Genomic DNA, 54,770 nt, shown 5'->3' on the forward strand with positions numbered 1-54,770 from the left:
CTCGGGGCCGCCCATTGTGCGCAGTCTCGAGCAGGGGGTTCCAAGCGGGGCTATTCGAAATTGCCGAACGCAGTTCCTCACGGGCGTAGAGCTTCCTACCAAAAGCACGTCGTGCAACGACGCCGAGCTGCTCATAGCCGGCCCTGAATGTGGTCAGGGACACCCTGCAATACGAGGCAGCCTCGGCCTCGGTTAGCCAGTCGGACGGTCGTTGGGCCGAAGACGTTAGCGATTCAAGGGCATCGGTCATCCGCTGCAAGAGAGCGGCCGGAACGTGCACATCCGCAATGTCATTCGGAATGGCTGGGCTGATCGCAGCCTCAGCGGGGGTACGATCACCAGGCGGACGCGTTTGTCGGCTCCCGTCGCCGATTGACTCGTTCGGTAGTCCTGGACGATTTTCGGGGGTCATGTTGCTGGCCGACCTGCCTGCCTGTACGCACGAATCTGATCGCGCACCCAAGCATCGAGCTCGGACAGCACCCATAACGACCGCCGGCCGATCTTGATCGGAGCCGGGAACGCGCCGGTCTTGATCTGCTCGTAGATCCACGTCGAGCCCATGCCCGTCATGCCCTGCACCTCGTCGAGGGTGCGGAGCTCTTCGATTCGCTCAGCGGCTACTAAGATGCCCCCTGCGCGCCTTTCGGATGCGCCTATGGTCTATCAGCCAATCCGCGGCTACAACGCATAGCAGCAGCGGCCATGCCCAGGAGAGAGCGCCGATCATCGTGTAGCTTCTCCGGTCCCAACATTCCGCGGTGCATACGCCATACAGGCCGTAGGCAAGCGTCACGAGGACACCCGCGAAATAAAGATACGCGGCATATCCCAAAATTTCAGCCATCGGCAGCCTCCGGCTCCAGGCGCACGCGCTGGGAAAACAGGCGCACTCGCGTAGCGCCGCCCCTTGCTCGTGAAACTCTGCCTCAGTCCTGTGGCGAGGCTCGGCCACAGTTATAGCAGCGCCGGAAGTCGGAGAGTCGGTCTCCGCGAATCACACGCCCCGTCTGAAGAAGACCGGTCGGGCCGCCGCATCGCACGCACCCTTGCTCTCCTTGCGAGCGCTCCCAGCGGAACAAACGGTAGATGAAGTAGCCGTAGGCCACTGAGGCGACCGCCAGCACCGCCAGACTCCCCCAACGGAAGGGTTCGAAGAACGCAGCTCCTGTCGGTGTGCCCCGCATGTCGCCGGCCGCCCACATGATCACCAGCGCAACGAATACCCCCAGCGCCGGCAGCCGTGCCCCTCTCAGCAGAACCATGTTCCAGTTCATCCCCGTCTCCCCTTAGGTGAGCCTTGGAGGCTGCCGGCCGATCGTCGCACCGGCTGCGACTCCAGTGCTCGACATCGGGGCGGCGCAACGCCGACTGATGCGTCGAAGATCGCCGTATGTCACAGTCCTTCCAGAATCAGGCTGGCATGCGACTGCACATCGGCCTTAAAGATCATGGGCCGCGTGCGCTGGATGGGGAGTTGGGAGGAGTAACAGCATGGGGTCGCCAGGGAACGCCTTTATTGCAGCCGTGGATGAATTCATGGCTGCGCCGAAAGAGCTAAGAGGGAAGTTCAATCCGCGGTGGCAGGCTGCGCGGGACAGCTATGGGCTTCGACTAAAGCTCCCGATTGAGATTGATGGCGAGCTGCCTGGCCAGACACTAGCCATTGACGCTTACCCGGGGCGAGACCTTCTCCTTTTCAACATCAGTTTGATCGTAGAAAACCGCTGCGTTTGTCGTCTCGACTATGACCTCGAGGCCATCCACGACAACCGCTGGGCGTCGCATGTCCCCGGCGCAGTGATGGGGCCCCATTGGCATTCGTGGGAGGTGAACCGCGAGAACTTCCGTAAGCTCTCGTCCTACCCGGTGCGACTCCACCATGCGATACCCTACGACGAAGCAAGGGCCTTCGATGCATCCTTGCGGTGGTACTGCCAGGAGAGGAACATCGATCTTGGCGCTCACTCCATCATTTTTCCGGCCAGCGATACCCTCCAGCTATGATCACTGCCGACGCCCTAATCAACGCCATGTCGTCTGTGTTTCGCGCAACACAGCAGCATGATGGCGTGTGCGTCACCACTCATTGCCTATACCCTTCTGGCGAGTACGTCAGGGTCAAGGTCTATGGAGGGGAATCGTCTTTCGTTGTCTCCGACGAGGGGCGCAGCGTCCGTGAGGTTGAGGCTGCCGGCGCCTCAATCGACCGGCCTGACAAAGCGATCAGGACGGTGGTTGAGTCCTACGGCCTGTCCTCACAACACGGAGTGATTCGCAGCCGTCACATCGGCATAGACATGCTGCCTATCGCTATTGCCTCTGTTGCGAACGCTTCTAAGGAGTCGGCTGAATGGCTTTTTGAGCGAACCAAACTTTCTCCCACTCGCGACTTCAAAGCGCTGCTGAGAGGGATGCTGGAGGTGAAATTTCCAGCTAACGTTCGTCCCGGTCAGTTCGTCGGCAACAGCAACAAGCCTCACAAGTTTGAGTCAGTCGTTTCTCTCGGCCATAGGCAGATCATTGTTGACCCTGTAGTGAGAGACGCCTCAGCTATCAATTCGCGAGTGGTGGCAAACATGGATGTAAGGAACGCGAACATCCCTGACCTGGTGCAGCGCATCGTCTACGACGACCTTGATCAAGGCTGGGGTGCTGAAGAGCTGAATCTATTGCAGCTCGGCGCAACTGCTGTCCCTTACTCCCGCCTTCACTCAGTTCTCCCGCGGCTTGCGCAATCTGCCGATCTCACTCATTGATTGATTGAGAGCGCAGGCTCTCGCACGGCAATCGATCCCGCTCCGGCGGGGTTTTTGCTGTCTAGGCCGCGCCCGGGGCAAACACCGCCCAGCCCGCGGCCAGCTCAAACGCGGCCTTCGGATCCGCCACCTGAGCGAACGCCGCGCCGGACCGGACAGCGAACACGCCGTCTGCCTGCCGGATGTCAGCCAGCACCCTCGAGCTCCCCGGCACCAGCAGATATAGCTCCCACAAGGTGCGTTCGTAGCTCTCCCCGACGACTGGATTGCGCCAGCCCATTGATCGATCAGGGAGCATGGGAAGCTCCACCAGGCCGGCAGGGGGGATCACGCTGGGCTCGCTAATCCGCTTCAGAGCGGCGCGGTGGGATTGTCTGGTTGCCATGCCAGCGAGCATCCGGGGTGGGGTCGCACGGGCTGCGACCAGCTCTGCGCCGCGTTACGATGGCGTCTCCGCCCCCGGGCGAAAGAGGGGACCTGATGTCGACGGAAGCACAAGCGTCGTCGGTCCCGTGGGAGCTGCAGGCGATTGACGCCGAGGCGGTGGGGCTTCTGCTGGGCTTGGCCGCGCGCACGGTTCTTGAGGCAGTCGCGTGTCGCCCTGACTTCCCCGTTCGCGTGTCCAAGAAGCCGGCCACTTGGGTGGCTGGCGAAGTGCTCGTATGGCGCGACGCAAACCGAGCTGGCCGAATGGGTACATCGAACGACGGTTCGCGCTGACGACGGTGTGCAACGCTGCCGACAAGCTGATGACCTTGGCCGAGGCCGCGGAACGTTGTGCGTGCAGCCCGAAGACCGTCCGCCGCGCTATCGACCTGGGCGATCTAGTGGCGGTGCGCCTGGGCTCTAGCTCTAAGTCTGACAGGATCCACCCCGCAGACCTTGAGAGGTACTGGCAGCTACGACGCACTGCGGGCGCTCCTGTGATACCGACTCCGGCTGTCGCGCTCAAGATCGGCACCAGCACCGCTGAAGAGCGTTTAGAGAAGCTGCTTGGGCTCGAAAAGCGGATGGCTAGCCGCACGAGGAAGTCATGACCGACACCTGGCTCACCCCTGATGAGGTAGTCGAGCTGACTGCCCGTCAGCGCTATTCCGCGCAGTGCCGCATGCTCGCGCGTATGGGCATCCCGTTCCTCCCGAACGCAATCGGTCGCCCGTTGATCGAGCGTAGGGTTGTCCTCAAGGGTGGGGTAACAGCGCCTGCTCTAAAGAAAACTGAACCGAATTGGGATGCCATACCCAAGCGGCGATCCCGCGTAGGTGGTCGCATTGACTGAGACTCATCGTCGGCAGGCTTAGGATCCCAGGATCATCGTCCGGAGCGAATTCCATGTGCTACTCCGCCCAGGTCCACGCCGAGTTCAAGCAGTTCCAGCGCCAATTCGGCGCGGTGATGGATCTCAAGACCTACGTGAAGACGTTCTGGTGGAAGCAGGGCCTTAACCCAATCGCCAAGGCGCCGCGGGCGATGATCCGCGAGCTGCAGCAGATCGGGCCACCGGACCTGCAGGAGAGCCTGCGCGCGGCGGACACCGAAGCGATCGTGATGCTCGAGCAGGAGATGTTCGCCCAGCGCAAGCGCGTGGCCGATGCCGAGCGGAAGCTGCAGACCAAGGTCACGAAGAAAGCCCAGGACGACGTGCGCATCGGCACGAACAAGATCGAGGCCGCGAAGGCGCGCCTGGCCGGGCTGAAGGGCGCCGAGGCCAAGCCGTCCGACTCGCGCGTGTTCCCCGGGATCTACGCGCCGGTGATGGTCTGGGAGGGCGGACAGCGCGTGGTCAAGCCGATGCGCTACCAGTGCCGCCCCGCCGGCAAGCCGGCCGAGTACGACAGGAAATTTCCGGGCACCTACAACGCGCGGCGCGACAATCTCGAGGGGTTCTGGCGAGGCCAGTTCGGCCACACGCACGGCGTCATGGTCGCGGACCGTTTCTACGAGAACGTCGAGGGATCAGACGGCAAGAACCGCGTGCTCGAATTCGTGCCGCGCACCGGCGAGCCGATGCTGATCGCTTGCCTCTGGTCGCACTGGACGGACGCAGAGGGCGTGGAGCCGGACCTGCTGTCCTTCGCCGCGATCACCGACGAGCCGGAACCCGAGGTCGCCGCCGCCGGCCATGACCGAACGATCATCAACATCCGGCCCGAGCACCTCGACGCCTGGCTCAATCCGGACCCGGCTAACCTTGCCGCGCTGTACGCGATCTTCGACGACAAGCGCCATCCGTACTATGAGCACCGAGCCGCGGCGTAACGCGCGGCCAGGACAATAGGGATCTCATGAGCGCACAGGTGCCTCCGGCTGAAATTGTGGCGATCGCTTATGGCGAGGTCGAGGTCAAACTGGGCTGCGTGTTGACGCAGATCTGGGTGCGAGTCCGGGAGCCAGATGGAAACGTGGTCATCGGCGCACGTGACCCGGTGCTGGTGCACTTCGACATCCTCGCGGGACTTGCCAAGTTCGAACCGGAGCTGCTCGCCATGTTTGCGGAGCGCCAGGCGACGCGCGACGCGTTGCGCCCAGTGTCGGCGCCCTTGGCCGACTGGGATTCGGGTCCCGCACTGTCCGCGCCGAACGCCTACCAGTACTTCTGCTCGGGCTGGGGCTATGTCGATGTCGACGCGGCGCTTGGTGCGCTCCGCCTCTGGTTTGAAGCAAAGCCCATCGCGATGCTGGTCGAACAGAGCCCGGGCGAGGCGCAAGGCGCTGAGTACCTCATGGCGCATCGGACCCTGGCCTCTTATCACCGAGGGCTTCGGAACGTCATTCGCAAGATGGAGCAGGCCGGCGTGAACACAGCGCCGAATCCCCATTGAGGTCGCTCGGCCAAAACATTCGCTAGCCCCAGCGGGAGGCGCCGACGAACTGCGCTTGCCGACTCCCGACCTACGCGAAGCCGCTTCAGCGCACAGACAATCGGCACCTTGGCGGCGTATAACCACGAACCCCAAGCTTGGATACCCGAGACGATTTCAGATGGGCGTGTTGACTGCGCCCGAGACTACGGATTTCCTTCTGACCCGCAATCAATAAGAGGAGATCAGCATGGTTGCATCACCGTCGCTAGGCGTCGTTCTACTGGTGGAAGACAACATTGAATTGTCCGAGCCGGTCGGCGAATTCCTGGAGCAACACGGCTTTGAAGTCGACTACGCCAGGACAGGAATGGAGGCATATCAGCATGCCCTCGACAATCCATACGACGCCATCGTATTGGACGTGACGTTGCCTCGGATGAGCGGGCTCGACGTGTGTTCCAAGCTTCGTTCCGACCCCTCGAGGACGACCCCTGTACTAATGATCAGCGGTCTCGCCACACTGGAAGACAAGCTGGCAGGACTCGACGCGGGCGCCGACGATTACCTCACGAAGCCGTTCTCGCCTGCAGAGCTCGTAGCACGTCTCAGCGCCCTGATTCGTAGGGATAGGCGGGAGCTTGGCGCGGAGACGATCTGGAACAGGTCTGGCGCGGCTCGGATGAGCTGGTGCTCACGCCAATCGGCTTCAAGGTTCTCAAAGTCCTGATGCGAGCGTCTCCCCGGGTCATTGGACGGCGGGAGATCGAGCAGGAGATTTGGGGTTCTTCGTTGCCAGATTCCGATACGTTGCGGAGCCACATCTACAACCTGCGCAAGCAGATCGACAAGCCATATGATCGGCCTCTTTTGCACACGATGCAGTCGGCCGGTTACCAGATTGCCGACCTTGCTGAGCACGCTGCTTTGTCCTAGAACTCAGCTCAAAGCCCTTTTGGACAAGAATCCATTGCTACTGCGTCCTGGACCCTATGCCAATCACGTATCTCACTAACCTATTCGCCGGCTGGGAACAGGAACTCAAGATGCTACTTGAGACGCGCCCAAGCGAGGAAGAGTTCTGGAGCTACTGGGCCGAGCGTGAGGACGCGGTCGTTAAACTAGCCCTCTCCACTGACCAACCTGTCGTCGATGCAGGTTTTGAACGACTGTTCGCGATCGCGGAATCAAAAGGCTATGCCCGCCTTCCGCGGGACACTGCTCAAGAATATGCAGCTCGTTTCAAGCTGGAGTCCAAACGTCGCATGGGCGATATATCGAGCTAAGAGATGCGCAGCCGCGTTCGCTGGGCGCAGAACGGGGTCGACAGTGGCCAAGCGGACCACCAGGTAACCGGATGTGGTGCCTGCGGAGGGTGTGCAGTCGTTCGCAAGTGACTGCTGACCCAGCCCTCGTATCTCCCACGCGGGCGAGTGAGCAATTCCGGTGTGTCAACGTGGACGACCTCACCTCCAATGGACGGTGTCACCGCCTGCGCACGGTCCGTCTGGATGAGCACGGTGCGCCGAGCGCGCACATGGTGCACAGGTAGCGAACACAGAGCCGCACGCATCACTGATCGAAGGCGCAGCGAGGCTCATGGGAGGCAAACAGATTATTCTCTCCGGACACGCCATCTCCGAAGATCGAGCCATGCCCATCAGAAATCTTGCGAACTTGTTCGCTGGCTGGGAGCGGGAACTTCAGTTTTTGCTCGAGACGGGACCGACCCACAACGAGTTATGGGACTACTGGCGCGAACGGGAAGAAGCCGTTGAACGACTGGCACTTTCCGAAGAGCAGGCCACTATCGATGCGGCTTTCGAGCGCCTGTTCTCAATCGCCGAGTCGCACGGTTACGTGCGTATTCCAGATCTCAGCCGGCCCTCGCGCAGAGGGAGCGAGGGCGATCCATCGGCTTAGAGCGAACGGCAGCCACGTGCGCTGGCCTCGGGCCGGCGACCGTCGATCCCGAGCCACCCAATGACACCGGAGCGAGGGACGCACGCACGTGCTGCGGAATCGAGATTGCGGCGTGCCGGTCCTGCCGGGAAGCAGATATCAACGAGTTGTGGCGTCGGGGAACTCTGAGGGGCCCTGATGAAACTCGGCTTGTTGCCGTATAGAAATGGACTGCAGTCGATCCTGGGTCACCGAATGCCGACTGTTGGAAGCACTGAACTCAGATCGCGATCAGCTCGGCGTAAGACCTCGGTTTTTGGAATGGACGAGCGTCCGCGAACATGTTCAACCAGTACGAACTGCAGCAGAGTCCGTCCGCCTCGGTCCACCCACCCGAAGGCGACCCACGTCTTGCCTTCCAAGAAGATCTGCGAACCGTCTTCGATATCTGAAACGAGGATCGACGCATTGGGGTCGGTACTCTTCGAGGCGGTCGTATGCACAAGCCCGATGGAACTCTCCACGATCACTAGATCGCGATGGCCGTTGGGGTTCTGGTGCCCTGTCACAATTTGAGCCTGATGCCCGAGGGATTGCAGGCGATCTGCTACTAGCTCAGCAAGCTGTTGCTTTCGACGCGCCTTCGACGCAGTTAGGTCAAGAAGAGACATAGCGCACGCCCAAAGTCTTCAGGTTTCCGCGGACCAGCGAAACACCTTAGACCGGTGATAGGCCATATAGGTCTCCTGTGCATCGGCTAACGCCCGGGGAGCAACCGCGGACTTGGGTGGAATCAGGCGTTCCCTGATCGCTGCGGGAAGTGCATCGCTCACCATGAGTTCTCCTGTCTTGCTGAAGGAGACATAGCCCTTGTCGAACAAAAAATCGACGTGTGGTGCGAGCGCCAAACCGTTATTTCCATCAAGCCGCTCGCGGTTATCGCTTGCGAACCAAGGCTTGATGTGACTGGCAACTAGGAAGCTCTTCTCTTCGATTCCTGTGACTCGGCAACGAGCTTCAATCGCGAGAACCCGACTTCGGAACCGGCCTTGGCCAATGCGCGCATGAATGAGTAGGCTACACGTCGTCACAGGTGTTGAACCCGCGAGCATTTGCTCAAGTGCGGGAGCATCCAGACGGTACGATCGGACGAACGGGTCTGAGTTTTTCTTGCGGCTGATATGGCACAGACTGCAGGAGGGATCCGTCTGCTTGTGCTCGAAATGGGCAGGGTTCCAGCTTCCAGAGCCGGGCCTGCTGGCAGCATGCACACGCAGTTCGCCATTGCACTCCGGGCAGAGCAGATGTGCGGCAACACCTTGTTGACGAAGCCGTAAAGCTTCGTCAACTGAGACCTGCTGATCGTCTTGAAGAGCGTGAGCGATGGTAGGCATTACGGGAGGCTATCCCGGCCGACGTGGACCGATACCACGTCAGAGGCCACGCGGCTTCCAACGCATCTGACCACTTTCCTGTGGCTGAGGTTGAGGTGTGGATTGAGCCGGGGGTGCGCCTGGCTGAGCAGCCTCCGTTGAAGGCGTCGAAGGCTGATCCATCGCCGCTGATTCGTTAGTTTCGATGTCGCCGCGCGTCACTGCTGGCGGGAGCGGGGAGGGAACCGTTTCGGATCCCGGGTAGACGTAGATCGCCATGCCCGCGCCAGCCTGGTTGTACATTGCCGCGCTGGATCCCAGACCCCAAGCGGAACCGCGGCTGCCCCATGCATACCCGGACCCAATGCTGCCGGCGTATTCCTTTCCAACGCCTTGCAGAAGAATGCCGTTCGCACCCAGATCGGCTGCTTCCTGCTTCATCCGATCGATCGTCTTGTTGCTCTTCTGCTGCTGGGTCAGCGCGAATGACGCTTCGCTGCTGGCCTGGAGAAGTGCCACGTTCTCAAAGTGCGGCGGTGGCTCGACATAGAGACGTACCTGCTCTGGGTCAATCGGAGCTCTAACGGTTCCGACGACCACGCTCGATGAGGCACAACCGCTGAGCACGGCTGCGACAACGCAGCCAATCAAAAGACGCTTCATATGTTCCCCTGCCATTTTTGGAGCTGAGTCCAAAGGCCGGAATCCGCTCCGTGCCTTCCCCGAAGTGATCATAAATCGCCGTGAGGCTTTCGGGAGGTGCGCGTTCGATGAAAGCGATTTCAAACGCATATCACCTCTGTGAGGGCAGCCGCTCTCACGATGCGGCCGTCGCCGCACTTGGAGATATCGAGTGTTCAAACCGAAAGGCGTCTTCCACTTGGAGCAACTGATTGCCAGCCTGGCAGTGTTAGCCGTCCGTCTGATCATCAGCCGAACGCGAAGAACACGAACTCCCTTCTGAGCTGTACCTGGCCGAGCCCGTCAATCCCTGGCGGGCTTTTTAGTTCCTCCTCGTCGAAAAATTAGCTCCTCCCCCTGCGAGTATCGAGCAGGTAGGGAAGTCCATTGGCGCGACTCGCCGCTGTAAAAAAATACAGCGGCTCCCGCTCCTGGCAGCCCGAACGATCGCCGAATAGCGTGTTCTCCAAGCGCTGCTCACTTGGAGAAAAACGTGGAAGTTAGCTTCGATCGGCGGATTCAGATGCTCACCGAGCAGGAGGTCCGTCGCCGCATGGGCGGCATCGGGCGGTCGACGTTGCACGAGTTCCTGAACAGCCGATCGCCGCGGTATCAACCTAATTTGCCGCGGCCTGTCCACATTGGAAGGTCGACTCGCTTCTACGAGCACGAGATCGACGCCTACCTGCTCGACTTGGGGCAGGAGAGGGGAGCGCCGCGACGTTAACTCGCGGGCCCTTTCCGGCCCAAAAAGGTGCTTTCGGCTGCTCACACTTCAAGGCAGCCAGGCAATTTGGCCCAGCAACTGTCGCTGCGGCCGTAGGAATGAACGTTGTTACTAGAGAGAAGGGATAGACGATGAGTGAGAGCATCACCCCACTGATGGATTGGTCGATAGCAACTGTCGAAGACTGGACACAATGAGTGCGATGCTCCGCTCGAAGGGCCCACTCTGGACGATTGTTCAAGAAAGAGGGCGGTGCTACGTAGACGAGACCCGATTGGGCTCGCAATTTTTCCTCTGTACTAAGGCAGACTTCGCTGAGATCGACCGACGCTTCAAGAACCATCGCTGCAGTCCGCTCTACGCAGTGTTTCGTAGATATGCAAGGAGGCTTTGGAGTGGCGAAGATAGGGTCTCCTTAAGGGCCGTCGATTCATTCAATCGAGCGGTGGAAAAGATCCGGGCCCTAGGGCGTGGCCCCGCGGTGAAGAAGAGGCTCGACAACCTTCGGCGGTGCGAACGATCGAGCGCGAAAAGTGCTGTCGAACTGCTTCAAGGTCTCAGGAATAGGTACTCGAAGGTCCTGGCTATACGTCTCGATCTCGAGTACTACTCGTTGTACAGCGCTCGCGAAAGACTGCTCCCCCAGTCGATCACCTTGCGAGAGGCGCAAGCCCATCGGGACGCATTCCTCAAGTACTTGAGAAGTGGTCCTTTCTCTGAGCACTTGATTGGCTACATCTGGAAGATGGAGTTCGGGTGCGAGAAAGGATTCCACTTCCATTTCGCAATCTTCCTGGACGGTCAGCGAGTCCGCCAGGACATCGTAATAGCGGACACCCTTGGTGTGCGGTGGAAGAACGTGATCACCCGACGCAAAGGAATCTTCTTCAATTGCAACAAGCGCAAGGAAACCTACGTTCGCTGCGGCATAGGAACACTGGATCGCAGCAACGATCAGATGTGGGGCCATCTTCATGAGGCGGTCCGCTACATGACGAAGGTTGATCACCTGTTGCGGTTTCAGACCCTCGGCAGAGTCAGGGCCTTTGCAGTTGGCAGGCGTCAAAAGATCAGGAGGATTTCCGACGTCGGGTAGCAGGCTCTGGTCGGTGCGGCATCCCCCCCACCTCTCTGAGGTGTTCGAAGATTGGCGAGAGTGCCGGCTGTCCTGCAACTAGCTCCTTCACCCCTGCGGTCATAACCAAGCCTTTGCTACGGCCCATGTCGTGCAGGAAATTGTTGAGTTCGACCAAGTTCTCAAACGGTGAGGCTGCATGGCGTTTCAGAGCAGCTTTAGCCGTGGCGGCCCTCTTGCGCTGCTCCTGGGCTATTTTTGCGGCAGCTCCCTTCTTGCCGTTCTCAACTGAGTGCTCTTTAAGCGTCTTGGTTGCCGCCTCATGAAGCCCTTGGCGGACACCTCTCAAGTGCGCTTGATAACACCTCGCTCGATCCAAGAAGTACCAGCCAGCTTCTACGCGCCCCTGCTTCCACTCGCTCTCGGCACGATCGAGTGACGCTTGAAAGTCTTTATAGACCTCCCGAGCCACTTGTGGGGGAAACGGAGGGGTCTCGGGCATGTCATCAGGGGTCAGCAGAGACCTAGTGTTAAGAAGAGTGACTTCAAAGGAATCCGGCACGTCGACTGCGCGCCACTGACCGGCTAGAACACCTAAGGGGTCGGGATGCTTTGGCCTGGTAGCGATCGTCTTAGCCTCCTCTGGGGGACTCTGATAAGGCCACTTCCGCGACATGGGGTCAATCCAAAAATCTGAGGCGACCGTAGGGTTCTAAGTAGGGAACGAAAAAAGCCACCCCTAGGGATGGCTTATATTTCAAACACTTACGTAATTTTCTGGCGGAGAGGGGGGGATTCGAACCCCCGAGGCGCTATTAACGCCTGCCTGATTTCGAGTCAGGTACATTCAACCGCTCTGCCACCTCTCCAGAAAACCGGCCGGCGCGCGGTGGCTGCGGCCGGGGGCGCAATCATACGGGCGCCACGGGCGGGCGACAAGCACTCGACGGTACACTGGCAGGCCCGTCGCCTTGAACGCCTTGCCATGTCCGAAATCTCCGTGCCCGTGTCCTTCGGCGAACTGCTCGACAAGATTGCGATCCTGCAGATCAAGTCCGAGCGCATGACCGACGAGGCCAAACTGGCCAACGTCCGTCGCGAACTCACGGCGCTGGAAACTGCCTGGATGGCCCATCCGGCCGCGGGGCACGACATCGTCCGGCTGCGGGCGGAGCTCAAGGCGGTCAACGAGCGCCTGTGGGACATCGAGGACGAGATCCGCGTGCAGGAGAAGGCGACCGCGTTCGGCGACGCGTTTGTCCAGCTGGCGCGCAGCGTCTATCTCGAGAATGACGAGCGCGCGCGGATCAAGAAAGAGATCAACCTGGCGCTGGGCTCGGCCTATGTCGAGGAAAAGTCGTATGCCTTGTCGGGAATCCCGTCCACATGCGTGAGGCGGGCCTGCGATGGCCGAGTCACTGTCGCGCGCGAGCGCGCTCTTACAGCGCGCTCAAAAAAGAGGGCCGTCCTCTAGGCGCGGAGTGCGCGGCGCAGCAGATGCGTCTCGAGTCGCTAGGTGGTCTCGCTTCGGGACACGTGAGGCCCGTCCTCAGTCGCCTGCCGCCGCCCGCGTCTTGTGGTCGATGTACTCGTCCATGCGGCTGAGCAGCCGCCACCACTCCGAGCCGTCGTCGCGGTAGGTGCGCACCGCGCCGGCGCGGACGAGGATGCGCCGCAGCTCGTCGTCCTCGAAGCCGCCGAGGTGCTTGCGCAGCACCTCGAACGAGCGGTCGGTGTAGCCCTTGTGGCCGAGGAAGTGGCGTGCGGTGTCCTCGGCCATGAATTCGGTCTTGTATTGCTCGCGCAGTCGCAGCAGTTGCTGGGCGTGCAACTGCCGGTTCAGGACATAGCTGATCCCGCCGCCGACCAGCGCGCCGAGCAGTGACGCCAGTGCGCCGGCGATCAGGGCGTCCATGCGGGCGCTGCCTGCAGATCCGCGCGACGGCGCTCGAACGCGGCGACGGCATCGTCGACGGTGACCAGGCGCATGACGTCGTCGAACTCGATCTTGGTGCCCCAGGGCAGCTCGGACGCCGGCTTGCCCAGGTACTTGCGCGCGGCGTCGTCGTAGCGGTCGACGCAGAAACGCCGGTCGGAGTACGGGCCGCTGCGTGCCGGATTGCTGGCGGCATGCAGGCCGAGGACCTTGGTGCCCATGGCGTTGGCGATGTGCATAGGCCCGGAATCGGGCGTCATCAGCAGTTGCGCGCGCGCCAGCAGGGCGGGCAGCTGCTTGAGCGTGTCCTTGCCCACCAGATCCAGCGCCGGCGCCTGCATCGCGCCGAGAATCGCGTCGGTTGTCGCGCGCTCCGGCGCGCTGCGACCGCCGCACAGCACGATGCGCCAGCCGGCCGCGGCGGCATGATCGGCCACTGCCGCGTAGCGCTCGGGCAGCCAGTTGCGACGCACATGGCTGGAACAGGGCGAGAGCATCAGGGTCGGCGTGGCGTCGTCGGGCCACTGCGCCGCGGCCCAGGCATGCGCGTCGGCGGGCACCGGCATCGCATCCCAGACGACCTCGGTCTGGCGCAGGCCCAGCGGTTCGCAGAAGCTGCCGAGCGCATCGAGTACGTGGATGCCGGGACGGTCGGGAATCCGCTCGTTGATGAAGAGCCCATGCAGGTCCTTGGACCGGGCGCGGTCGTAGCCGATGCGGCGGCGCGCGGGCAGGAATGCCGACAGCAGGTTCGCGCGGGCCGCGACCTGCATCTGCAGCAGCGCGTCGAAGCGGCGGCCGGCGAGTGTGCGGCGCAGCGCACGCATGCCGGCGAGGCCGGTCTTCTTGTCGTAGACGAGGAACTCGACCCCGGGCAGACCGTCGAGCAGGCGCTGCTCGCCCTTGCCGATGACCCAGGTCAGCGCGACATCGGGCCAGGCCGTGCGCAGCGTGTGGATCAGCGGCAGCACATGGGTCACGTCGCCCAGCGCGGACAGCCGCAGCAGGCACAGGGAACGGGGCGCGGACGGACGCGATGCTGACAGGGCGTTGGGCACGGGCTTGATAGACTCGCGGGATGACCAGATTCGATCCCAGCGAGAGCCTGACGCCGATTCCGGCGAACGGCCGCGCGGGAGAGTACGGGGCCATTCTGTTCGACGGCACGCAGCTGCGGCAAGCCGATCCCCGCTGGTTCGAGCCCGAACGCTGGGGCGATCGCGCGCAACGCGTCGACGGCAGCGGGCGCGGCGGCGCCTGGTTCATCGAGGCGTCGTACGGCGACTGCGTGCTGCGGCAATACCTGCGCGGCGGCTGGGTCGGGCGCTTCAACCGCGACCTGCACCTGTGGCGCGGCGCGACGCGGGTGCGCAGCTTCGTCGAATTCCGCCTGCTGCGCGAACTGCTGCGCCGTGATCTGCCGGTGCCGCAGCCGATCGCCGCGAGCTATCTGCGGCGCGGCCTGCAATACAAGGCCTGGATCCTGGTCGAGCGCCTGCCGGACGTGCAGTCGCTGGCCGACCTCATCGCCGTCTCGCCCGCGTCCGCGCCGCTCGAGCAGACCGGCCGGCTGATCGCGCGCTTCCACCGCGCGGGTCTCGATCACGCCGATCTCAACGCCCACAACATCCTGTTCGACGGCGTTGGCAAGGGCTGGTTCATCGATCTGGACCGGAGCCAGCTGCGGATTCCCGCCACCCGCTGGCGCGAAGCCAATCTCGCGCGGCTCAAGCGCTCGCTGCTGAAGCTGCGTGGCGCCCGCAGCGTCGAGGACGTGGAAGGCGATTTCGCCCGGTTGCGGCGCTCCTACGACACGCTGTGGAGCCGCGGCACATGACGGGCTGGGCCTTGCGTTTCCAGGGCGTCGGCAATGCGGCGGCGACCGCGCTCGGGTCGCCGATGGCGACGATCGAACGCGACGGCCAGCCGTGGTTGACCATCGACTGTGGCAGCGAGGGGCTGACCGCGTACCTCGCGCACTACGGCGCCACGCCACGCGCCCTGTTCGTCACCCATACGCATCTCGATCACGTCGGCGGTTTCGAGCGTCTGTTCGGCGCCGCGTACTTCGATCCGGACCTCCGTGGCCGCACCACGCTGTACGTGCCGGCGACCGTGGTTCCGCTGCTGCACCGGCGTGTCGGCGATTATCCGAACGTGCTGGCCGAGGGCGGGGCGAACTTCTGGGACGCGTTCCGGCTGGTGCCGGTCGGCGACGCGTTCTGGCACGACGGCGTCCGTCTCGAGGTTTTTCCGGTCCGCCATCACTGGCCCGAGACCGCCTACGGCCTGCGCCTGCCGGGCAGCCTGGTCTGGAGCGGCGACACCCGCCCCGTGCCGGAGATGCTCGCGCGTTTCGCCGATCGCGATGAACTGGTCGCCCACGACTGCGGCCTGCAGGGCAATCCCTCGCACAGCGGCGTCGAGGATCTCGAGCGCGACTACGCCCCCGCGCTGCTCGCCCGTTGCGTGCTCTACCACTATGCATCCACGGCCGACGGCGATGCGCTGGCCGCGCGTGGGCATCGGGTCGCGCGTCCCGGCGATGCGCTGGCGCTGGCGGCACCGACGCCGGGCCTGCCCGCATGAACGCCCTGCTCGCGCCGACCGGCACGCCGCTCGATCGCCTGGGTCGCCCGCTGCGCGACCTGCGGCTGTCGGTCATCGAGGCCTGCAATTTCCGCTGCGGCTACTGCATGCCGGCCGATCGGGTGCCCGACGACTACGGCTTCGACCAGGCCGGCCGCCTGTCCTTCGACGAGATCGAAACCCTGGTCCGCGGCTTCGCGCGCGTCGGCATGCACAAGCTGCGCCTGACCGGCGGCGAGCCGCTGCTGCGCAAGGGCCTGCCGGATCTGGTCGCGCGCCTCGCCCGCATTCCCGGCATCGACGATCTGGCGATGACGACCAATGCCTCGCTGCTCGCCCGCCATGCGCAGGCCCTGCGCGACGCCGGCCTGCAGCGGCTGACCATCAGCCTCGACGCGCTCGATCCCGCGCTGTTCCGGCAGCTGTCGGGCGGCCGCGGCGAGATCGACGACGTGCTGGCCGGTATCGACGCCGCCGAGCGTGCGGGCTTCGGGTCGATCAAGTTCAACTGCGTCGTCCAGCGCGGCATCAACGACCACGAAGTCGAACGCATGGCCGCGCATTTCCGCGGCAGCGGGCATGTCGTGCGCTTCATCGAGTTCATGGACGTCGGCACCTGCAACGGCTGGGATCGCGAACGCGTGGTGCCGTCGCGCGAGCTGCGCGACCGCGTGCATGCACGCTGGCCCTTGCACGCGCTGGACGCGCAGTACCGGGGCGAAGTCGCCGAGCGCCACGCGTTCGACGACGGCGCCGGGGAGATCGGCTTCATCAGCTCGGTCACCGCGCCGTTCTGCGGCGACTGCCAGCGCGCCCGCGTCGCCGCCGACGGCACCCTCTACACCTGCCTGTTCGCCGCGGGCGGCCAGGCGCTGCGGCCCTGGCTCGCGGAGGGCGAGGCGGCGTTTTCCGAACGCCTCGCGACGCTGTGGACCCGGCGCGCGGATCGCTACAGCGAACTGCGCGGCAGCCCGCGCGCGCCGCGCCGCCACGTCGAGATGTTCCTGATCGGCGGTTGAGCGAGGACGGTGCGCTACGGAGCGTGAGCGGCCTGCGTTTCGGCCCTGCAGACGGCCGCAGCCGATCCCGGACGTCGACGACCACGACGCGACTCCGGTCTGCCGCGCGACAGGATCTGCCGCATTCCAGCCGGAAGCGGCGTCCGCAACGCACTGCGTTCCGCCGCGTCGAGGCAGCGGCCACACCGGTGCCGGTACCATCCGGGTTTTCCGCTGGTCCGCTGCAATGTCCCCATCTCCCCGTTCCAAGGTGTTGACCCACCTCGATGCCACCGGCCGTCCGACGATGGTCGACGTGTCCGGCAAGGCCGTCACCGCGCGCGCCGCGACGGCCGAGTGCAGGGTGCGGTTTCCGGTCGATGTCGCCGCGCAGCTGCATCGCAGCGGGCTGAAGAGCGCGAAGGGCGGCATCGTCGATACCGCGGTGATCGCCGGCACGATGGCGGTCAAGCGCACCCACGAGCTGATTCCATTCTGCCATCCGCTGCCGATCGACGGCATCCACCTCGCCATCGACTGGCACGACACGCGCACGCTGCGGATCGACTGCACCGTCAAGACGGTGCACCGCACCGGTGTCGAGATGGAAGCGCTGACCGGCGCCACCGTGGCCGCGCTGACGGTCTACGACATGTGCAAGGCGCTGTCGCACGCGATCGTGCTGGGGCCGGCGAAGCTCGTCGGCAAACGCGGCGGCAAGCGCGATGTCGGCGCGATCGCCGCCAAGCCTGCCAGGGAGACCCTGCGATGACCGATGTCCGCCTGCTGTATTTCGCCAGCCTGCGCGACCGCGCCGGCAGCGCCGGGGAGACGCGCCAGACCACCGCGACCGATCTGCGCACGCTGTATGCCGAACTGCAGACCCTGCACGGTTTCACGCTGCCGGTCGAGCGGCTGCGCGTCGCCGTCGACGGCGCGTTCGCGCGCTGGGACGATCCGGTCCGCGAGGGCAGCGAGATCGCCTTCATTCCACCCGTCAGCGGAGGCTGAGATGACGACATCCGCATGCGATACCCGCGCCTTCCGGCTCGCCGATGCGCCGTTCGAGATCGCGCCGCTGCGGCGGCGTCTGCTGGACGACAGCGCTGGCGCCTATGCCAGTTTCGAGGGCTGGGTGCGCGACCACAACGACGGCCGTCCGGTGCACGGGCTGCGCTACGAATCCTACGTCGCGCTGGCGGAGACCGAAGGCGCCGCCGTGATCGAGGAAGCGCGCACGAAGTTCGCGCTCACCGGTGCGGCCTGCGTGCACCGCGTCGGCGATCTCGCGATCGGCGACCTCGCGGTCTGGGTCGGCGTGTCGGCCGCGCATCGCGGCGCCGCGTTCGACGCCTGCCGCTACATCATCGACGAGATCAAGGCACGCGTGCCGATCTGGAAGCACGAGCGCTACGCGGACGGCGATACGACGTGGCTGCATCCGGACACCACGCCGGAGCGCGAAGCGTGAGCGGCGGCCGACGTTTCCGCGCACCTAGCGCGCTGCTGCTCGCCGCGGCCCTGCTCACCGCCTGCGCGCACGCGCCGGTCACGCCGGAGTCTGCCACCGGTCGCGCGTCCATGGGCGACACGCTGCTGGTCGGCAACAAGTCCGCCGACACCGTCTGGCGGCTCGATCTCGCCACCGGCGCGCGCTTGGCCGAGATTCCGAGCGGCGCCGGGCCGCACGAGATCGCCGTATCCGCCGACGGTCGCACCGCTTTCGTCACCGATTACGGGCGCGACACGCCGGGCGCGAGCCTGACCGCGATCGACCTCGTGGATCATTCGACGCGGACGCTGTCGCTGGGCGTCCATCGCAGTCCGCACGGCATCCGCCTGCTGCCCGACGATGCCGGCGCGCTGGTGACGACCGAGCGCAGCGAGTCGCTGGTGCGCGTGGATCCGGCTGCGGGCACCGTCACCGATGCGATCGCGGTGGGCGCCGGCACCGGCCACATGGTCGCGCTGTCGCGCGACGGCCGCGTGGCCTACGTCAGCAAGATCGCCGCCGGCACCGTGGCGCGCATCGATCTGGCGACGGGCACGAAGACCCGGGAGCGGCCCGCGGGGCAGGGCGCCGAAGGCATCGAGGTCGCACCCGACGGCACCGTCTGGGTAACCAACCGCGCCGACGACACGGTGACCGTGCACGCGCCCGACACGCTCGACATCGTCGCGACCCTGCCGAGCACCGGCTTCCCGATCCGCGTCGTGTTCACGCCGGATGGCCGCCACGCCCTGGTGACGAATGCGACCGCGGCGACCCTCGCGGTGTTCGATGCCGCGACGCGCGCGCCGATCGCCACGGTCGATCTGATGCCGCCGGATGCCGAGTTGCGCGAGACGATGCTCGGGCGCGGTGCGCTGCCGATCGGCGCGATCGCGGATCCGGCGCGACCGCGCGTCTACGTCGCGATCAGCGGCGCCGACCGGATCGCGGTCGTCGACACCGGCAGCTGGACCGTGCAGGACTACTGGGCGACGGGGCGCGAGCCGGATGCGTTGGGCCTCGTGCCTGCGGGGGTGGAATGAGGCCGACGCCGCGCAAGGTCGCGGTGCTGCTGGTCGCCACGCTGCTCGGCGCCTGCAGGACGACGCCGGCGCCCGCGCCGGCGCTGCCGAACCTGGGCGAGGTGGGCAGCGAGCTGATGCAGCCTGCCGCCGGTGCCACGCGCATGGCGCTCGATCCCCGGCAACGCTTCGTGTTCCCGAACCTGATCCCGCCCGTCGGACTGCCGACCTACCCGGACGCGCTGTTGCCACTGCGGCTGGCGCCGGTGACGGTCTGCGTCGACGCGGTCATCGGCAGCGACGGCCTCGTCGCCGATGCGCAGCCGCGCGTCGAGGACTGCGACGATGCGTCGCTGCCGCAACGCGCGGCGTTCGAAGCGGCATCGCTCGCCGCGGTCCGGGGCTGGACGTACGCCCCGGCCCTGATCTGCCGCGCGCCTGAGGATTTCGATGGCGACGATGCGTGCCTCGCGGAGGGCGTCGTGGAAACGCCGACCGCGGTGCGGCTGTCGTACCGGTTCCATTTCAGCCAGCGCGACGGCGTGCCGCGGGTGGAGCGTGGGGAATAGGACGCGGACGGCGCGTGGATGGAGGACCGAGGTCTCCGCCGCGCGGGAATGACGGGTTGCTGGGGCGGGGACTGAGCCAGCGCGGCCGCCGGCATTGCGGCGGCATTGCGGCGGCTCCGGTCCGGACCCGCACGGGACCCGATTGCAGCGCGTGTGCCCGCGCGCCGTCGTCCCTGCGAAGGCGGGGACGGCAACTCACTTTGCAGACTGGTCAGCGGCCTTTCGCGGCATTGCCGGCGTCGCGTCACCGGGCAACGCCTGACGCGCACCGGCGGCGCAAGAGGTTCGCGACTGCATCGCATGTTCGGGGCGTCCGCGCCCATCGACCTCACACCGGATCGCGGATCACCAGCAGCCGTTCCTCGGTCATGTCCTGGATCGCGTAGCGCACGCCCTCGCGGCCGATGCCCGAATCCTTGATGCCGCCATAGGGCATGTTGTCGACGCGGAAGCTCGGCACGTCGCCGACGATCACGCCGCCGGCTTCGATCCGGTCCCAGGCGCGCATCGCGTGCGCGAGGTTGCCGGTGAACACGCCCGCCTGCAGGCCGAAATCGCTGTCGTTGACGCGGGCGATCGCGGCATCGAAATCCTCGACCGGTTCCAGCAGCGCGACCGGCCCGAACACTTCCTTGCGGTAGAGGTCGGCGTCGCGCGGCACCTTCTCCAGCAGCGTCGCGGGGATGATGTTGCCGTCGCGCGCGCCGCCGGCCAGCACCCTGGCGCCGCCCTTGCGGGCCTCGGCGATCCAGCCTTCGATGCGATCGGCGGCGTCGCTGTCGATGACCGGGCCGACGAACGTCTTCTCGTCGCGCGGATCGCCGGTGCGCAGGGCGGCGACCGCTTTCTTCAGCTTGCGGCGCAGCGCATCGTGGATGTCGACGTGCGCGTAGATGCGCTGCACGCCGATGCAGCTCTGGCCGGACTGGTAGTAGGCGCCGAACACTAGGCGCTCGACGACATGGTCCAGGCTCGCGCCCGGATCGGCGTCGACGATGCAGGCCGCGTTGCCGCCGAGTTCCAGCGTGACCTTCTTCTTGCCGGCGCGGGCCTTGAGGTCCCAGCCGATCAGGCCGCCGGTGAAGCTCAGCAGCGCGATGCGCTCGTCCTCGGTCAGTGCGGCGGCATCGTCGTTGCTGCAGGGGATCACCGAGAACGCGCCCTTGGGCAGGTCGGTCTCGGCCAAGATCTCGCCGATGATGATCGCGCCGATCGGCGTCTTCGCCGCCGGCTTCAACACGAAGGGGCAACCGGCCGCGATCGCCGGCGCGACCTTGTGCGCGACGAGGTTCAAGGGGAAGTTGAACGGCGTGATGAAACTGCAGGCGCCGATCGGCACGCGCTTGACCATGCCGCGGTAGCCGCGGGTGCGCTCGGAGATCTGCATCTCGACCGTTTCGCCCTCGATGCGCGTGGCCTCGCCGGCGGCGATGCGGAAGGTGTCGATCAGCCGCGTGACTTCGCCGCGCGCGTCCTTGATCGGCTTGCCCGCCTCGATGCACAACGCGAGCGCGAGTTCCTCGAAGCGCTCCTGGAAGCGGCGCACGCAGTGGTCGAGCACGTCGCGGCGCTTGTCCGGCGGGAAGTCCGCCATCGCGCCGCGGGCCTTGTGCGCGGCGACGATCGCCTTGCGGATCGCCGCGGCGTCGCCCATCGCCACGCGCGTGGCGACCTTGCCGGTGTACTTGTCGAGCACGTCGAGATCGGTGTTCGCGGCGACGGCGACGTTGGCGAGGTAGTACGGATAGCTGCGCGCGAGGCGTGGGCCTGTGGCCGCGCGCTTGCCGGTCTTGGAGGTCTGCTTGGCCATGAGGGACTCCGGTCGAGAGGAAGGGGGAGGCGAGGCCTCAGTCGACGGCCGCGCTGCGGCGCGGAATCTCGTCGTTGAGCAGCGCGTCGTCGCGGCTGTAGTCGATCGCGAGATCGATCAGGTCGACGCCGGGCGTGTCGAGCGCGGTGCGCAGCATCGTGCGGAATTCATCAGGTGTGGACGGCCGGTGTCCGCGCGCGCCGTAGCTCTCGGCATAGCGCACGAAGTCGGGGTTGCCGTAGTCCATGCCGAAGTTCGGATAGTCCTCGTGCGCCTGCTTCCACTTGATCATGCCGTAGGCATCGTCGCGCAGCACCAGCACGGTGATGTCGATGCCAAGGCGCACGGCGGTTTCCAGCTCCTGCGAATTCATCATGAAGCCGCCGTCGCCGCAGACCGCGAGCACCTTGCGGTCGGGGTGCACCATGCGCGCGGCGATCGCCGACGACAGGCCGGCGCCCATCGTCGCCAGCGCGTTGTCCAGAAGCAGAGTGTTCGGCGCGTGGCAACGGTAGTTGCGCGCGAACCACAGTTTGTACAGGCCGTTGTCGAGGCAGACGATGTCCTCCGGCGCGAGCGCCTCGCGCACGCTGGCGACCAGATGCGGGATGCGCACCGGGAAATGCGCATCGGCCGCGAGTTCGCGGATGTCGGCGCACAGCGCTTCGCGCACGCGGTCGAAGAAGGCGAAGTCCCAGTGCGGCTGCGGCTCCAGCGCTTCGGTGATCTGCCAGACGGCGTTGGCGATGTCGCCGATGACCTCGATCTGCGGGAAATAGACCTGGTCGACATCGGCGCTGGAGTGGTTGACGTGGATCACCGTGCGCGCGCCGTCGCGCATGAAGAACGGCGGCTTCTCGATGACGTCGTGGCCGATGTTGATGATGCAGTCGGCCGCGTCGATCGCGCGGTGGACGAAATCCTTGTCCGACAGCGCGGCATTGCCCAGCCACAGCGGCCCGGTCTCGTCGAGCACGCCCTTGCCCATCTGGGTGCTGAAGAACGGGATGCCCAGCTTGTCGACGAAGGCGCGCAGCATCTTCGCGGTCGTCTTGCGGTTGGCACCGGCGCCGACCATCAGCAGCGGATGACGGGCGTCGCGGATCGCAGCGACCGCGTGGGCCACCGCCTTGTGCTCGGCCAGCGGGCGACGCGCGTAGGAGCGCGGCAGCAGCCGCGCGTCGGTGTCGTCGCCGGCGATGTCCTGCGGCAGTTCCAGATGGGTCGCGCCGGGGCGCTCCTCCTCAGCCAGCCGCACGGCTTCTCGGACCCGTGCGGGAATGCTGTCGGCGGAGACCAGCTGGCGCGTGTACTTGGTCAGCGGCCGCATCATGTCGACCGCGTCGATGATCTGGAAATGGCCCTGCTTGCTGGTGCGGATCGGCTTCTGGCCGGTGATCATCAGCATCGGCATCGCGCCCAGCTGCGCATAGGCCGCCGGTGTCACCAGGTTGGTCGCGCCGGGACCGAGCGTCGACAGGCACACGCCGACGCGCCCGGTCAGGCGCCCGTAGGTCGCGGCCATGAAACCGGCGCCCTGTTCGTGGCGGGTGAGGACGAGGCGGATCTCGGACGTGCGCAGCGACTCGAGCAGGTCGAGGTTTTCCTCGCCGGGGATGCCGAAGACGTACTCGACGCCTTCTGCTTCGAGGGCGGAGACGAACAGGTCGGAGGCCTTGGTCATCGTGCGGATGCTCCCGTGACGTGACGGCCAAGCATGCCAGCCCGGTCGTGAGCGACAGGCGAGGGGACGCGGAACGCAGCGTCGCGCGGATGCTGCCCGGATCAGGTGGGCCGGTCGCCCGCGTCGGCGTCGACCCGCAGCCGCAACGTGCCGTCGGCGAGCCGCGCGTCGACGCGGTCGCCGGGCGCGACATCGCCGACGCGGCGGACCACGCGGCCATCGTCGCGCTGCAGGATGCTGTAGCCGCGGGCGATCGTCGCCAGCGGGCTGACCGCTTCCAGCGAGCGGGCGAGGCCGCGCAGATGCAGGGCATCGCGCTGCAGGCGACGCGCCAGCGCGGCCTGCGGGCGCGGGCGCAATGCCTCGAGCCTTGCGCGCAGCTGCTGCAGGCGACGCCCCGGCGCGGTCGCGCGCAGCACGGCGTCCGCATGCCGCACGCGCGCCTGGCGTTGCTGGAGCTGGGCGGCGAGCGCCGCGCCGAGCCGGCGCAGCGCATCGTGCTGGCGCAGCCGCAGTGCATCGAGGCGCGCCTGCGGGCGCAGCGCCTGCAGACGCAGGCCGGCGCGGTCGAGCCGCTGCATGCGCGCCTGCAGGCTGCGCAGCTGCTGACTTTCGAGCTGGCGCTGCAGCTGGCGCACGCGACCGCGCAGATCGATCCGGTCGGGTGTCAGCAGCTCCGCCGCGGCCGACGGCGTCGGCGCGCGCAGATCGGCGGCGAAATCCGCCAGGCTGAAGTCGGTCTCGTGGCCCACCGCCGAGACGACGGGCACCGGCGACGCGGCGATCGCACGCGCCAGCGCTTCGTCGTTGAAGGCCCAGAGGTCTTCCAGCGAGCCGCCACCGCGGGTCAGCAGGATGGCGTCGTAGCGGCCGCTGTCGCCGGCGCGCTGCAGCATCGCCGTGATCTGCGCCGCGGCGCCGCTGCCCTGGACCGGCACCGGCAGGATGTCGACATCCAGCAGCGGGAAACGCCGCCCGAGCACGCTGACGACGTCGCGAACCGCGGCGCCCGAGGGCGACGTGATCACCGCGAGCCGGCGCGGGAACAGCGGCAGTTCGCGCTTGCGCGCCGGATCGAACAGGCCTTCGGCCTGCAGCCGCGCCTTGAGCTGGTCGAACGCGCGGCGCAGGGCGCCTTCGCCGGCTTCCTCCAGCGTGTCGAGGATCAGCTGGTAGTCGCCGCGCGCCTCGTACAGCGTGACCCGGCCCCGCGCCAGCACCTGCATGCCGTCGCGCGGCTGGAACTGCAGCCACTGGCTCTTGGGCTTGAACAGCGCGCAGCGCACCTGGGCACGCGCGTCCTTGAGGGTGAAATACAGATGCCCCGATGCCGGGCGCGAGACGTTGCCGAGCTCGCCTTCGACGAACACCAGCGGGAACGTGTCCTCGAGCAGCCCGCGGGCCAGGGTGTTGAGCTGGGAGGGCGTGAGGACTTCGCCGGTGACCGCTGCATTCATGGGCACAGCATAACGCGGGGCCTGTTGATGGCCGTCGGCGATGGCGGCGGGAACGGCGCCTCGCGCTGGCGCATGCTGCGGCGCTGCGGCGACGGGCCGTCGTCGCTGACGCCGCGCCGGTGCGAGGCGACGCGGATCCTTCGCCGCGTCCGGGATGAGCGCCTGGTGGCGAGCGTCCCCGACCCTGGCGCGGCACGGGTTGAGGACGCTCGGCGAGCCATGCACGGGCGGCGCTCGCCCACGCCTTCCGCAAATTGCGACATTCCGTCGCATTCCGGCCATGCGGTGGCGGTGCTTGAATCTGCGGCCATTCCCGACCGCCCCCGCCGATGTCGCCACACCGCCTGTCCCTGGCCTGCGCCGCCCTGCTGTCGATGGGTGCGGGTCCCGCATTCGCCGCGCAGGCGGAGTCCGCCACGGCCGATTCCGAAGGCGACCGTCCCGTAGCGGTGACCCTCGACCGCGTCGACGTGCGTGGACAGCGCCATGCTCAGGTCGCGCGTCCCGGCGCCGGCTCGCGCTTCGCGCTCGATCCGCTGCAGACACCGGCCTCGGTCTTCGACATCGGGCGCGCGACCCTCGACGCGCGCGGCGTGCGCGACACCCAGGACGCGCTGTTCGGCATTCCCGGACTCGTCGTCGCATCGCCGCCCGGCCACGGCAACGCGGTGACCTGGCGCGGATTTTCCGGCGCGCAGATCACCCAGCTCTACAACGGGATCGACGTGCAGTACGCGTCGATCGCGGCGCGTCCGGTCGATGCCTGGATCGTCGACCGGGTCGAGGCCATCGGCGGACCGTCCAGCTTCCTCTACGGTGCCGGCGCGGTCGGGGGTTCGATCGACGTGATCACCCGCACCGCGTCGCTGGCGGGCAACCGCGGCGGCGGCATGCTCGGGGTCGGATCGCACGGCCGCCGCATCGCGGCCGGCGGCTTCAATCGCGTGCTCGGCGACCACGCGCAGCACGCGGTGCAGGTCGATGCGGGCGTCACCACGGGCGACGGCTGGGCCGAACGCAACCGCCGCGATGCCTGGACGGTCGCCGCGTCTTGGCGCAGCGAACTCGCCCCGGGCCTGACCCACCTGCTGGCCGTGGAAGCGCAGGACGAAGACAGCCGTCGGCCCTACTGGGGCACGCCGGCGGTGCAGGGCGACGAGGGGCGCCTGCGGATCCTGCCCGGCACCGGTACGCGCAACTACAACGTCGACGACGGCGTCTACCGGCAGGACGTGACCTGGGCGCGGTCGGTGCTGGAATGGCAGGCATCGGCGCGCGGCACGCTGCGCCAGACGCTGTACCGCTACGACGCGCAGCGCGACTACCGCAACGTCGAGAGCTACCGGCTGACGCCCGGCGCGGACGCCGTGATCCGCTCGGGCGTCCTGCAGCAGCGACACGTGCACGACGTCGTCGGCAACCGGCTCGACTGGACCTGGGACGGGGCGCTCGGCGCGCTGCCGTCGCAATCGAACGTCGGCGCGGAACTCGCCTACAACCGGCAGACGCGGTATCCGCAGTCGATCGGCGGTGATGTCGATACGGTGCCGCTGGCTGCGTCCGCGCCGGGCCGCTTCTTCGACATTCCCGGCACCAGTGGCGTCTACACCCCCGATCGCACGAACCGTCTGCGCACGCGCGCGCTGACGCTGGAGAACCGCACGGCCTTCACGCCGCGGCTGTCGCTGCTGACGGCGCTGCGGCACGAGCGCATCGACGTCGATGTCGAGAACCATCGCGCGGTGACGCCGGCCAATCCGCTGCGCTACCGCACCGGCTACGCGCCGACGACCGGACGCGTGGGCCTGAACGTCGCGCTGCGCGACGACGCGAGCGTCTATGCGCAGCTCAGCACCGCGGCCGATCCGCCGGCCGGCATCCTGTCGACGGCCAACGCCGGCACGCTGCGCGATTTCGACCTCAGTCGCGGTCGCCAGGTCGAAGTGGGCGGCAAACGGCGCTTCCTCGACGGACGCGGCAGCGCGACGCTGGCGGCGTACCGCATCGTGCGCGACGACCTGGCGATCGCCGATCCGGGGAATCCGGGGCAGACGCTGCCCGTCGGCCGGCAATCCGCGCGCGGCGTCGAGGCGACGCTCGCGTTCGCGCCGACGACAGCCTGGTCGATCGAGGGGAATCTCGGCTGGGTCGATGCCACCCTGGACGATTTCGTCGAGACGGTCGACGGCATCGCGGTGTCGCGCGCGGGCAACCGGCCGACGAACACGCCGGCGCGGGTCGGCAACCTGTGGCTGCGCGCTGCGCTGTCCGAGTCGTGGTCGGCCGGTATCGACGTGCGCGCGGTCTCGTCGCGGCAGGCGAATGCGGCCAATACGTTCTCGACCGCGGGTTATGGCCTGCTCGGCGCGCACCTGCAGTGGACGCCGGTCGCAGGCACCGCGCTCATCCTGCGTGGCCGCAATCTGGCGGACCGCCGGTACGTCGCCCACGCGATCGGGACCGACATGGTCTACCTCGGCGCGCCGCGCAGCGTCGAACTGGAACTGCGTACCGGCTTCTAGCACGGAGCGGCAAACGCAGCGTCCGCACGATGCGGGCCCCTGCACACAGGAGCGCCCCCCGGGCGCGACGGACCAGCCTCGGCCAGTAAGTCGCTTGCAATCCGAGGGCGTGTCCGCCCCTCGACCGTCGTTGCAACGGGCCCGGCACCACGCGTCTCCGCGACGGCGCTCCGCCTCAATCGACCGGCTTGCGCTCCGGTCCCGGCCGCTTGGCGAGCTTGCGCTGCAGTGAGCGGCGGTGCATGCCGAGCAGGCGCGCCGCGGCGGAGATGTTGCCGTCGGTCTCGCCGAGCGCCTGCTGGATGTGCTCCCACTCCAAGCGGTGCAGCGGAATCATCGTCGGGTTGTCGGCGCCCGGCGCCTCGTCGGCGTCGCCGCCGGCCTCGTCTCTGGCATCGGACTGCAGCAGTCGCACGATGGCGTCGGCCGACACCGGCTTGGGCAGGTAGTCGTCGGCGCCGCGCTTGATCGCCTCGACCGCGGTCGCGATGCTGGCGTAGCCGGTGACCAGCACGATGCGCATGTCGCTGCGGATCGCGCGCAAGGGTGCGACCAGATCGAGACCGGAGTCGCCGCCCAGTTTCAGGTCGACCAGCGCGAACGCGGGCAGCAGGGTGCGCGCGGCCACCAGCGCCGAGGCGGGGTCGGTCGCGGTCTCGCAGTCGATGCCGCGGCGCTGCAGGGCGCGGCGCAGTGCGTCGAGGTACAGCGGGTCGTCGTCGATCAGAAGACCGGTCATCGGCGCGTGGCTCCATCGGTGGGGGCGGTGACGCTGATCGGCACGCGGAAGCGCACGCGCGCGCCGCCGCCTTCCGCGTCCTCGATGTGCAGGTCGCCGCCGAGCTGTTCGATCGCCGCATGCGACAGCGCCAGGCCCACGCCCAGCCCGTCGGGCTTGGTGCTGCGGAACAGCACCGGCAGGAACGAGGCCTCGCCGTCGAAGGCGGGACCGTAGTCGCGGATCTCGCCGACCAGCATGCCGTTGCGCTGCTGCAGGTCCAGGTCGACCTGGACGCGCCCGTTCTGTTCGCTGGCATCGGCAGCGTTGTTGAGCAGGGCGAGCAGCAGATGCCCGATCGAGCGGTCGATGCGGCGGTCGCCATCGACGTCGCCGCTGCGGTGCAGGCTGATCGCGGGCCGCACCAGCTGCCAGTGTTCGAGCACCCGGCCGAGGTCGACCGTGGTCGGCGCCGAGGGATCGGCGGGATCGGCCAGCGAGCGCACGCGGTCGCGGCAGGTGTCGACGAGCCGGCGCAGGGTGCGCGCATCGTCCGCGGCATCGTCGGGACGCCCGCGCGGATCGAAATCGTCGAGCAGCAGGGTCATCGTGCCGAGCGGGGTGTTGAGTTCGTGCGCCACCGAGGCGGCGTGGGTGGCCAGCGCGAGGATGCCCTCGTTGCGGGCGAAACGCTCGCGCAGCGCCGAGAGCTCGTGCTCGCGCTGGTCGCGCGCCGCGGCCAGTCGCGTCAGGAAATAGACTACCAGCGCGACCGACACCAGGAAGTTCACCGCCATGCCCAGCAGGTGCAGGTCGAAGTTGCCGCGATGCACGTGCGGCAGCGCCTGGCCGAAGGCGACGGCGAGCAGATACCCGGCGACGCACGACAGCGCGGCGGCGATCGCCCAGCGCAGCGGCAGCGCCAGCGCGGTCAGCGCGATCGGCAGCAGGAACAGCGACGCGAACGGATTAGCGATGCCGCCGGTCCAGGCGATGAGCCAGGCCAGCACCGCGGTATCGACGAGGCTGTGGGCGAAGGCCTCCGCGGGGCGGGCATCGCGACCCCGCGCCAGGCGCAGGTGCACGACCAGGTTGAACACCGCCAGCAGGGCCACGCCGGCCCACAGCGGCCAGCCGGGCAGGGCCATGTCGAGCACGTGGCGCGCCAGCAGGATCGTCGTCGTCTGCGCACCGACGGCGACCCAGCGGAGCGTGTAGAGCGTCCTGACGAGGGTCGTGGCGGGTGGCTGCATCGTGCGTGCATCCTAGTGCACCGTGCTGTGGGCCGCCTGCGACGCTGTGTCGCAGGCCGTCGCCGGCGTGTCGCCAGTCCAGTCATGCGGGCATGGATCGCGGATGAAGGCGGACGGCCGTGCACGCGGCCGGCACCGCCAATGCGGGCTAAAATGCGGGGATGTCCGCCCAGCCCCAGCCCTGTCTGTCCGAACCGGTCGCGCTGCCCGACTTCGGCCCCGCGTCGCGTCGCGCCACCCGCCAGGTCCGTGTCGGCGGCGTCGCGCTCGGCGGCGACGCGCCGGTCGTCGTGCAGTCGATGACCAACACCGACACCGCCGACATCGCCGGCACCGCGAAGCAGGTCGGCGAGCTGTGGCGCGCCGGCTCCGAGCTGGTGCGCATCACCGTCAACACGCCGGAGGCCGCGGCCGCCGTACCGCGGATCGTCGAGCGGCTGGCAATGCAGGGCATCGAGGTCCCGATCATCGGCGACTTCCACTACAACGGACACCAGCTGCTGGCGGGCGAGCCGGCCTGCGCCGAAGCGCTGGCGAAGTACCGGATCAACCCGGGCAACGTCGGCTTCGGCAAGAAACGCGACACCCAGTTCGCCCAGCTCATCGAGTTCGCGATGCGCTACGGCAAGCCGGTGCGCATCGGCGCCAACTGGGGCTCGCTGGACCAGTCGCTGGCCGCCACGCTGATGGACGAGAACGCCCAGCGCGCGGTGCCCTGGGATGCCGGCCGGGTGCTGCGCGAGGCGCTGATCCGCTCGGCCGTCGATTCCGCCGAACGCGCCGTCGAGCTCGGTCTCGGCCGCGACCGCATCGTGCTGTCGGCCAAGGTCAGCGGCGTGCAGGAACTGGTCGCGGTCTATCGCGACCTGTCGGCGCGCTGCGATTTCGCGCTGCATCTGGGCCTGACGGAAGCCGGCATCGGCAGCAAGGGCATGGTCGCGTCCAGCGCCGCGCTGGCGATCCTGATGCAGGAAGGCATCGGCGACACGATCCGCATTTCGCTGACGCCCGAGCCCGGCGCGTCGCGCACCAAGGAAGTCGTCGTCGCCCAGGAACTGCTGCAGACGATGGGCCTGCGCGCGTTCACGCCGATGGTCACCGCCTGCCCCGGCTGCGGCCGCACGACGTCGGAGTTCTTCCAGGAACTGGCCGGCGTGGTCCAGGACCACGTGCGCGAGAAGATGCCCGAGTGGAAGGTCACCCACCCGGGCGCGGAGAACATGACGCTCGCGGTGATGGGCTGCGTGGTCAACGGCCCGGGCGAATCGCGCCACGCCAATATCGGCATTTCGCTGCCGGGTACCGGCGAAGCACCCTCGGCGCCGGTCTTCATCGACGGCGAGAAGGCGATGACGCTGCGCGGGGAGAACATCGCGCACGAGTTCGTCGCCCTCGTCGACGAGTACGTCCACCGCCATTACGGACGCGCCGCGGATGGCCGTTGAGGAATCGCGGCCGGTCGAGGCCGCGCACGAGACGCAGAGCTTCCTGCAGGTCCACGGCTTCTGGCTGGCGCTGTTGTTCGTCGGCGTGCTGCTGCCGATGTGGGGCTTCCTGGAGCTGGCCGACGAGGTCCACGAGTCCGAGGCCTTCGCCTTCGACGAGCCGGTGCTGCGTTTCGCCCAGGACGTGGCCCACGATGGCTTCGACCGGGTGTTCCTGTTCTTCTCGGAAATCGGCTACGCCTGGGGCGTGGTCCCGGGCGGCATCCTGCTGGTCGTCGGCCTGCTGATCGCGCGGCGGTATCGCAAGGGCCTGTTCGCCGCCGTCGCGCTGGGCGGGTCGGGCCTGCTGAACATGGGCACCAAGCAGCTGTTCGCGCGCGAGCGGCCCAGCCTGTGGGACTCGATCGCGCCGGAGCCGACCTACAGCTTTCCCAGCGGCCACGCGATGGGTTCGATGTCGCTGGCGCTGGCGCTGGTGCTGCTGGTCTGGCCGACGCGCTGGCGCTGGCCGACGGTCGCCGCGATGGCCGTGTTCGTGCCGATGGTCGGGCTGTCGCGGATCTATCTGGGCGTGCATTACCCGTCCGACATCATCGCCGGCTGGCTGGCGGCGTCGGTCTGGGTCATCGGCGTGTATCTGGTGGTGTTCCGCCGGCGGAGGTGAGTCGCGGCGGGGCTGATCCCGATGCCCTGTCGGTGCGCGCTCGCGCGCGACCGGTCCGTGGGAACGCCACATCGCGCGCACACGCGCGCCGACAGGGGGCTGGACACGCGCCTGTGCCGCCTGGCGGCTGCCGCGGCCTAGACCGGCAATCTGATATCCGACAGCTTCCACTGGATCCCCGAACGCGTCAGCACGAAGACGATCGGGCGGTCGCGGTCGTCACGCACGGTCGCGGTGAAGCGCGAAGGCGAGTGGTAACGGAAATGCGCGTCCTCCAGCGGGTCGGTGCGGGTCGCGGCCTCGTCGGCCGTCGACAGGGGCGCGCCGCCGGCCAGGCTCCAGACCCGCCGGCCGCGCATCAGTGCGCTCAGGCCGACCGGCGTCACCATCATGTCCACGCCTGTGCCGACCGCGCTGCCGGCCAGGCGCAGGCCGATGGCGCCGAGCAGGCTGGACTGCAGGTCCGGTCCCACTTCGCGCACCATGGCGTCGTTGAGCTGCAGGCGCAGGCTGCTGCGCAGCGCCGGGAAGTCGACCTGCCGCGACAGGGCGCGCGAGTCGTCGGCCTGCACCGCGGTGCGGATCGCGTGGATGGTCAGGAACGGACCGGCGGCCGTGTAGGCCAGCAGCAGCACCAGGGCGATGGCGGAGAGCCAGGCGTATTTCTTCATGGCGCCGGAACCGGGCAGACGGGAGAGCGCTGATTGTCCGATGGCCGCTGCGCCGACGGATGAACGGCGCGCGCCGGGCGGACCTGCACCCGACGCCCGCGTACATGCGTGCGCGAGCTCAGAATTCCAGGTCCAGCGCCGCGCACAGGTAGTCGACGAACGGCCCCAGCGTCGCCAGGTCGCCGGCAATCGTCTGCCGCAGTTTCGGGCCGGTCATCGTGTCGTCGTCGAGCGTGCGCCAGAACACCCAGTTCTTGTGCTTGAGATCGTCGATGAACTCGAAGTCCGCCGGGAATCCCCGCGGCGGCCGCACCAGCATCTCGCTGGTCTCGAACTCGAAGCGGCGGCGCAGCTTCGGTTCGTGCGCGGCGGCCTTCCAGCTGCCCGGGTTGTCGACGATGAACTGCCGCAGCTTGCGCTGGGTCGGCGGCTCGGGGTGCCACATCCCGGCGCCGACGAAACTCTGGCCCGGCTGCAGGTGGATGTAGAACGACGGCGCGGGCACTTCCCGGCGGCGCGCGTGGAACAGCCGCGCGCCCTGCCAGTTCTTGTACGGCGACTTGTCGTTGGAGAAGCGCGCGTCGCGGTAGATGCGGAACAGCGAGCCGCCCTGGGTGCGCGGATCGGCGCGGAACTGGTCGCTGACCGCGGCAAGGTCCGGCTGCAGGTCGGTGATCAGCTGCAGGAACGGCTGCCGCACGTGCGTTTCGTACTCGGCCTTGTGCGCGGCGAACCAGGTCTTGTCGTTGTTGCGGGCCAGCCCGCGCAGGAACTTGAAGCTCTTGTCGCTGAAATACGTCGTCATGCGGGAACCGGGTCGGTCAGCTGCGCCTGCAGATCGCGGCCCCAGTCGCCGAGGGCATCGAGCAGCGCGTGCGTGTGGAGGTCGCCGGGATTGTCGAGGCGCAGCGCGTCGATCTGCGTGAAGTAGGCCTCGAAATCCTGCTCGGCCTGCGTCGAGCCGGGCGCATGCCGCGCGCGGCGGTAGTTGTTCCAGCGCAGGCGCTCGTTCGGCGTCAGTGTGTCGGGCCAGTTGCGCGCGCGGTACCGGAACAGCAGCTCGGGCAGGCGCGGATCGCTGAACCCGAACTCGCGCGAGCCCAGCTGGGCCGGCGCGGTCGCGCGGACCTCGGTGATGCGGCGGCGGTCGCCATCGCCGATGAAGCCGTCGTACAACGAGCCGTCGACGTCGGACGGCGCGTAGTCGCGCTCGATCGCGTAGACGCGGCGGATCTTCTCGGCCAGCGCCGGCCCGGCGGCGCGCAGGCGCGCGGCACGCGTCTCGATCAACGCCGCGTCGATCGCCAGGCGCTCCAGGTCCGGGACACGCAGGTGGTCCCAGGCGACGAGCGCCGGGCAGCGGTTGCTGTGCACTTCCTTCAGCGGCACGCGGCGCACGCCCTCGGGCAGATCCTGGCTGCGCACGAACAAACGCGCGGCAATGGTGTCCGCGTCGAGGTCGAGCAGCGCGTCGGGGTCTTCGTCGAGATCGAACACGATGATCCGGCTGTCGATCTTCGGATGCCGCGCCAGCGGCAGCACCGGCGCCGCACACAGGCGCGACGCCGGATAGCGCTGCGAGACGTGCAGCACCGGCGTCATCGCGATGGTGTCGAGCAGGCTCGCGGCGAAGCGCTTGTCGCGCAGCCTCAACGCGTAGTCCCACAACCGGGGCTGCGCGTCGCGGAACCTGCGCGCGATGCCGATCAGCGCGCGCACGTCCGACAACGCCTCGTGCGCGTCGCCCTGGCGCACGCCGTTGGCGTCGGCCAGATGCTCGAGCTTGAACGAGGTCGCGCCGTCCTCGCGCTTCGGCCAGACCAGGCCCTCGGGGCGCAACGCATGCGCGAGCCGCATCACGTCGAGCAGGTCCCAGCGCGAATTGCCGCCGCGCCATTCGCGCTCGTAGGCATCGTGGAAATTGCGGAACAGGCCGAAGCGCACGAACTCGTCGTCGAAGCGCAGCGAGTTGTACCCCAGCGTGCAGGTCTTCGGTCGCGCCATTTCCTCGAAGATGCGCGAGAACGCGTCGGCTTCGGTCACGCCGTCGCGCAGCGCGCGTTGCGGCGTGATGCCGGTGATCAGCGTCGCGATCGGCGACGGCAGCAGGTCGTCGGCGGGCCGCACGAACAGATCGATCGGCGCCTCGATCTCGTTGAGCGCGGCGTCGGTGCGGATCGCCGCGAACTGGGCGATGCGCGTGCGGCGCGGATCGGCGCCGAAGGTTTCGAGATCGTAGAAGAGAAAACTGTCAGTCATAAGCGGTGCTGATGGCGTGTCATTGCAGCAAGCCGTTGCGACGGCCTCATCGCTGGCGCGAACGGCAGCGTGTCGAGGCGCGATCGTAGAACAGAAAACTGTCGGTCATGAGCGGTGCTGCTGGCGTGTCGTCGGGGCGAGCGGTTGCGCCGGCCGCGGCCCGGGCGCGACGGCGCGCGCCGCGGTCGCGCGGTCGACGGCGGGCCGCATCACGCCGGATCGTCCTGCAACGGCGTCAGCCTGGCGACGACGTCGGCGTCCACCGCGGCCCAGTCGATCGTGTCGAGACCGCCATGCCCCGCGGTCGCGCGCGCGAGGATGCCGCGCTGGATCTCGGTCCGCGCCAGGGCGACGGAATAGGGGATGCGCATGAAGGTGACCATCGCGTAGTGCGGGATGAACCGGCCCGGATGCCGGTCCTGCAGTTGCAGTTCCAGCGCGCGCTGCAGCAGGTAGTCGGCGTCGTCGACGCGGTCTCGCATCTCCAGATAGTTGTCGAGCGCCATCTGCTGGATCGCGGCGGCATCGGGCTTGCGCTGCGCTTCGAATGCGGCGAACGCGACGGCGAGCTCGTCGTGCGCGTCGAGCTGGTCGGCCAGCGCCACGCAGTCCTCGAACGCGCAGTTCATGCCCTGGCCGTGGAAGGGCACCATCGCGTGCGCGGCGTCCCCGAGCAGCACCGCGCGGCCGTCGAGATGCCAGCGGTCGAGGTACAGCGTGCCCAGCTGGCCGACCGGATTGGCCGTCCAGTCGGCATCGAATCCGGGAATCAGCGCCAGCGCCGACGGGAAGTCGCGTGCGAACAGCGTGCGCGCTGCAGCGGCATCCTGCAGCTGGTCGAACGCCGGGCCGCCCTCGGCCGCGTCCGCGGTGTGCGGCAGGAACAGCGTGACGGTGAAGGTGCGTTCGTCGTTGGGCAGCGCGATGCACATGTAGTGGCCGCGCGGCCAGATGTGCAGCGCGTTGGGCTCGATCCGGAACCCACCATCCGCGGTCGGCGGAATCTCCAGCTCCTTGTAGCCATGGTCGAGGAAGGCGCTGCGTTCGCCGAGATCGGTCTCGCGGCCCATCGCCGCGCGCAATGCGGATCCGGCGCCGTCCGCGCCGACCAGCGCGTCGAACGAGGCGACGTGGCGGCTGCCGTCACGCGGATCGACGAAGCAGGCCCGGCCCGCGTCGAAGTCGACGTCGGCCAGGCCGCGGTCGAAATGCAGCCGCGCGCCGGCGGCGTCGGCCAGGTCCAGCAGCACCAGGTTGAGATCGCCGCGGTGCACCGACCAGATGACCTCGCTGTCGTCGCGGCCGTAGCGCTGCAGGACCGGCGGCGCATCGCCGACGTGCACCATGCGGCCGCGCATCATGATCGCGTGGTGCATCACCGCGTCATCGGCATCGGCCTGGCGCAGCGCATGGCGACCGCGCTCGGCCAGTGCGAGGTTGATCGAGCGGCCGCCGGCGTAGCCGGCCACGCGCGGATCGCCGCGCTTCTCGAACAGATCGACGTCCCAGCCGCGCTGGCGCAGCAGGATGCCGAGCAGGGCGCCGGCGAGGCCCGCGCCGATGATCGTCAGATGGCGCCTGGCGGTCACTGCGGCCCGCCGTCGCGCCACGCGGCGACCGCGCGCGCGAAGCGCAGCACGTCGGCGTGGGTGTTGTAGAGCGGCACCGGCGAGATGCGTGGTCCGAGAGGAATTCGAACAGTGCGCGGCCCTGCGCGCGTCCACCGCGCACGCGCAGCGAGAGCTGGGCGCCGCGACGCGCCGGCAGGGCCGGCGTGACGATCGCGAGCACGTCGTCGAGTTGCGCGCGGATCAGCGCCTCCAGGTAGCCGGTCAGGAGTTCGGACTTGCGGCGCAGCGCGGGCATGCCGGCGCGCGTGAACAGGTCCAGCGAGGCGCGCAGCGGCGCCAGGCCCAGGATCGGCGGGTTACTGAGCTGCCAGCCGTCGGCGCCGGGCGTGGGCTCGAAATCCGGGCCCATCTGGAACCGCGTCGCCTGGTCGTGGCCCCACCAGCCGGCAAAACGCGGCCGGTCGGTCCGCGCATGGCGCGCGTGCACGAAGGCGCCGGCGACCGCGCCCGGTCCCGCGTTGAGATATTTGTAGTGGCACCAGACTGCGAAATCGGCGCCGCTGTCGTGCAGCTGCAGCGGCAGGTTGCCGACCGCATGCGCGAGATCGAACCCGACGACCGCGCCGGCGGCGTGACCCAGTCGAGTGATCTCGGCGAGGTCGAAGGCCTCGCCGGTGCGGTACTGCACGCCGGGCCACAGCACCAGCGCGAGCCGGTGGCCGTGTTCGGCGATCGCGGCGCCAATCGCGTCCGCGCCGAACAGCCCGTCTTCGCCGGGCGCCACCTCGATCAGATCGGTCGCCGGATCGAAGCCGTGGAAGCGCACCTGCGATTCCAGCGCGTAGCGGTCCGACGGAAACGCGCCGGCCTCCATCAGGATCGCCGGGCGCTCGGCGGTCGGGCGGTAGAAGCCGACCAGCAGGAAATGCAGGTTCGCGGTCAGCGAATTCATCGCCACCACTTCTTCTGGTTGCGCGCCGACGACCTCGGCCAGCTGCGCGCCGAGCAGCGTGTGGTAGGTCATCCACTGCGAATTGCCGCGGAAGTGGCCTTCGACGGCTTCCATCGCCCACTTGTCGAGCACGTCCTCGACCTCGGCGCGGGCGCCACGCGGTTGCAGCCCCAGCGAATTGCCGACGAAATAGGCCTGCTCGACGTGGCCGAACTTCGGAATCAGGAAGTCCGCGCGCAGGGCGTGCAGCGGATCGGCGGCGTCGGCGTGCGCGGCGTAAGCGTCGGAGAACAGCTCGGAAACGGTCATCGGTCAATCCGGAAACGGAGGGAGGCGCGGCATCGGCGCGAGGCGCCTGCGCACGTTGAAACGACACGCGGCGGCATCACGCGAACCGCGACGCCGGCAGGCCCAGCCAGTCGAGCGCGGTGCCGTGGTAGAGCCGGGCGCGTGCGGCGTCGTCGAGGGGGATCTCCTCGATGCCGGCGCCCGGCACCTGCTCGCCGAGCGGGAAAGGATAGTCGGTGCCCAGCATCACCCGGTCGACGCCGCAGGTGTCGAGCAGGTACTGCAGCGCGCGCGGATCCGCGACCCAGGAATCGAAATACAGCTGGCGCAGGTAATCGCGCGGATTGTGCGGATTGTCGGTCGCGACCAGGTCCGGCCGCATGTTGAAGCCGTGCTCGATGCGTCCGATCGTGTACGGAAAACTGCCGCCGCCGTGGGCCATGCAGATCTTCAGCTTCGGCAACCGCTGCAGCACGCCGCCGAACACCAGGCAGCAGGCGGCGCGCGACTGTTCGGCCGGCATGCCGACCAGCCAGGGCAGCCAGTATTTGGGCATCGAATCGGTGCCCATCATGTCCCAGGGGTGCACCAGCACCGCGGCGCCGAGATCCGCCGCCGCCTCGAAGAACGGAAACAGCTCGGGCGCATCGAGGTTCCAGTCGCCGACATGGCTGCCGATCTGCACGCCCTGCAGACCCAGCTGGTCGACGCAGCGTTCCAGTTCCTGGACCGCGAGCCGCGGCGACTGCAACGGCACCGTGCCGATGCCGGCGTAGTGGCGCGGATGCGCGGCGACGGTTGCGGCCATGTGGTCGTTGAGCGCCTGGTGCAGCTCCAGCGCGTGCTGCGGCTTCGCCCAGTAACTGAACATCACCGGCACGGTGCTGATGACCTGCACCTGCACGCCGAAGCGCGCGTAGTCGTCGATGCGCTCCTGCGCGTCCCAGGTCTTGGACCAGATCTCGCGGAAGAAACGCCCGTCCTTGTAGATCCGGTGGCGTCCGTCCTCGGTGTGATGGATCACCGGAAAGCGGGTCTCGCCGTACCGCGTCGCCAGGTCCGGCCAGTCGCGCGGCAGATAATGGGCGTGGATGTCGATCTTCAGCATGCCGGTCATCGTAGTCGACCGGACCGCAGCGATCACGCCGCGGGTGCACAGCGCGGTTCAGGGCGTGGCGGGCGACGCGCGTCGCGCCTGGCGCAACTGTTCGATCGTCGGCGGGTCCGGATGCACGGATTGGCCCATCGATGCGGCCATCTCCGCGACGCGGGCCTGTGTCTCGGCGAGTGGCGGCACGCCCATGCGCGCGCGCTCGGCATCGTCCACGGCGTCTTCCGCGACCGGGAACAGGAAGAAGCCGACCGCATCGCCCTTGAACTGGGTGCCGTACCACTGCGGCTGCAACTGCGTGGTCAGGATCCGGTCCCAGGAGGCGGCGACCAGCCAGCGATACCGCATCTCGTCGGGCACCCGCGTGGACGCGACCGTCGCCAGCGCGTGCGCGATCCGGATGTCCTCGAGGCCCTGGCCGTGCTGGAACACCATCGCCGCGTGGTAGTGGTCCGGCGCGGTGCGCAGCGCGCCGTCACGCATCAGCGTGAGCACGCGTTCGCGGCGGCCGGCGTCCTCGCGCGACACGATCGACCAGTCGATGTCCGCCACCTTGCGGGCGTCCTGGTCCTCGCGGTACAGCGTCGCGAGTTCGGCGTTGTCCGCGTTGCCCGCGTCGGCGCTGTCCACGTCCCGGGCCTGCAGCGGCGCGCGCGTGGCGATCAGGCAGCACAGCAGAAACAGCAGCAGGGGTCGATGCATGCGTACGCTCCAGTCCCTTGGATCGTCGGGTCTCAGGTGATGTCCGCCTGCGAGTCCGCCTGCAGCTCGTAGCGGCTGGGGCGGGGATTGAGATGGCCGCAGGCCTGGCAGGTACGCAGCGCGTCGTCGCGGTAGAAGCGTTCGAACACCCGGAAGAAATCCTGCTCGATGTCGTCGAGATGGAAATACTCCTCGTAGACCTTGGCGTTGCAGCGCTCGCAGAACCACAGCAGGCCATCGTCCTCGTGCGGCAGGCGCCGGCGTTCGATGACCAGGCCGATCGAGCCCGGCCCGCGCTGCGGCGAGTGCGGCACCCGCGGCGGCAGCAGGAAGGTCTCGCCGGCGCGGATGGGGATGTCGCGGACGCGGCCGTCTTCCTGGATCCGCAGCGTCATCTCGCCTTCCAGCTGGTGGAAGAATTCCGGGCCTTCCTCGAAGTGGTAGTCGGTGCGCGCGTTGGGGCCGCCGACGACCATGACGATGAAGTCGCCGTCGTAGATGCACTTGTTGCCGACCGGCGGCTCGAGCAGGTGGCGGTGCTCGTCGATCCACTTCTGGAAATTCAGCGGGGCGGGAATCATGGGCGCTTCTCCCCCTCTCCCGCCTGCGGAAGAGGGCCGGGGTGAGGGTTCGTGGATAGAACGGCATTGGTATGCACGTTGGGCTGCGCCCTCACCCCACCGTCGGCGTCGCCGACGGTCCCCCCCTCTCCCGCGGTGCGGGCGAGGGACGTCGGTTCGCGGCCTGCGGCCGCGATGCATTTGAGCTCGATAGCGATCGGTGTCGGCAGGGCGGTGATACCGAGCGTCGTCCGGCACGGCGCGCTGGCCGGGTCGGGGAAGTAGTCGGCCCACACGGCGTTGTAGGCGGCGAAATCGCCGGCCATGTCGGTCAGGTAGACGGTGACGTCCACCAGGTCCTCCCAGCGCGCGCCGCTGGCGTGCAGTACGGCGCGGACATTGGCGAACACCGCATGTGTCTGCGCGGCGATGTCGTGCGCGCGCAGAGCGCCGTCGGCATCGACGACGTTGCCCGGCACGGCATCGGTCGCCGGATCGCGCGGGCCGATGCCCGACAGCAGCAGCAGATCGCCGACGCGGCGCGCATGCGGATACGCGCCGACGGGCGTCGGCGCCTGCGACGCGTGGATGGCGTCAGCCATCGCGCCGGCCCCGCGCGGCCACCGTCGCGACTTCGGCCACCGCCGCCTCGTAGGCCGGGCCGATGGCGTCATACGACCCCACCTGCATGCCGAGTTCGCGCACGCGGCCGTCGCCCACGGCGTAGACCCAGCCGTGCACCGTCAGCGTCTGCCCACGCGCCCAGGCGTCGCGGACCACGGTGGTCTGGCAGACGTTGAGCGCCTGCTCGATCGCATTGAGTTCGCACAGCCGCGCGTGGCGCAGCGCGGGATCCTCGACCGACGCCAGCAGGCCGGCATGCTTGTGCGCGATGTCGGAGACATGCCGCAGCCAGTTGTCGACCAGCCCGACGCGGGCCCCGGTCATCGCCGCGTGCACGCCGCCGCAGCCGTAGTGGCCGACCAGCAGGATGTGCTCGATCTGCAGCACGTCGACGGCGAACTGGATCACCGACAGTGCGTTGAGATCGCCGTGCGACAGCACGTTGGCGATGTTGCGGTGGACGAACACTTCGCCCGGATCGAGACCGAGGATCTGGTTGGCGGGCACGCGCGAATCCGAACAGCCGATCCACAGGTATTTCGGCGCCTGCTGGTTCTCCAGCCGGTGGAAGAAATCCGGGTCCTCGGTGACGGCGCGCTCGGCCCAGTCGCGATTGCGTTGCAGGAGGTTGTCGAGTTCACCCATGGTGCGATTATTCCAGAGACGGGCCGGGGGGCTCCGGCCGGGAGGCATGCGCGTCGCAACGGAGCGTGTCGGCGACGGCGATGGATCGGACCGGGGACCGGTCGCGACGGGGTGTCAGCTTAACCGAGGCGGTCGCCGGATCAGTGCTGGCAGCCGGGGCACCAGTACAGGCGCCGCGCGGCGATCCGCTCGTTGACGACGGTGCCGTCGCAGCGCGGGCACGGCAGGCCTTCGCGCTCGAACACGCGCAGCTTGAAGATCGCTTTCGTGTGTTCGAGGTAGTCCTTGTCCGGCGGCACCTGGGCGCGGTGCTTGGCGCGATAGCTGCGGCGCGGCACGTCGAGCAGGGCATTGGCAAGGCGGCGCCGCTCGCCGGCGGCGAGGTCGCCCGCCGTGCGGTGCGGCGACATCTTCGCCTGGTAGAGCACCTCCGAGCGGAGGTAGTTGCCCATGCCGGCGGCGAAGGCCTGGTCGAGCAGCAGCACCGCCAGCGCCCGCCGCGCGAACGCCGGGGCCTGCATGTGCGCGACCAGGGCCGCGGCGTCGACGGCCGGGTCCAGCACGTCCGGGCCGAGCTTGGCGAGATAGGGCTGGGTGTCGAGCGCGTCGGTCTTCCACAGCGACACCGACGGCGCCGCGTACAGCGCGGCCGCGCCGCGCGCCGTCACCAGCAGCACCCGCGGCTGGGCCTCCGAGGTGAGGGCATCGACATCGTCGACGATCCGCCAGAACCCCAGCAGATGGTTGTGCGAGTACAGCGTCCAGCCGCCGTCGACCGCGGTCAGCATCGCCTTGCCGCGCGCCTGCACGGCGAGCACGCGCTTGCCGCGCAGCACACGTCGGCGCCGCTGCAGCGCGGGATCCTTGAAGCGCACGTCGACGAGGAGCTCGCCCGCCAGTGCGGCGGCGAGCTGGTCGGCGGCGTAGTGGATTTCGGGGCCTTCGGGCATCGCGGCATCAGAGCAGCGCCCTCGTGGCGGCGACGTGAGGCGTGCAGCCGGGGAGCCCGGGCTGCGATTTCAGATCGACGCCATGCGCCCGCCGTCGACGGCCAGACTCACGCCGTTGATGTAGGCCGCCGCCGGCGCGCACAGGAACGCGATCACGCCGCCGGTTTCGGCAGGCGTGGCGAACCGGCCCGCCGGCACGTTCGCGCGCATGGTCGCGAGGATCTCGTCGGCGCTCTTGCCGGTCGCCGCGACGCGGTCCCGCACGATCTGGTCGATGCGGCCGGTCTCGGTGTAGCCGGGCAGCACGTTGTTGACGGTGATGCCGTCGGGCCCGAGTTCGCGCGACAGGGTCTTGGCCCAGCCCGCGACCGCGCCGCGGATGGTGTTCGACACGCCGAGGCCCGCGATGGGCTCGCGCACCGAGGTCGAGACCACGTTGACGATGCGGCCCCAGCGCGCCGCGCGCATCGCCGGCAGCACCGCCTGCACCAGCACCTGCCCAGCGAGCAGATGCCGCTGGAAGGCGTCGGTGTACGCAGCGAGCGGCGCGGTGTGCGCGGGGCCGCCCGGCGGCCCGCCGGTGTTGTGGATCAGGATCTGCACCGGCTGCGCGGTCACATGCGCGGCGACCGCGGCCTGCAACGCCGCCGCATCGGCCATGTCGACGGCGAGGACATGGTGCGGCTGGCCGCGCGGACGGGGCAGCGCATCGGCCACGGTCTGCAGCGCCGCGTCGCGCCGCGCGAGCACGGTGACCGACGCGCCGAGCAGCGCGAGTTCGTGCGCGGTCGCGCGTCCGATGCCGTCGGACGCACCGCAGACCAGAGCGTGGCGGCCTTCGAGATCGAGATCCATGTCAGGACTCCGGTGGGAATGACGGTGCCAGCCCGGCGCGCATCAGCGCGGCGATGGCGCGGGCGTCGTCGTCGGCCTGCGCATCGAGGGCGGCGACGACCGACGCGCGGTTCGCGTCGGGATGGTTCTGGCTCAGCTTGCGGGTCAGCTCGGCGGCGTGCACGCGCAGGCGGAACCCGACGATGCCGCGCAGCTGGCGACGCTCGCGCGGATCGGTGTGGTCGTAGCGCCAGGTGCCGCCGACGGTCGGCTCGAAGCGCTCCGCGGTGCGGGCGACGAGCGCGCCCAGCGCCTCTTCGTCGTCGACGCGTTCGATGTGCACCCGCAGGTGCGCGACGACGTAGTTCCAGGTCGGCACCCGCGCGTGTTCGTGCTTGTCGGGATACCAGTCCGCCGACAGATACGCGTGCGGGCCGTGGACCAGCACCAGCGCCTCGTCGCCGTCGCGCGCCTGCGGGTTCGCGCGTGCCCAGTGGCCTTCGAGCAGCAGCGCAGCGCCGTCGCGCCGGGCCAGCACCGGCAGGTGGCTGGCATCGGGCACGCCGTCGCGCACCGTCACCAGGGTCACGAACGGGTGGGCCACCAGCAGCGCATCGAGCAGCGCCGGATCCGGCTCGACGAAGGCGCGCGGCGTGGCCAAAGGCGCGCTGGCGTCAGGCGCGTGCGCCGAGCGACTGCACCATCCGCTCGCGCAGCTGGGCGTCGTCGTCGGCGTCGGGCGGCGCCAGCTCCTCGAGCGTGAAGCCGCGCTCCAGCGCATCCTCGGCATCGAGGCCGTCGAACGAGACGAAATCCGCGTCGAGCAGCATGCCGCGCGCGGTGTCCTCGCTGTCGTAGACCAGGGTATTGCCGTCGCTGTCGAACACCTGGGCGATGCCGGTGTCGAGCACACGCAGACGGGCCCAGATCACGGTGCGGCCGAGCATCGCCAGCCACCATTCGTCATGCGTCATGGATCGCTCCTTGGGATCAGGGCGCCAGTGACCACAGCCACAGCACGCCACAGGCGGTGAGGGCGGCGAGGATCACGATCAGCGAGATCCGCGCCGGGGTCGCGAGGCCGGTGAACTGGCGATCGGGCACCTCGCGGTAGCCGCCCGCCAGCAGCCAGCGCAGGGCGGCCGGCTTGAGGAAGGGACTGTCGCCGAAGTGTGCGTGCACCTCGGGATGGCGGTCGCGCAGGTGCACCAGCGACAGCGGCCAGAAGATCACGAACGCGGTGAATCCACCGATCGCGACACCGAAGAAACACAGGGCGAGGAACAGGATCATGGGACGTCGGGACCGGCCGCGGTGGGGGCACCGGTCCACGCGAAGGCGCGCGGACGAAAGGTGCGTCGACGCAATACGTGCACCGAGGCATCAGAAGGGAGCGATGAACCCGTCATCCGAGGGTCAGTACTCGGCCTGGCCCGGCGCGCGCGGGTAGGGGATCGCGTCGCGGATGTTCGACAGGCCGCAGACGTAGACGATCAGGCGTTCGAAACCGAGCCCGAAGCCGGCGTGCGGCACCGTGCCGTAGCGGCGGAAATCGCGGTACCAGCCGTAGTGCTCGCGATCGAGACCGAACTGGTCCATGCGCGCATCCAGCACGTCGAGCCGTTCCTCGCGCTGCGCGCCGCCGATGATCTCGCCGATGCCCGGCGCCAGCACGTCCATCGCCGCGACGGTCCTGCCGTCGTCGTTGAGGCGCATGTAGAACGCCTTGATGTGCTCGGGATAGTTGGTCACCACGACCGGGCGGCCGACGTGCTGCTCGGTCAGCCAGCGCTCGTGCTCGGTCTGCAGGTCCAGGCCCCATTCGACCGGGAACTCGAACTTGTGGCCGGACTTGCGCAGCAGCTCGACCGCATCGGTGTATTCGATGCGCTCGAACGGCGCATTGACGAACCCTTCCAGGCGCGTGACCGCGTCCTTCTGCACGCGCTCGGCAATGAAGGCCATGTCGTCGGCGCGCTCGTCGAGCACTGCGCGGAACAGGTACTTGAGGAATTCCTCGGAAATGCGCGCGTTCTCGGCGAGATCGGCGAACGCGATCTCCGGCTCGATCATCCAGAACTCGGCCAGGTGGCGCGTGGTATGGCTGTTCTCGGCGCGGAAGGTCGGGCCGAAGGTGTAGACCTTGCTCATCGACAGGCAGAAGGCTTCGACGTTGAGCTGGCCCGACACCGTCAGGAACGCTTCCTTGCCGAAGAAATCGCGCGTGAAGTCGACCTTGCCGTCCTTGCCGATCGGCAGGTTCGCCAGGTCCAGCGTGGAGATGCGGAACATCTGGCCCGCGCCTTCGGCATCCGACGTGGTCACGATCGGCGTGTTGATCCAGAAATAGCCGTTCTCGTGGAAGTACCGGTGCGCGGCCTGGGCCAGGCAGTGGCGGATGCGGGTGACCGCGCCGAACAGATTGGTCCGCGGGCGCAGGTGCGCGACCTCGCGCAGGAATTCCAGCGAATGCGCCTTGGGCTGGATCGGATAGGTCTCCGGATCCTCGACCCAGCCCACGACCTCGACCGTGTGCGCCTGGATCTCGAAGCTCTGGCCCTGGCCCTGCGACTTCACCAGCGTGCCCGACGCGACGACCGAGCAGCCGGCCGTCAGCCGCTTCACTTCGGCCTCGTAGTTGTCCAGCGTGTCCGGTGCGACGACCTGGATCGGCGCGAAACACGAGCCGTCGCTGACATTGACGAAGCTCAGCCCCGCCTTCGAGTCGCGACGGGTACGCACCCAGCCGCGGACGGTGACTTCGCCGCCTTCGGGGATGTGCCCGGCGAGGGCCTGTTGGACGCTGATCGTGGTCATGCCTTGAATCCTGGAAATCCGAACCGATACACGGGACGCCACAGTCTACCGGACCGGATCGCCGGTCCATCGTCGGCGGATCACCGGTCCTTTGCCGGTCGCGGTCAGCTGCCGGTCCGCGACCCGGGAGTACACTTGCGCCATGTCCATCGCACTCGCACCTGCCGCCCTCGAACGTGCCCGCCGCTTCCTCGCCGCCAGTCCCGGCGCGCTCGGCCTGCGTTTCGGCGTGACCAAGACCGGCTGTTCCGGCTGGGGTTACATCGTCGACCTGGCGCATGCCGAAGAACCCGGCGACAGCATCAGTGAGCAGGACGGCGTGCGCATCTACGTCGACGCCAAGAGCCAGCCGATCGTCGACGGGACCGAGATCGACTTCGCGCAGAAGGGCCTGAACCAGGAGTTCGTGTTCCGCAACCCGAACGCCGCGGCGGCCTGCGGCTGCGGCGAGAGCTTCACGACGGACGCCACCAAGGCGTTCTGAGCGCGACCGCCGGCAAGCGCACCAGCGCGCCGGAAGCATTCGAGACACGCCCTGACGATCACGTGCCACGCCGCTGGCATGCGTCGAGACGTGCGATGCCGGCTCAGTGGCGGCCGCGGCCCCGGACGGGTGCGCGGTCGTGTGGATCCGCCCCGCCACCGCCGCGTGTGCGCGATCGCAGGAATTCGCTGCGGACCACCAGCACGATCGCCAGCAGGGCCAGCAGCGCCATGCCGAACCAGGTCAGCGCGTAGCCGAGATGGTGGTTGCGGAACTGCACCACGGTCATGCCGGGCACCGGCCAGTTGCCGGTGTCGAGACGGTCCTGCGCATCGACGAAGAACGGGGCCACCGGACCGGGCACGTCGCGCGCGGCGCTCAGCTCGCCCGGCGCGCGGACGTACCAGCGATCCTCGGCTGGCACGTTGTCGCGCAGGAACAGGCCGGCCCGTTCGGGCAGCCGCAGCAGGCCGGTGACGGTGACCGTGTCGCGCGCATCGACCCGGGCGCGGGACCCGGCATCGCGATGCGCGTTGTCGACGAAGCCGCGGTTGATCCAGACGGTGCCGTCCGCCGTCACCAGCGGCGTCATGATCCAGTAGCCGGGGCCGCGCGCGGTCGCGGCGTAGACCGCGACTTCCTGGGCGTGCAGCAGCCGTCCCGCGAGCGCCACGCGGCGGTATTCGTCCGCGGCCTCGGTGATGCGGTGCCAGTCCGCGCGTGCGGGCGGCGCGACGGGAGGCGCCTGCACGCGCGCGTCGACGCGTGCGATCAGATCGCGCTTCCAGCCCAGCCGTTCGACCTGCCACACGCCGAGCGAGACGAACCCGGCCAGCGCCGCGACCAGGAACGCCAGCAGCGCCCAGCGGCGGGCCGGACGTGCGGTCGGGCGGGGCGTGGTGGCCATCGCGTCGAAAAAACGGTCGGCGCCGTCAGGGCGCCGAGCGCATCTGCTCGGGCGAGACCGGCATCATGTTGGTGTCGAGGTGGTGCATGACCCACAGCGAACCCACCAGGGCGATCAGGATGACGATGCCGGTGAAGAGCAGCGACATGAGGATCCAGCCGCCTTCCGATTTCCGGTTCATGTGCAGGAAATAGACCATGTGCACGACGATCTGCACGGCGCCGAAGCCCATGATCAGCGCCACGGTCCAGACGCGGCTCTCCAGCACCTCGCCCATGACCAGCCAGAACGGGATCACCGTCAGGATCACCGACAGCACGAAGCCGATGACGTAGTCGCGCATCGAGCCGTGGCCGTGCGCGTCGTGCGCGGGCTCGTGGGCGGGGTGGTGCGCGCGGTTGTTGACGTCGGTGCTCATCCCACGACTCCCATCAGGTACACATACGAGAACACGCCGATCCAGATCACGTCGAGGAAGTGCCAGAACATCGACAGGCACATCAGGCGACGGTTGTTGGCAGCCGTGAGGCCGTGCTTCTTCAGCTGGAACACCAGCGTCACCAGCCAGATCAGGCCGAAGGTCACGTGCAGGCCGTGGGTGCCGACCAGGGTGAAGAACGACGACAGGAACGCGCTGCGTTGCGGCGTCGCGCCCAGGTGTGCCAGGTGCTGGAACTCGTAGATCTCGATGCCGAGGAACGCGAGGCCGAACAGGCCGGTGACCAGCAGCCAGCCGATGGTGCCCTTCACGTTGTGCTTGTACGAGTTCAGCATCGCGAACCCGTAGGTGATCGACGAGAACAGCAGCATGAAGGTGGCGACGAGGATCAGCTTGAGGTCGAACAGGTCGGCCGGCGACGGACCCGCCGCATAGTTGCGGCCGATCACGGCGTGGGTGGCGAACAGGATCGCGAAGATCAGGCAGTCGCTCATCAGGTACATCCAGAACCCGAGATTGGTGCCGGTTTCGGGATGGTGCTCGTGCCCGTCGTCGTGCGCGTGCGGGTCCTCGATCACGTGGTAGACGCGTTCGGTGGTGCCGGTGGTGGTGGGGATCGTCTGTGCCATGGTCAGAGCGCCTGCTGCGCGAGATCGCGCGTGCGTTGTTCCTCGGTTGCCGTCACTTCTTCGGCCGGGATGTAGTACTCGCGGTCGTAGTTGAAGGTGTGCTTGATCGATGCGGCGATCAGGCCGACGAACGACACCGCCACCAGCCACCAGATGTGCCAGATCAGGGCGAACGCCAGCACCGTGCTGATCGCCGACAGGACCACGCCCGCGCCAGTGTTCTTGGGCATGTGGATCGGCACGAAGCCCGATGTCGGCCGCACGTAGCCGTGCCGCTTCATGTCGTCGTAGGCGTCGATGCCGTGCACGACGGGCGTGAACGCGAAGTTGTAGGCCGGCGGCGGCGACGACGTCGCCCATTCCAGCGTGCGCCCGTTCCACGGATCGCCCGTCGTATCGCGCAGCGCCTTGCGGTTCCGCACGGCGACGACGATCGACAGGATGAAGGCGGCGATGCCGATGGCCACCAGTGCCGCGCCGATCGCCGCGATGACGAAGAACCAGTGCAGCGAGGTGTCCTCGAACTGGCTCAGGCGACGGGTCACGCCCATCAGGCCCATGATGTAGAGCGGGGTGAACGCGACCCAGAAGCCGCTCAGCCAGCACCAGAACGAGACCTTGCCCCAGAACTCGTCGAGCTTGAAGCCGAACGCCTTGGGGAACCAGTACACCATGCCCGCGAACAGGCCGAACACGACGCCACCGATGATGGTGTTGTGGAAGTGCGCGACCAGGAACAGGCTGTTGTGCAGCACGAAGTCCGCCGGCGGCACGGCCAGCAGCACGCCGGTCATGCCACCGATGACGAAGGTGAACATGAAGCCGATCGTCCACAGCATCGGCACGTCGAAGCGGATGCGGCCTTTGTACATGGTGAAGAGCCAATTGAAGATCTTCGCGCCCGTCGGGATCGAGATGATCATCGTCGTGATGCCGAAGAAGGCGTTGACGCTGGCGCCCGAGCCCATCGTGAAGAAGTGGTGCAGCCACACCACGTACGACAGGATCGTGATCACCGCGGTCGCGTACACCATCGACGTATAGCCGAACAGGCGCTTGCCCGAATAGGTCGCGACGATCTCGGAGAAAATGCCGAAGGCCGGCAGCACCAGGATATAGACTTCCGGGTGGCCCCAGATCCAGATCAGGTTCACGTACATCATCGGATTGCCGCCGAGATCGTTCGTGAAGAAGTTGGTTCCCACGTAACGGTCCATCGTCAGCAACGCGAGCGTCGCCGTCAGGATCGGGAACGAGGCGACGATCAGGATGTTGGTGCAGAGCGAGGTCCAGGTGAAGATCGGCATGCGCATCAGCGCCATGCCCGGCGCGCGCATCTTGACGATCGTCACGATCAGGTTGATGCCCGACAGCGTGGTGCCCACGCCCGCCACCTGCAGCCCCCACAGGTAGTAGTCCATGCCGACGCCCGGACTGTAGTCCGCGCCCGATAGCGGCGGGTACGCCAGCCAGCCGGTGCGTGCGAACTCGCCGACGAACAGCGACAGCATGATCAGCACCGCGCCGGCGGTGGTCATCCAGAAGCTGAAGTTGTTGAGGAACGGGAACGCCACGTCGCGCGCGCCGATCTGCAGCGGCACGATGTAGTTCATCAGGCCGGTGACCAGCGGCATCGCCACGAAGAAGATCATGATCACGCCGTGCGCGGTGAAGATCTGATCGTAGTGGTGGGCGTTGAGATAGCCCTCGCCGCCGCCCGAGGCCATCGCCTGGTGCAGCCGCATCATCACCGCGTCCGCGAAGCCGCGCAGCAGCATCACCAGCGCGAGGATGCAGTACATGATCCCGATCTTCTTGTGATCGATGCTGGTGAACCACTCCTTCCAGAGATAGCCCCACAGCCGGTACTTGAACAGCAGCGCCAGCAGGCCGAGGCCGCCTAGGACGGTGCCGACGAAGGTCGCGCCGACGATCGGGTCGTGGAAGAAGGCCAGCGCATCGAGCGAAAGTCGCCCGAACACCGGTGAATCGAGTTGGCCCTGGGAGGCTACGGACATGGGGGGTCTGCCTGGTACTGGATGTCGGTCTTGCGTCTGCGAAGGATCAGCGGCGGGTGCCGCCGTCCTCGTCCGGCTCGGCAGGTGCGCCCTGCGAAGTCGGTGCCTGTTCCGGGGTGCGCGGCTGCGCGCCCTCGTTGTCGAGTCCGCCGGCCGGCGTCGGCGCCGGGGCCGCTTCGCCCGGTTCCGCGGCGCGCGGCTGGTGGCCCTGCGGTTCGTCGTCGCTGCGCGCCTCGCGGCCGCTGTTCGGGAACGTCGCGCCGGGCGCTTCGATCGCCTCGTCCGCATGGCGGTTGTCGTAGCGCAGGCGGTCGAAGTTGTCGCGGCTGTCGACGCCGCCACCGCCGGCCATGTCGATGTGCATCATCTCGTGCATGCACATGGCATCGGGCGCGACGCACATGTTGAGGATGGCGTCGTAGAGATCCGCGTCCACGTTCGCGAAGTAGCGCACCGGCTCGCGCTCGGACGGCTTCTCGATCTGCATGTAGCCCTCGCGATCGAGGGAATCCTCGGACGCCTGCGCCTTGGCGACCCACGCATCGAAGCCGGCCTGGTCGAGGCCGAGGAAATCGAAGCGCATGTGCGAAAAACCGTCGCCGCTGTAGTTCGCGGAGAAGCCCTTGTAGGTGCCTTCCTCGTTGATCACCGCGTGCAGCTTGGTCTGCATGCCGGCCATCGCGTAGATCTGGCCCGCGAGCGCCGGCACGAAGAACGAATTCATCATCGACGCCGAGGTGATCCGGAATTCGATCGGCGTATCCACCGGCGCGGCGAGTTCGTTGATCGTCGCGATGCCCTGCTCGGGATAGAGGAACAGCCACTTCCAGTCGAGCGCCACCACTTCGACCACCAGCGGCTGCACGTCGGCGGGCACGTCGCGGTTGGCGTCGATGCGGTCGAGCGGGCGGTAGGGATCGAGCTTGTGGGTCGCGATCCAGGTGATCGTGCCCAGCACCAGGATGATCGCCAGCGGCGCCGACCAGATCACCAGTTCGAGACGGGTCGAGTGGTGCCAGTCGGGCGCGTACTCGGCGTCCTTGTTCGACGCGCGGTATTTCCACGCGAAGAAGAACGTCAGGAAGATCACCGGCACGATGATCAGCAGCATCAGCCCGGTCGAGACCAGAATCAGGTCGCGCTGCTGCATGGCGATGTCGCCGGAAGGTCGCATGACGACCCAGTCGCAGCCCGACAGCAGCAGGGCGACCGAGAGCAGCGCGATGGCACGGAGGATGGGGATCATGGGGAAGTCGACAACGGAGAAGAAGAACTTGACGGGGAGGACACGGAAAGGGCGGTAGCGTGCGCGCGCCGCGGCCATGAACGGCCTGCTGCTGCGCGCCTTGCCTGCGGTACCGGTTTCGGGCGCACAATGCGGCGCATATTATCCATCCAAACGACACCGGAGAGCGCGCGCAGATGAGTGGAACCGCACAAGAAGGCACCACCGGACTGGACGAGGCCCCGGAGAACGACAGCACCGAGATTTCGCCGGGCAGGATCGCATTGCCGGTGGTGATGGGCCGGACGTCGGAATTCTTCGACTTCTTCGTCTACGGCATCGCCTCGGTGCTGGTGTTCCCGTATCTGTTCTTCCCCGACAGTGACCCGGTCCAGGCGACGATGAAGTCGTTCGCGATCTTCTCGCTGGCATTCATCGCCCGTCCGATCGGCTCGATCGTGTTCATGGCGGTGGACCGCAACTTCAGTCGCGCTGCCAAGCTGATCGGTGCGCTGTTCCTGCTGTGCGGCTCGACGATGGCGATCGCCTTCCTGCCGAGCTACGCGCAGGTCGGCATGCTCGCACCGGTACTGCTGGCGGTGTTCCGCTTCGGTCAGGGTCTCGGCTGGGGCGGCGCCTGGGACGGTCTGCCGTCGCTGCTGTCGCTGAGCGCGCCGGCCAACCGCCGCGGCTGGTACGCGATGGTGCCGCAGCTCGGCGCGGCGCTCGGCTTCATGCTCGCCAGCGGCCTGTTCCTGGTCTTCACCCGCTGGCTGACGCCCGAGGATTTCCTCGCCTGGGGCTGGCGCTTCCCGTTCTTCGTCGCGCTGGCGTTGAACGTCGTGGCTCTTTTCGCGCGCCTGCGTCTGGTGATCACGCCCGAGTTCGCGCAGCTGTTCCAGGCCAAGGAACTGCAGCCGCGCCGCATCATCGAGACCGTGCGCACGCATCCGCGGCAGGTCTTCGTCGGCGCGCTGATCCCGCTGGCCAGCTACGCGATGTTCCACCTGGTGACGATCTTCCCGCTGAGCTGGGCGACGCTGTTCAGCGACCACGACGCGTCCGATTACCTGGGCAGCCTGTTCCTCGGCGCGGTCATCGGCGGGCTGGGCATCATGCTGTCGGGCCTGCTGGCCGACCGCATCGGCCGTCGCGGGCAGCTGGCGATCGCGGCGATCCTGATCGCGATCTTCAGCTTCTTCGCCGCGCCGCTGCTGGGCAGCGAGACCACCGGTGGCCGTACTGCCTACGTGGTCATCGGCTTCGCGCTGCTGGGCCTGTCGCTGGGCCAGGCGAGCAACGCGATCGCCTCGCGTTTCGAAAGCATCTACCGCTACACGGGCGCCGCGGTGACCTCGGACATCGCGTGGCTGCTCGGTGCCGGCTTCGCACCGCTGGTCGCGCTGGGTCTGTGCAGCAAGTTCGGACTGGAATACGTCGGCTACTACCTGCTGTCGGGTGCCGTCGTGACGCTGGCCGCACTCGCCTTCAGCCGCACGCTCGAGACCGTGCGCTGACGGCACGGCCCGTCCCGGACGGGCGACACGGTATGAGGGCAGGCAGGCGTGCACGGTCTGGCGGATTCCTGTCCGCCGGTCGCCGGCGGCACTGAGGGCGTCTCGTCTCGAAGGAGGCGCGGCGTGCTGCCGGAGCGGGGCAGGGCGTCGTCGCCGGGACGTCGTCGGCACCGGGCCGCACGGACGGGCGCCCATCCGGCGCCTGCGACATTGAAGCATTCGCTTGATGTGGTGAGACTGCGACCGAATGTCGCACGGCTCCCGCCGGCACGCGCCGGAGCGGGCCGCCTTGTCCGGCCGTGCAGGATCTGTGACAATAGCCGGCTCCCTCGCGCCCGTCGCCTGGGAGCCCTTGCTCCACCGCATCGCCGATGCCGGGGAGCTATCCGGGCCGCCGCCGCGTTCGCGGCGCGGTCGATACCCGAAAGGAAACCAACATGCGTCATTACGAAGTCGTGTTCCTGGTCCATCCGGACCAGAGCGAGCAGGTGCCTGCGATGATCGAGCGCTACAAGTCGCTGATCGAAGGCGCCGAAGGCACCATCCACCGCCTGGAGGACTGGGGTCGTCGCCAGCTGGCCTACCCGATCAACAATCTGGTCAAGGCCCACTACGTCATGTTCAACATCGAAGTCGGCCAGACCGCCCTCGACGAGCTCGTCGAAGCGTTCCGCTTCAACGATGCCGTGCTGCGCCACCTCGTGGTCCGCCGCGACGAGGCCGACACCGAGCAGTCGCTGATCATGAAGAACAAGGACGACAAGGGCGACAAGCCCGACCGCCCCGAGCGTCGCCGCCGCGACGAAGACGGTGACAGCACCGGCAGCGACAACGATGCCGACGGCGACACCGACAAGTCCGACAACAACGCCGAAGCCGCCTGAGGATCACGCACATGTCCAAGTTCTTCCGCCGCCGCAAGTTCTGCAAGTTCACCGCCGAGGGCGTCAAGGAGATCGATTACAAGGATCTCAACACCCTGCGCCAGAACCTCACCGAGAACGGCAAGATCGTCCCGAGCCGCATCACCGGTACGAAGTCGCGTTACCAGCGCCAGCTGGCCACGGCCGTCAAGCGCGCGCGTTTCCTCGCGCTGATTCCGTACACCGACAACCACAACGTCTGACGCGACGCCGCGTCCGCGTGGCACGCGCTCCGGCGCGGGTCGTGCGGACAGTGGCGCGGTCGGGTCGATCACCGTCCATTCGGACAGCAAACCGGTTGTGTCGCGCGCGTCCGCGTCGCGGCACTAACGAATACGGAGCAACACCATGCAACTGATTCTTCTGCAGAAGGTCACCAATCTCGGCAACCTCGGCGACAAGGTCAACGTGAAGCCGGGCTACGGCCGTAACTTCCTGGTGCCGCAGGGCAAGGCCGTGCCGGCGACCCCGAAGAGCATCGCCGAGTTCGAAGCGCGCCGCGCCGAGTACGAAGCCAAGGCCCAGTCGCAGCTCGACGAGGCGCAGCAGCGCCTGGCCAAGCTGGAAGGCGCCAGCGTCACGATCTACGCGAACGCGTCGACCGAAGGCAAGCTCTATGGCTCGGTCGGTCCGCGCGAGATCGCGCAGGCGCTGACCAAGGCCGTCGCGCCGGTCGAGAAGTCGGAAGTCGTGCTGGGTGAAGGCGCGTTCCGCAACACCGGCGAATTCGATGTCGTCGTGCACCTGCACGCCGATGCCGAGACCACCGTCAAGGTCGTCATCGAAGCCGAACCCGCCTGATCCCACCGGATCCTGGCGGTTCACGACGGGCGCCGCGAGGCGCCCGTCGTCGTTTGCGGGCCGTGCCCGTCGCGCCCGGCGAGACGCCGGCGCGCTAGAAGTTACCCACCGCTGGCCGCGGCTTATCCACAGCTTGTGGGGTCGCGTGTCCACAGGCGCCGGGTCTAGCATCGACCGCCGTTGCGCCATCACAGCGGCGCGCCACCCGCCGGGTCAGGCGCGCCTCGCGAGGAACCGTTCCACCATGTCCGCACGCCCCGAATACCGTCCCGAGCACCGCACCGACGCACGCGTCGAACAGCTGCGCATTCCGCCGCAGTCGGTCGATGCGGAGCAGGCGGTGCTCGGCGGCCTGATGCTGGTCCC

The 54,770-nt window shown here is 67.7% G+C and carries 58 protein-coding genes, 1 tRNA gene and 3 pseudogenes (1 of these 62 running past the window's edge); 28 read left to right on the top strand and 34 right to left on the bottom strand.

Annotation, left to right across the window (positions count from 1 at the left end):
* Positions 1-408: 408 nt before the first annotated feature.
* Both CJ022_RS12860 and CJ022_RS16880 read right to left on the bottom strand, forming a co-directional pair.
* Positions 409-582 carry a helix-turn-helix transcriptional regulator gene (locus CJ022_RS12860; RefSeq protein ID WP_255407572.1) on the bottom strand — a complete coding sequence of 58 codons (174 nt, stop codon included), beginning with the start codon at positions 580-582 and terminating at the stop codon, positions 409-411.
* Positions 583-929: 347 nt separating this feature from the next.
* The gene (locus CJ022_RS16880) at positions 930-1,277 is read right to left on the bottom strand and encodes a hypothetical protein (protein ID WP_143703978.1); all 348 of its coding nucleotides are present in this window, start codon (positions 1,275-1,277) and stop codon (positions 930-932) included.
* Between the two features lie 217 nt (positions 1,278-1,494).
* Here CJ022_RS16880 and CJ022_RS12865 point away from each other — a divergent pair, with 217 nt between their 5' ends.
* Both CJ022_RS12865 and CJ022_RS16885 read left to right on the top strand, forming a co-directional pair.
* Positions 1,495-2,007, top strand: coding sequence for a hypothetical protein (locus CJ022_RS12865; RefSeq protein ID WP_143703979.1), 513 nt, complete (start codon positions 1,495-1,497; stop codon positions 2,005-2,007).
* A complete protein-coding gene (locus CJ022_RS16885) occupies positions 2,004-2,759 on the top strand; it encodes a hypothetical protein (protein WP_143703980.1) in 756 nt (251 codons plus the stop codon). The genes CJ022_RS12865 and CJ022_RS16885 overlap by 4 nt, the downstream gene beginning before the upstream one ends.
* Before the next feature lie 61 nt (positions 2,760-2,820).
* On the opposite strand, the gene CJ022_RS12870 is transcribed toward CJ022_RS16885, so the two are convergent.
* Positions 2,821-3,144, bottom strand: coding sequence for a hypothetical protein (locus CJ022_RS12870; protein WP_158238421.1), 324 nt, complete (start codon positions 3,142-3,144; stop codon positions 2,821-2,823).
* 364 nt (positions 3,145-3,508) lie between these two features.
* On the opposite strand from CJ022_RS12870, the gene CJ022_RS17810 reads away from it, so the two are divergent.
* The 7 genes and pseudogenes from CJ022_RS17810 (at position 3,509) to CJ022_RS16895 (ending at position 7,483) form a co-directional block, all read left to right on the top strand.
* The gene (locus CJ022_RS17810; RefSeq protein ID WP_101927140.1) at positions 3,509-3,796 is read left to right on the top strand and encodes a helix-turn-helix domain-containing protein; all 288 of its coding nucleotides are present in this window, start codon (positions 3,509-3,511) and stop codon (positions 3,794-3,796) included.
* Positions 3,793-4,038 carry a DUF4224 domain-containing protein gene (locus CJ022_RS12880; protein WP_101927040.1) on the top strand — a complete coding sequence of 82 codons (246 nt, stop codon included), beginning with the start codon at positions 3,793-3,795 and terminating at the stop codon, positions 4,036-4,038. The genes CJ022_RS17810 and CJ022_RS12880 overlap by 4 nt, the downstream gene beginning before the upstream one ends.
* Positions 4,039-4,091: 53 nt before the next feature.
* A complete protein-coding gene (locus tag CJ022_RS12885; RefSeq protein ID WP_101927041.1) occupies positions 4,092-5,018 on the top strand; it encodes an SOS response-associated peptidase family protein in 927 nt (308 codons plus the stop codon).
* A 26-nt stretch (positions 5,019-5,044) separates the two neighbouring features.
* Positions 5,045-5,581 carry a hypothetical protein gene (locus tag CJ022_RS12890; protein WP_101927042.1) on the top strand — a complete coding sequence of 179 codons (537 nt, stop codon included), beginning with the start codon at positions 5,045-5,047 and terminating at the stop codon, positions 5,579-5,581.
* A gap of 229 nt (positions 5,582-5,810) precedes the next feature.
* Positions 5,811-6,496, top strand: a pseudogene (locus tag CJ022_RS12895) (response regulator transcription factor).
* Between the two features lie 56 nt (positions 6,497-6,552).
* Positions 6,553-6,846 (top strand): hypothetical protein, encoded by a 294-nt coding sequence (locus CJ022_RS16890; RefSeq protein ID WP_143703982.1) that lies wholly within the window; start codon positions 6,553-6,555, stop codon positions 6,844-6,846.
* Positions 6,847-7,159: 313 nt separating this feature from the next.
* Positions 7,160-7,483, top strand: a complete 324-nt coding sequence (locus tag CJ022_RS16895; protein WP_143703983.1) for a hypothetical protein — start codon at positions 7,160-7,162, stop codon at positions 7,481-7,483.
* A 668-nt stretch (positions 7,484-8,151) separates the two neighbouring features.
* Here the strand turns inward: CJ022_RS16895 and CJ022_RS12900 are convergent.
* Together CJ022_RS12900 and CJ022_RS16900 are read right to left on the bottom strand one after the other, a co-directional pair.
* Positions 8,152-8,856, bottom strand: coding sequence for an HNH endonuclease (locus CJ022_RS12900; RefSeq protein WP_101927043.1), 705 nt, complete (start codon positions 8,854-8,856; stop codon positions 8,152-8,154).
* A gap of 39 nt (positions 8,857-8,895) precedes the next feature.
* A complete protein-coding gene (locus tag CJ022_RS16900) occupies positions 8,896-9,354 on the bottom strand; it encodes a hypothetical protein (RefSeq protein WP_158238422.1) in 459 nt (152 codons plus the stop codon).
* Between the two features lie 1,082 nt (positions 9,355-10,436).
* Here CJ022_RS16900 and CJ022_RS12910 point away from each other — a divergent pair.
* Positions 10,437-11,339 carry a YagK/YfjJ domain-containing protein gene (locus CJ022_RS12910; protein ID WP_101927045.1) on the top strand — a complete coding sequence of 301 codons (903 nt, stop codon included), beginning with the start codon at positions 10,437-10,439 and terminating at the stop codon, positions 11,337-11,339.
* A 757-nt stretch (positions 11,340-12,096) separates the two neighbouring features.
* On the opposite strand, the gene CJ022_RS12915 is transcribed toward CJ022_RS12910, so the two are convergent.
* Positions 12,097-12,187 (bottom strand) — tRNA-Ser (locus tag CJ022_RS12915).
* 116 nt (positions 12,188-12,303) lie between these two features.
* Between CJ022_RS12915 and CJ022_RS12920 the strand changes: the two are divergent.
* Positions 12,304-12,681: pseudogene (locus CJ022_RS12920) on the top strand (DUF6165 family protein); the annotation flags it as partial.
* Positions 12,682-12,867: 186 nt separating this feature from the next.
* Here CJ022_RS12920 and CJ022_RS12925 read toward each other — a convergent pair.
* Both CJ022_RS12925 and CJ022_RS12930 read right to left on the bottom strand, forming a co-directional pair.
* A complete protein-coding gene (locus CJ022_RS12925) occupies positions 12,868-13,233 on the bottom strand; it encodes a hypothetical protein (protein ID WP_101927046.1) in 366 nt (121 codons plus the stop codon).
* On the bottom strand, positions 13,221-14,312 hold the full coding sequence (locus tag CJ022_RS12930) for a glycosyltransferase family 9 protein (protein WP_233198761.1): 1,092 nt from the start codon (positions 14,310-14,312) through the stop codon (positions 13,221-13,223). Before CJ022_RS12930 ends, CJ022_RS12925 begins: the two co-directional genes overlap by 13 nt.
* A gap of 20 nt (positions 14,313-14,332) precedes the next feature.
* On the opposite strand from CJ022_RS12930, the gene CJ022_RS12935 reads away from it, so the two are divergent.
* The 8 genes from CJ022_RS12935 to CJ022_RS12970 all read left to right on the top strand — a co-directional run bounded on the left by CJ022_RS12935 (position 14,333) and on the right by CJ022_RS12970 (position 19,924).
* Positions 14,333-15,091: a 3-deoxy-D-manno-octulosonic acid kinase gene (locus tag CJ022_RS12935; protein WP_101927047.1), complete on the top strand. Its 759-nt coding sequence runs from the start codon at positions 14,333-14,335 to the stop codon at positions 15,089-15,091.
* Positions 15,088-15,843, top strand: a complete 756-nt coding sequence (locus tag CJ022_RS12940; protein ID WP_101927142.1) for an MBL fold metallo-hydrolase — start codon at positions 15,088-15,090, stop codon at positions 15,841-15,843. The genes CJ022_RS12935 and CJ022_RS12940 overlap by 4 nt, the downstream gene beginning before the upstream one ends.
* Positions 15,840-16,862 carry a GTP 3',8-cyclase MoaA gene (gene moaA, locus CJ022_RS12945; protein ID WP_101927048.1) on the top strand — a complete coding sequence of 341 codons (1,023 nt, stop codon included), beginning with the start codon at positions 15,840-15,842 and terminating at the stop codon, positions 16,860-16,862. Before CJ022_RS12940 ends, moaA begins: the two co-directional genes overlap by 4 nt.
* A gap of 226 nt (positions 16,863-17,088) precedes the next feature.
* Positions 17,089-17,613 carry a cyclic pyranopterin monophosphate synthase MoaC gene (moaC, locus tag CJ022_RS12950; protein ID WP_101927049.1) on the top strand — a complete coding sequence of 175 codons (525 nt, stop codon included), beginning with the start codon at positions 17,089-17,091 and terminating at the stop codon, positions 17,611-17,613.
* On the top strand, positions 17,610-17,852 hold the full coding sequence (locus CJ022_RS12955) for a MoaD/ThiS family protein (RefSeq protein ID WP_101927050.1): 243 nt from the start codon (positions 17,610-17,612) through the stop codon (positions 17,850-17,852). Before moaC ends, CJ022_RS12955 begins: the two co-directional genes overlap by 4 nt.
* Position 17,853: 1 nt before the next feature.
* Positions 17,854-18,312 carry a molybdenum cofactor biosynthesis protein MoaE gene (locus CJ022_RS12960; RefSeq protein ID WP_101927051.1) on the top strand — a complete coding sequence of 153 codons (459 nt, stop codon included), beginning with the start codon at positions 17,854-17,856 and terminating at the stop codon, positions 18,310-18,312.
* Entirely contained in the window at positions 18,309-19,376 is a 1,068-nt protein-coding gene (locus CJ022_RS12965; RefSeq protein WP_101927052.1) for a beta-propeller fold lactonase family protein, read from the top strand. The genes CJ022_RS12960 and CJ022_RS12965 overlap by 4 nt, the downstream gene beginning before the upstream one ends.
* Positions 19,373-19,924, top strand: a complete 552-nt coding sequence (locus tag CJ022_RS12970) for a hypothetical protein (protein ID WP_101927053.1) — start codon at positions 19,373-19,375, stop codon at positions 19,922-19,924. Before CJ022_RS12965 ends, CJ022_RS12970 begins: the two co-directional genes overlap by 4 nt.
* 328 nt (positions 19,925-20,252) lie before the next feature.
* On the opposite strand, the gene CJ022_RS12975 is transcribed toward CJ022_RS12970, so the two are convergent.
* The 3 genes from CJ022_RS12975 to xseA form a co-directional block, all read right to left on the bottom strand.
* On the bottom strand, positions 20,253-21,734 hold the full coding sequence (locus CJ022_RS12975) for an aldehyde dehydrogenase family protein (protein WP_101927054.1): 1,482 nt from the start codon (positions 21,732-21,734) through the stop codon (positions 20,253-20,255).
* Between the two features lie 37 nt (positions 21,735-21,771).
* Positions 21,772-23,418, bottom strand: a complete 1,647-nt coding sequence (locus CJ022_RS12980) for an acetolactate synthase large subunit (RefSeq protein WP_101927055.1) — start codon at positions 23,416-23,418, stop codon at positions 21,772-21,774.
* A 101-nt stretch (positions 23,419-23,519) separates the two neighbouring features.
* Positions 23,520-24,875: an exodeoxyribonuclease VII large subunit gene (gene xseA / locus CJ022_RS12985; protein WP_101927056.1), complete on the bottom strand. Its 1,356-nt coding sequence runs from the start codon at positions 24,873-24,875 to the stop codon at positions 23,520-23,522.
* 329 nt (positions 24,876-25,204) lie between these two features.
* Here xseA and CJ022_RS12990 point away from each other — a divergent pair, with 329 nt between their 5' ends.
* Positions 25,205-27,397, top strand: a complete 2,193-nt coding sequence (locus CJ022_RS12990; protein ID WP_101927057.1) for a TonB-dependent receptor — start codon at positions 25,205-25,207, stop codon at positions 27,395-27,397.
* 175 nt (positions 27,398-27,572) lie between these two features.
* On the opposite strand, the gene CJ022_RS12995 is transcribed toward CJ022_RS12990, so the two are convergent.
* Both CJ022_RS12995 and CJ022_RS13000 read right to left on the bottom strand, forming a co-directional pair.
* Complete coding sequence (locus tag CJ022_RS12995) at positions 27,573-28,136, bottom strand: response regulator transcription factor (RefSeq protein ID WP_101927058.1); 564 nt, start codon at positions 28,134-28,136, stop codon at positions 27,573-27,575.
* Positions 28,133-29,368 (bottom strand): ATP-binding protein, encoded by a 1,236-nt coding sequence (locus tag CJ022_RS13000; RefSeq protein ID WP_101927059.1) that lies wholly within the window; start codon positions 29,366-29,368, stop codon positions 28,133-28,135. The genes CJ022_RS12995 and CJ022_RS13000 overlap by 4 nt, the downstream gene beginning before the upstream one ends.
* A gap of 161 nt (positions 29,369-29,529) precedes the next feature.
* Between CJ022_RS13000 and ispG the strand changes: the two genes are divergently transcribed.
* Both ispG and CJ022_RS13010 read left to right on the top strand, forming a co-directional pair.
* Positions 29,530-30,813: a flavodoxin-dependent (E)-4-hydroxy-3-methylbut-2-enyl-diphosphate synthase gene (gene ispG, locus CJ022_RS13005; RefSeq protein WP_101927060.1), complete on the top strand. Its 1,284-nt coding sequence runs from the start codon at positions 29,530-29,532 to the stop codon at positions 30,811-30,813.
* Positions 30,803-31,477 (top strand): phosphatase PAP2 family protein, encoded by a 675-nt coding sequence (locus CJ022_RS13010; protein WP_101927061.1) that lies wholly within the window; start codon positions 30,803-30,805, stop codon positions 31,475-31,477. The genes ispG and CJ022_RS13010 overlap by 11 nt, the downstream gene beginning before the upstream one ends.
* A 137-nt stretch (positions 31,478-31,614) precedes the next feature.
* Here CJ022_RS13010 and CJ022_RS13015 read toward each other — a convergent pair whose 3' ends face one another.
* The 16 genes and pseudogenes from CJ022_RS13015 to asnS all read right to left on the bottom strand — a co-directional run bounded on the left by CJ022_RS13015 (position 31,615) and on the right by asnS (position 45,461).
* Positions 31,615-32,148 carry a DUF2939 domain-containing protein gene (locus CJ022_RS13015; protein WP_101927062.1) on the bottom strand — a complete coding sequence of 178 codons (534 nt, stop codon included), beginning with the start codon at positions 32,146-32,148 and terminating at the stop codon, positions 31,615-31,617.
* A gap of 118 nt (positions 32,149-32,266) precedes the next feature.
* A complete protein-coding gene (locus CJ022_RS13020) occupies positions 32,267-32,953 on the bottom strand; it encodes a DUF2461 domain-containing protein (RefSeq protein ID WP_101927063.1) in 687 nt (228 codons plus the stop codon).
* Positions 32,950-34,407, bottom strand: a complete 1,458-nt coding sequence (sbcB, locus tag CJ022_RS13025; protein WP_101927064.1) for an exodeoxyribonuclease I — start codon at positions 34,405-34,407, stop codon at positions 32,950-32,952. Before sbcB ends, CJ022_RS13020 begins: the two co-directional genes overlap by 4 nt.
* Positions 34,408-34,616: 209 nt before the next feature.
* The gene (locus CJ022_RS13030) at positions 34,617-35,996 is read right to left on the bottom strand and encodes an FAD-dependent oxidoreductase (RefSeq protein WP_233198763.1); all 1,380 of its coding nucleotides are present in this window, start codon (positions 35,994-35,996) and stop codon (positions 34,617-34,619) included.
* Positions 35,993-37,239 (bottom strand): annotated as a pseudogene (kynU, locus tag CJ022_RS13035) (kynureninase). The gene CJ022_RS13030 and the pseudogene kynU overlap by 4 nt, the downstream one beginning before the upstream one ends.
* A 76-nt stretch (positions 37,240-37,315) precedes the next feature.
* Complete coding sequence (locus CJ022_RS13040; RefSeq protein WP_101927144.1) at positions 37,316-38,326, bottom strand: amidohydrolase family protein; 1,011 nt, start codon at positions 38,324-38,326, stop codon at positions 37,316-37,318.
* Positions 38,327-38,383: 57 nt separating this feature from the next.
* Complete coding sequence (locus CJ022_RS13045; protein WP_101927065.1) at positions 38,384-39,031, bottom strand: hypothetical protein; 648 nt, start codon at positions 39,029-39,031, stop codon at positions 38,384-38,386.
* Positions 39,032-39,063: 32 nt separating this feature from the next.
* Positions 39,064-39,612: a 3-hydroxyanthranilate 3,4-dioxygenase gene (locus tag CJ022_RS13050; protein ID WP_101927066.1), complete on the bottom strand. Its 549-nt coding sequence runs from the start codon at positions 39,610-39,612 to the stop codon at positions 39,064-39,066.
* Positions 39,609-40,193: a Rid family hydrolase gene (locus CJ022_RS13055; RefSeq protein WP_101927067.1), complete on the bottom strand. Its 585-nt coding sequence runs from the start codon at positions 40,191-40,193 to the stop codon at positions 39,609-39,611. Before CJ022_RS13055 ends, CJ022_RS13050 begins: the two co-directional genes overlap by 4 nt.
* Complete coding sequence (gene can / locus CJ022_RS13060; RefSeq protein WP_101927068.1) at positions 40,186-40,860, bottom strand: carbonate dehydratase; 675 nt, start codon at positions 40,858-40,860, stop codon at positions 40,186-40,188. The genes CJ022_RS13055 and can overlap by 8 nt, the downstream gene beginning before the upstream one ends.
* A gap of 140 nt (positions 40,861-41,000) precedes the next feature.
* Positions 41,001-41,810, bottom strand: coding sequence for an endonuclease VIII (nei, locus tag CJ022_RS13065; protein ID WP_101927069.1), 810 nt, complete (start codon positions 41,808-41,810; stop codon positions 41,001-41,003).
* A gap of 69 nt (positions 41,811-41,879) precedes the next feature.
* A complete protein-coding gene (locus CJ022_RS13070) occupies positions 41,880-42,665 on the bottom strand; it encodes an SDR family oxidoreductase (protein ID WP_101927070.1) in 786 nt (261 codons plus the stop codon).
* A 1-nt stretch (position 42,666) separates the two neighbouring features.
* Positions 42,667-43,305: an FMN-binding negative transcriptional regulator gene (locus CJ022_RS13075; protein ID WP_101927071.1), complete on the bottom strand. Its 639-nt coding sequence runs from the start codon at positions 43,303-43,305 to the stop codon at positions 42,667-42,669.
* Positions 43,306-43,318: 13 nt separating this feature from the next.
* A complete protein-coding gene (locus tag CJ022_RS13080) occupies positions 43,319-43,618 on the bottom strand; it encodes a hypothetical protein (protein WP_101927072.1) in 300 nt (99 codons plus the stop codon).
* Between the two features lie 16 nt (positions 43,619-43,634).
* Positions 43,635-43,937, bottom strand: coding sequence for a hypothetical protein (locus CJ022_RS13085; protein WP_101927073.1), 303 nt, complete (start codon positions 43,935-43,937; stop codon positions 43,635-43,637).
* Between the two features lie 123 nt (positions 43,938-44,060).
* Entirely contained in the window at positions 44,061-45,461 is a 1,401-nt protein-coding gene (gene asnS / locus CJ022_RS13090; RefSeq protein WP_101927074.1) for an asparagine--tRNA ligase, read from the bottom strand.
* Between the two features lie 142 nt (positions 45,462-45,603).
* Here asnS and CJ022_RS13095 point away from each other — a divergent pair, with 142 nt between their 5' ends.
* Positions 45,604-45,945: a HesB/IscA family protein gene (locus tag CJ022_RS13095; protein WP_101927075.1), complete on the top strand. Its 342-nt coding sequence runs from the start codon at positions 45,604-45,606 to the stop codon at positions 45,943-45,945.
* Positions 45,946-46,048: 103 nt separating this feature from the next.
* Here CJ022_RS13095 and CJ022_RS13100 read toward each other — a convergent pair whose 3' ends face one another.
* The 5 genes from CJ022_RS13100 to cyoA all read right to left on the bottom strand — a co-directional run bounded on the left by CJ022_RS13100 (position 46,049) and on the right by cyoA (position 51,184).
* A complete protein-coding gene (locus CJ022_RS13100; protein WP_101927076.1) occupies positions 46,049-46,852 on the bottom strand; it encodes an SURF1 family protein in 804 nt (267 codons plus the stop codon).
* A gap of 25 nt (positions 46,853-46,877) precedes the next feature.
* Positions 46,878-47,270 carry a cytochrome o ubiquinol oxidase subunit IV gene (gene cyoD / locus CJ022_RS13105; protein WP_101927077.1) on the bottom strand — a complete coding sequence of 131 codons (393 nt, stop codon included), beginning with the start codon at positions 47,268-47,270 and terminating at the stop codon, positions 46,878-46,880.
* Complete coding sequence (gene cyoC, locus CJ022_RS13110) at positions 47,267-47,920, bottom strand: cytochrome o ubiquinol oxidase subunit III (protein WP_101927078.1); 654 nt, start codon at positions 47,918-47,920, stop codon at positions 47,267-47,269. Before cyoC ends, cyoD begins: the two co-directional genes overlap by 4 nt.
* A gap of 2 nt (positions 47,921-47,922) precedes the next feature.
* On the bottom strand, positions 47,923-49,902 hold the full coding sequence (gene cyoB, locus CJ022_RS13115; protein WP_199171549.1) for a cytochrome o ubiquinol oxidase subunit I: 1,980 nt from the start codon (positions 49,900-49,902) through the stop codon (positions 47,923-47,925).
* 82 nt (positions 49,903-49,984) lie between these two features.
* The gene (cyoA, locus tag CJ022_RS13120) at positions 49,985-51,184 is read right to left on the bottom strand and encodes a ubiquinol oxidase subunit II (RefSeq protein ID WP_101927080.1); all 1,200 of its coding nucleotides are present in this window, start codon (positions 51,182-51,184) and stop codon (positions 49,985-49,987) included.
* 176 nt (positions 51,185-51,360) lie between these two features.
* Here cyoA and CJ022_RS13125 point away from each other — a divergent pair, with 176 nt between their 5' ends.
* From CJ022_RS13125 to CJ022_RS13145, 5 genes are all read left to right on the top strand, one after another.
* Positions 51,361-52,680, top strand: a complete 1,320-nt coding sequence (locus CJ022_RS13125; RefSeq protein ID WP_101927081.1) for an MFS transporter — start codon at positions 51,361-51,363, stop codon at positions 52,678-52,680.
* Positions 52,681-53,117: 437 nt separating this feature from the next.
* The gene (gene rpsF, locus CJ022_RS13130; RefSeq protein ID WP_101927145.1) at positions 53,118-53,564 is read left to right on the top strand and encodes a 30S ribosomal protein S6; all 447 of its coding nucleotides are present in this window, start codon (positions 53,118-53,120) and stop codon (positions 53,562-53,564) included.
* An 11-nt stretch (positions 53,565-53,575) separates the two neighbouring features.
* Positions 53,576-53,806 carry a 30S ribosomal protein S18 gene (gene rpsR, locus CJ022_RS13135; protein WP_096208774.1) on the top strand — a complete coding sequence of 77 codons (231 nt, stop codon included), beginning with the start codon at positions 53,576-53,578 and terminating at the stop codon, positions 53,804-53,806.
* Positions 53,807-53,951: 145 nt separating this feature from the next.
* On the top strand, positions 53,952-54,404 hold the full coding sequence (gene rplI / locus CJ022_RS13140) for a 50S ribosomal protein L9 (protein ID WP_101927082.1): 453 nt from the start codon (positions 53,952-53,954) through the stop codon (positions 54,402-54,404).
* 244 nt (positions 54,405-54,648) lie between these two features.
* Positions 54,649-54,770: the 5' portion of a replicative DNA helicase gene (locus CJ022_RS13145; protein WP_101927083.1), read on the top strand. The gene runs 1,240 nt beyond the window's last position; 122 of the gene's 1,362 nt are visible here — the first part of the coding sequence; the start codon lies at positions 54,649-54,651; its stop codon lies beyond the right edge, outside the window.

It is taken from the genome of Luteimonas rhizosphaerae, assembly GCF_002849595.1.
Lineage (GTDB): Bacteria > Pseudomonadota > Gammaproteobacteria > Xanthomonadales > Xanthomonadaceae > Luteimonas > Luteimonas cellulosilyticus.

Coding starts and splice junctions, on each gene's coding strand:
- CJ022_RS16880 (WP_143703978.1), bottom strand. CDS start 1,277: ATGAACTGGAACATGGTTCTGCTGAGAGGGGCACGGCTGCCGGCGCTG.
- CJ022_RS12865 (WP_143703979.1), top strand. CDS start 1,495: ATGGGGTCGCCAGGGAACGCCTTTATTGCAGCCGTGGATGAATTCATG.
- CJ022_RS16885 (WP_143703980.1), top strand. CDS start 2,004: ATGATCACTGCCGACGCCCTAATCAACGCCATGTCGTCTGTGTTTCGC.
- CJ022_RS12870 (WP_158238421.1), bottom strand. CDS start 3,144: ATGGCAACCAGACAATCCCACCGCGCCGCTCTGAAGCGGATTAGCGAG.
- CJ022_RS17810 (WP_101927140.1), top strand. CDS start 3,509: ATGACCTTGGCCGAGGCCGCGGAACGTTGTGCGTGCAGCCCGAAGACC.
- CJ022_RS12880 (WP_101927040.1), top strand. CDS start 3,793: ATGACCGACACCTGGCTCACCCCTGATGAGGTAGTCGAGCTGACTGCC.
- CJ022_RS12885 (WP_101927041.1), top strand. CDS start 4,092: ATGTGCTACTCCGCCCAGGTCCACGCCGAGTTCAAGCAGTTCCAGCGC.
- CJ022_RS12890 (WP_101927042.1), top strand. CDS start 5,045: ATGAGCGCACAGGTGCCTCCGGCTGAAATTGTGGCGATCGCTTATGGC.
- CJ022_RS16890 (WP_143703982.1), top strand. CDS start 6,553: ATGCCAATCACGTATCTCACTAACCTATTCGCCGGCTGGGAACAGGAA.
- CJ022_RS16895 (WP_143703983.1), top strand. CDS start 7,160: ATGGGAGGCAAACAGATTATTCTCTCCGGACACGCCATCTCCGAAGAT.
- CJ022_RS12900 (WP_101927043.1), bottom strand. CDS start 8,856: ATGCCTACCATCGCTCACGCTCTTCAAGACGATCAGCAGGTCTCAGTT.
- CJ022_RS12910 (WP_101927045.1), top strand. CDS start 10,437: ATGAGTGCGATGCTCCGCTCGAAGGGCCCACTCTGGACGATTGTTCAA.
- CJ022_RS12925 (WP_101927046.1), bottom strand. CDS start 13,233: ATGGACGCCCTGATCGCCGGCGCACTGGCGTCACTGCTCGGCGCGCTG.
- CJ022_RS12935 (WP_101927047.1), top strand. CDS start 14,333: ATGACCAGATTCGATCCCAGCGAGAGCCTGACGCCGATTCCGGCGAAC.
- CJ022_RS12940 (WP_101927142.1), top strand. CDS start 15,088: ATGACGGGCTGGGCCTTGCGTTTCCAGGGCGTCGGCAATGCGGCGGCG.
- moaA (WP_101927048.1), top strand. CDS start 15,840: ATGAACGCCCTGCTCGCGCCGACCGGCACGCCGCTCGATCGCCTGGGT.
- moaC (WP_101927049.1), top strand. CDS start 17,089: ATGTCCCCATCTCCCCGTTCCAAGGTGTTGACCCACCTCGATGCCACC.
- CJ022_RS12955 (WP_101927050.1), top strand. CDS start 17,610: ATGACCGATGTCCGCCTGCTGTATTTCGCCAGCCTGCGCGACCGCGCC.
- CJ022_RS12960 (WP_101927051.1), top strand. CDS start 17,854: ATGACGACATCCGCATGCGATACCCGCGCCTTCCGGCTCGCCGATGCG.
- CJ022_RS12970 (WP_101927053.1), top strand. CDS start 19,373: ATGAGGCCGACGCCGCGCAAGGTCGCGGTGCTGCTGGTCGCCACGCTG.
- CJ022_RS12975 (WP_101927054.1), bottom strand. CDS start 21,734: ATGGCCAAGCAGACCTCCAAGACCGGCAAGCGCGCGGCCACAGGCCCA.
- CJ022_RS12980 (WP_101927055.1), bottom strand. CDS start 23,418: ATGACCAAGGCCTCCGACCTGTTCGTCTCCGCCCTCGAAGCAGAAGGC.
- xseA (WP_101927056.1), bottom strand. CDS start 24,875: ATGAATGCAGCGGTCACCGGCGAAGTCCTCACGCCCTCCCAGCTCAAC.
- CJ022_RS12990 (WP_101927057.1), top strand. CDS start 25,205: ATGTCGCCACACCGCCTGTCCCTGGCCTGCGCCGCCCTGCTGTCGATG.
- CJ022_RS12995 (WP_101927058.1), bottom strand. CDS start 28,136: ATGACCGGTCTTCTGATCGACGACGACCCGCTGTACCTCGACGCACTG.
- CJ022_RS13000 (WP_101927059.1), bottom strand. CDS start 29,368: ATGCAGCCACCCGCCACGACCCTCGTCAGGACGCTCTACACGCTCCGC.
- ispG (WP_101927060.1), top strand. CDS start 29,530: ATGTCCGCCCAGCCCCAGCCCTGTCTGTCCGAACCGGTCGCGCTGCCC.
- CJ022_RS13010 (WP_101927061.1), top strand. CDS start 30,803: ATGGCCGTTGAGGAATCGCGGCCGGTCGAGGCCGCGCACGAGACGCAG.
- CJ022_RS13015 (WP_101927062.1), bottom strand. CDS start 32,148: ATGAAGAAATACGCCTGGCTCTCCGCCATCGCCCTGGTGCTGCTGCTG.
- CJ022_RS13020 (WP_101927063.1), bottom strand. CDS start 32,953: ATGACGACGTATTTCAGCGACAAGAGCTTCAAGTTCCTGCGCGGGCTG.
- sbcB (WP_101927064.1), bottom strand. CDS start 34,407: ATGACTGACAGTTTTCTCTTCTACGATCTCGAAACCTTCGGCGCCGAT.
- CJ022_RS13040 (WP_101927144.1), bottom strand. CDS start 38,326: ATGCTGAAGATCGACATCCACGCCCATTATCTGCCGCGCGACTGGCCG.
- CJ022_RS13045 (WP_101927065.1), bottom strand. CDS start 39,031: ATGCATCGACCCCTGCTGCTGTTTCTGCTGTGCTGCCTGATCGCCACG.
- CJ022_RS13050 (WP_101927066.1), bottom strand. CDS start 39,612: ATGATTCCCGCCCCGCTGAATTTCCAGAAGTGGATCGACGAGCACCGC.
- CJ022_RS13055 (WP_101927067.1), bottom strand. CDS start 40,193: ATGGCTGACGCCATCCACGCGTCGCAGGCGCCGACGCCCGTCGGCGCG.
- can (WP_101927068.1), bottom strand. CDS start 40,860: ATGGGTGAACTCGACAACCTCCTGCAACGCAATCGCGACTGGGCCGAG.
- nei (WP_101927069.1), bottom strand. CDS start 41,810: ATGCCCGAAGGCCCCGAAATCCACTACGCCGCCGACCAGCTCGCCGCC.
- CJ022_RS13070 (WP_101927070.1), bottom strand. CDS start 42,665: ATGGATCTCGATCTCGAAGGCCGCCACGCTCTGGTCTGCGGTGCGTCC.
- CJ022_RS13080 (WP_101927072.1), bottom strand. CDS start 43,618: ATGACGCATGACGAATGGTGGCTGGCGATGCTCGGCCGCACCGTGATC.
- CJ022_RS13085 (WP_101927073.1), bottom strand. CDS start 43,937: ATGATCCTGTTCCTCGCCCTGTGTTTCTTCGGTGTCGCGATCGGTGGA.
- asnS (WP_101927074.1), bottom strand. CDS start 45,461: ATGACCACGATCAGCGTCCAACAGGCCCTCGCCGGGCACATCCCCGAA.
- CJ022_RS13095 (WP_101927075.1), top strand. CDS start 45,604: ATGTCCATCGCACTCGCACCTGCCGCCCTCGAACGTGCCCGCCGCTTC.
- CJ022_RS13100 (WP_101927076.1), bottom strand. CDS start 46,852: ATGGCCACCACGCCCCGCCCGACCGCACGTCCGGCCCGCCGCTGGGCG.
- cyoD (WP_101927077.1), bottom strand. CDS start 47,270: ATGAGCACCGACGTCAACAACCGCGCGCACCACCCCGCCCACGAGCCC.
- cyoC (WP_101927078.1), bottom strand. CDS start 47,920: ATGGCACAGACGATCCCCACCACCACCGGCACCACCGAACGCGTCTAC.
- cyoA (WP_101927080.1), bottom strand. CDS start 51,184: ATGATCCCCATCCTCCGTGCCATCGCGCTGCTCTCGGTCGCCCTGCTG.
- CJ022_RS13125 (WP_101927081.1), top strand. CDS start 51,361: ATGAGTGGAACCGCACAAGAAGGCACCACCGGACTGGACGAGGCCCCG.
- rpsF (WP_101927145.1), top strand. CDS start 53,118: ATGCGTCATTACGAAGTCGTGTTCCTGGTCCATCCGGACCAGAGCGAG.
- rpsR (WP_096208774.1), top strand. CDS start 53,576: ATGTCCAAGTTCTTCCGCCGCCGCAAGTTCTGCAAGTTCACCGCCGAG.
- rplI (WP_101927082.1), top strand. CDS start 53,952: ATGCAACTGATTCTTCTGCAGAAGGTCACCAATCTCGGCAACCTCGGC.